This is a genomic window from Nocardia carnea NBRC 14403, from assembly GCF_000308515.1.
In the GTDB taxonomy this organism is placed as follows: Bacteria; Actinomycetota; Actinomycetes; order Mycobacteriales; family Mycobacteriaceae; genus Nocardia; species Nocardia carnea.
Map to the genome: position 1 here is coordinate 1 of NZ_BAFV01000007.1, position 57671 is coordinate 57671.

General features: G+C 67.5%; 57 protein-coding genes (1 of these 57 running past the window's edge). 41 read left to right on the forward strand and 16 right to left on the reverse strand.

Features of this window, described 5'->3' with window-relative positions:
* Positions 1–202: 202 nt before the first annotated feature.
* Complete coding sequence (locus ON22_RS01730; protein ID WP_231508541.1) at positions 203–1111, reverse strand: hypothetical protein; 909 nt, start codon at positions 1109–1111, stop codon at positions 203–205.
* A gap of 385 nt (positions 1112–1496) precedes the next feature.
* Between ON22_RS01730 and ftsH the strand changes: the two genes are divergently transcribed.
* The 18 genes from ftsH to ON22_RS01820 all read left to right on the forward strand — a co-directional run bounded on the left by ftsH (position 1497) and on the right by ON22_RS01820 (position 20056).
* The gene (gene ftsH / locus ON22_RS01735) at positions 1497–3890 is read left to right on the forward strand and encodes an ATP-dependent zinc metalloprotease FtsH (protein ID WP_033243962.1); all 2394 of its coding nucleotides are present in this window, start codon (positions 1497–1499) and stop codon (positions 3888–3890) included.
* A 75-nt stretch (positions 3891–3965) separates the two neighbouring features.
* The gene (folE, locus tag ON22_RS01740) at positions 3966–4637 is read left to right on the forward strand and encodes a GTP cyclohydrolase I FolE (RefSeq protein ID WP_033243963.1); all 672 of its coding nucleotides are present in this window, start codon (positions 3966–3968) and stop codon (positions 4635–4637) included.
* An 89-nt stretch (positions 4638–4726) separates the two neighbouring features.
* Complete coding sequence (folP, locus tag ON22_RS01745) at positions 4727–5539, forward strand: dihydropteroate synthase (RefSeq protein ID WP_051157080.1); 813 nt, start codon at positions 4727–4729, stop codon at positions 5537–5539.
* Positions 5536–5922 carry a dihydroneopterin aldolase gene (folB, locus tag ON22_RS01750; RefSeq protein ID WP_033243964.1) on the forward strand — a complete coding sequence of 129 codons (387 nt, stop codon included), beginning with the start codon at positions 5536–5538 and terminating at the stop codon, positions 5920–5922. The genes folP and folB overlap by 4 nt, the downstream gene beginning before the upstream one ends.
* Positions 5919–6464, forward strand: coding sequence for a 2-amino-4-hydroxy-6-hydroxymethyldihydropteridine diphosphokinase (folK, locus tag ON22_RS01755; protein ID WP_033243965.1), 546 nt, complete (start codon positions 5919–5921; stop codon positions 6462–6464). Before folB ends, folK begins: the two co-directional genes overlap by 4 nt.
* A gap of 53 nt (positions 6465–6517) precedes the next feature.
* On the forward strand, positions 6518–6994 hold the full coding sequence (locus tag ON22_RS01760) for a DUF3180 domain-containing protein (protein WP_033244501.1): 477 nt from the start codon (positions 6518–6520) through the stop codon (positions 6992–6994).
* A gap of 69 nt (positions 6995–7063) precedes the next feature.
* Positions 7064–8182: a DUF6779 domain-containing protein gene (locus ON22_RS01765; protein ID WP_156052276.1), complete on the forward strand. Its 1119-nt coding sequence runs from the start codon at positions 7064–7066 to the stop codon at positions 8180–8182.
* 117 nt (positions 8183–8299) lie between these two features.
* Positions 8300–9244, forward strand: a complete 945-nt coding sequence (locus ON22_RS01770) for a Rossmann-like and DUF2520 domain-containing protein (protein ID WP_033243967.1) — start codon at positions 8300–8302, stop codon at positions 9242–9244.
* A gap of 49 nt (positions 9245–9293) precedes the next feature.
* A complete protein-coding gene (panC, locus tag ON22_RS01775; RefSeq protein WP_033244502.1) occupies positions 9294–10250 on the forward strand; it encodes a pantoate--beta-alanine ligase in 957 nt (318 codons plus the stop codon).
* A gap of 562 nt (positions 10251–10812) precedes the next feature.
* Positions 10813–11232, forward strand: coding sequence for an aspartate 1-decarboxylase (gene panD / locus ON22_RS01780; protein ID WP_033243968.1), 420 nt, complete (start codon positions 10813–10815; stop codon positions 11230–11232).
* Positions 11233–11249: 17 nt separating this feature from the next.
* The gene (locus tag ON22_RS01785; RefSeq protein ID WP_033243969.1) at positions 11250–12044 is read left to right on the forward strand and encodes a type III pantothenate kinase; all 795 of its coding nucleotides are present in this window, start codon (positions 11250–11252) and stop codon (positions 12042–12044) included.
* A 193-nt stretch (positions 12045–12237) separates the two neighbouring features.
* Positions 12238–12864, forward strand: a complete 627-nt coding sequence (locus ON22_RS01790; RefSeq protein WP_081595258.1) for a cysteine dioxygenase — start codon at positions 12238–12240, stop codon at positions 12862–12864.
* A gap of 8 nt (positions 12865–12872) precedes the next feature.
* Positions 12873–13295: a rhodanese-like domain-containing protein gene (locus ON22_RS01795; RefSeq protein WP_033244504.1), complete on the forward strand. Its 423-nt coding sequence runs from the start codon at positions 12873–12875 to the stop codon at positions 13293–13295.
* Between the two features lie 297 nt (positions 13296–13592).
* The gene (lysS, locus tag ON22_RS01800) at positions 13593–15059 is read left to right on the forward strand and encodes a lysine--tRNA ligase (RefSeq protein WP_051157081.1); all 1467 of its coding nucleotides are present in this window, start codon (positions 13593–13595) and stop codon (positions 15057–15059) included.
* A 119-nt stretch (positions 15060–15178) separates the two neighbouring features.
* Positions 15179–15541 (forward strand): histone-like nucleoid-structuring protein Lsr2, encoded by a 363-nt coding sequence (locus tag ON22_RS01805; protein ID WP_033243970.1) that lies wholly within the window; start codon positions 15179–15181, stop codon positions 15539–15541.
* A 249-nt stretch (positions 15542–15790) separates the two neighbouring features.
* Positions 15791–16414: an FHA domain-containing protein gene (locus ON22_RS01810; protein WP_033243971.1), complete on the forward strand. Its 624-nt coding sequence runs from the start codon at positions 15791–15793 to the stop codon at positions 16412–16414.
* Positions 16415–16692: 278 nt separating this feature from the next.
* The gene (locus tag ON22_RS01815) at positions 16693–19248 is read left to right on the forward strand and encodes an ATP-dependent Clp protease ATP-binding subunit (protein ID WP_033243972.1); all 2556 of its coding nucleotides are present in this window, start codon (positions 16693–16695) and stop codon (positions 19246–19248) included.
* A 157-nt stretch (positions 19249–19405) separates the two neighbouring features.
* On the forward strand, positions 19406–20056 hold the full coding sequence (locus ON22_RS01820; RefSeq protein WP_174375538.1) for a vWA domain-containing protein: 651 nt from the start codon (positions 19406–19408) through the stop codon (positions 20054–20056).
* A 163-nt stretch (positions 20057–20219) separates the two neighbouring features.
* On the opposite strand, the gene ON22_RS01825 is transcribed toward ON22_RS01820, so the two are convergent.
* The gene (locus tag ON22_RS01825; protein WP_051157059.1) at positions 20220–21335 is read right to left on the reverse strand and encodes a sensor histidine kinase; all 1116 of its coding nucleotides are present in this window, start codon (positions 21333–21335) and stop codon (positions 20220–20222) included.
* Between the two features lie 186 nt (positions 21336–21521).
* On the opposite strand from ON22_RS01825, the gene ON22_RS01830 reads away from it, so the two are divergent.
* Together ON22_RS01830 and ON22_RS01835 are read left to right on the forward strand one after the other, a co-directional pair.
* Positions 21522–21977, forward strand: coding sequence for an SRPBCC family protein (locus ON22_RS01830; protein ID WP_033243973.1), 456 nt, complete (start codon positions 21522–21524; stop codon positions 21975–21977).
* 56 nt (positions 21978–22033) lie between these two features.
* A complete protein-coding gene (locus tag ON22_RS01835; protein ID WP_033243974.1) occupies positions 22034–22477 on the forward strand; it encodes an OsmC family peroxiredoxin in 444 nt (147 codons plus the stop codon).
* Between the two features lie 51 nt (positions 22478–22528).
* On the opposite strand, the gene ON22_RS01840 is transcribed toward ON22_RS01835, so the two are convergent.
* The gene (locus ON22_RS01840) at positions 22529–23014 is read right to left on the reverse strand and encodes a hypothetical protein (RefSeq protein WP_033243975.1); all 486 of its coding nucleotides are present in this window, start codon (positions 23012–23014) and stop codon (positions 22529–22531) included.
* 228 nt (positions 23015–23242) lie between these two features.
* Complete coding sequence (gene mhuD, locus ON22_RS01845; protein ID WP_033243976.1) at positions 23243–23554, reverse strand: mycobilin-forming heme oxygenase MhuD; 312 nt, start codon at positions 23552–23554, stop codon at positions 23243–23245.
* Positions 23555–23904: 350 nt separating this feature from the next.
* Between mhuD and ON22_RS01850 the strand changes: the two genes are divergently transcribed.
* Positions 23905–24669 carry an alpha/beta fold hydrolase gene (locus ON22_RS01850; protein ID WP_033243977.1) on the forward strand — a complete coding sequence of 255 codons (765 nt, stop codon included), beginning with the start codon at positions 23905–23907 and terminating at the stop codon, positions 24667–24669.
* Between the two features lie 93 nt (positions 24670–24762).
* Here the strand turns inward: ON22_RS01850 and ON22_RS01855 are convergent, their stop codons facing one another.
* On the reverse strand, positions 24763–25635 hold the full coding sequence (locus ON22_RS01855; protein ID WP_169332442.1) for an HhH-GPD family protein: 873 nt from the start codon (positions 25633–25635) through the stop codon (positions 24763–24765).
* Positions 25636–25805: 170 nt separating this feature from the next.
* Here ON22_RS01855 and ON22_RS01860 point away from each other — a divergent pair, with 170 nt between their 5' ends.
* Both ON22_RS01860 and ON22_RS01865 read left to right on the forward strand, forming a co-directional pair.
* A complete protein-coding gene (locus tag ON22_RS01860; RefSeq protein ID WP_033244509.1) occupies positions 25806–26429 on the forward strand; it encodes a carbonic anhydrase in 624 nt (207 codons plus the stop codon).
* A gap of 120 nt (positions 26430–26549) precedes the next feature.
* A complete protein-coding gene (locus tag ON22_RS01865) occupies positions 26550–27224 on the forward strand; it encodes a hypothetical protein (protein WP_033243978.1) in 675 nt (224 codons plus the stop codon).
* Between the two features lie 34 nt (positions 27225–27258).
* Here the strand turns inward: ON22_RS01865 and radA are convergent, their stop codons facing one another.
* Entirely contained in the window at positions 27259–28635 is a 1377-nt protein-coding gene (gene radA, locus ON22_RS01870; RefSeq protein ID WP_033243979.1) for a DNA repair protein RadA, read from the reverse strand.
* A 72-nt stretch (positions 28636–28707) separates the two neighbouring features.
* Entirely contained in the window at positions 28708–29367 is a 660-nt protein-coding gene (locus ON22_RS01875) for a copper chaperone PCu(A)C domain-containing protein (RefSeq protein WP_231508542.1), read from the reverse strand.
* A 463-nt stretch (positions 29368–29830) separates the two neighbouring features.
* On the opposite strand from ON22_RS01875, the gene carD reads away from it, so the two are divergent.
* The 7 genes from carD to ON22_RS01910 all read left to right on the forward strand — a co-directional run bounded on the left by carD (position 29831) and on the right by ON22_RS01910 (position 34913).
* Positions 29831–30319 (forward strand): RNA polymerase-binding transcription factor CarD, encoded by a 489-nt coding sequence (gene carD / locus ON22_RS01880; RefSeq protein ID WP_011206964.1) that lies wholly within the window; start codon positions 29831–29833, stop codon positions 30317–30319.
* A gap of 2 nt (positions 30320–30321) precedes the next feature.
* Positions 30322–31032: a 2-C-methyl-D-erythritol 4-phosphate cytidylyltransferase gene (gene ispD / locus ON22_RS01885; protein ID WP_033243980.1), complete on the forward strand. Its 711-nt coding sequence runs from the start codon at positions 30322–30324 to the stop codon at positions 31030–31032.
* Positions 31032–31532, forward strand: coding sequence for a 2-C-methyl-D-erythritol 2,4-cyclodiphosphate synthase (ispF, locus tag ON22_RS01890; RefSeq protein WP_033244511.1), 501 nt, complete (start codon positions 31032–31034; stop codon positions 31530–31532). Before ispD ends, ispF begins: the two co-directional genes overlap by 1 nt.
* 274 nt (positions 31533–31806) lie before the next feature.
* Positions 31807–33213 carry a cysteine--tRNA ligase gene (gene cysS / locus ON22_RS01895; RefSeq protein ID WP_033243981.1) on the forward strand — a complete coding sequence of 469 codons (1407 nt, stop codon included), beginning with the start codon at positions 31807–31809 and terminating at the stop codon, positions 33211–33213.
* Positions 33213–34184 carry a 23S rRNA (guanosine(2251)-2'-O)-methyltransferase RlmB gene (gene rlmB / locus ON22_RS01900; RefSeq protein ID WP_033244512.1) on the forward strand — a complete coding sequence of 324 codons (972 nt, stop codon included), beginning with the start codon at positions 33213–33215 and terminating at the stop codon, positions 34182–34184. The genes cysS and rlmB overlap by 1 nt, the downstream gene beginning before the upstream one ends.
* Positions 34185–34431: 247 nt before the next feature.
* Entirely contained in the window at positions 34432–34644 is a 213-nt protein-coding gene (locus tag ON22_RS01905) for a hypothetical protein (RefSeq protein ID WP_156052277.1), read from the forward strand.
* Positions 34638–34913, forward strand: a complete 276-nt coding sequence (locus tag ON22_RS01910; protein WP_033243983.1) for a DUF4190 domain-containing protein — start codon at positions 34638–34640, stop codon at positions 34911–34913. The genes ON22_RS01905 and ON22_RS01910 overlap by 7 nt, the downstream gene beginning before the upstream one ends.
* A gap of 6 nt (positions 34914–34919) precedes the next feature.
* On the opposite strand, the gene ON22_RS01915 is transcribed toward ON22_RS01910, so the two are convergent.
* The 7 genes from ON22_RS01915 to kstR all read right to left on the reverse strand — a co-directional run bounded on the left by ON22_RS01915 (position 34920) and on the right by kstR (position 44027).
* The gene (locus tag ON22_RS01915) at positions 34920–35729 is read right to left on the reverse strand and encodes an enoyl-CoA hydratase/isomerase family protein (RefSeq protein ID WP_033243984.1); all 810 of its coding nucleotides are present in this window, start codon (positions 35727–35729) and stop codon (positions 34920–34922) included.
* Positions 35730–35778: 49 nt separating this feature from the next.
* Positions 35779–36948, reverse strand: a complete 1170-nt coding sequence (locus ON22_RS01920) for an acyl-CoA dehydrogenase family protein (protein ID WP_033243985.1) — start codon at positions 36946–36948, stop codon at positions 35779–35781.
* Positions 36949–37043: 95 nt separating this feature from the next.
* Positions 37044–37910 carry a metal ABC transporter permease gene (locus ON22_RS01925; RefSeq protein ID WP_033243986.1) on the reverse strand — a complete coding sequence of 289 codons (867 nt, stop codon included), beginning with the start codon at positions 37908–37910 and terminating at the stop codon, positions 37044–37046.
* Entirely contained in the window at positions 37911–38840 is a 930-nt protein-coding gene (locus ON22_RS01930) for a metal ABC transporter ATP-binding protein (protein WP_051157083.1), read from the reverse strand.
* Between the two features lie 531 nt (positions 38841–39371).
* Positions 39372–40262 carry a metal ABC transporter solute-binding protein, Zn/Mn family gene (locus tag ON22_RS01935; RefSeq protein ID WP_051157061.1) on the reverse strand — a complete coding sequence of 297 codons (891 nt, stop codon included), beginning with the start codon at positions 40260–40262 and terminating at the stop codon, positions 39372–39374.
* A gap of 382 nt (positions 40263–40644) precedes the next feature.
* Positions 40645–43197, reverse strand: a complete 2553-nt coding sequence (gene otsB, locus ON22_RS01940) for a trehalose-phosphatase (protein WP_033243987.1) — start codon at positions 43195–43197, stop codon at positions 40645–40647.
* Positions 43198–43382: 185 nt separating this feature from the next.
* The gene (gene kstR, locus ON22_RS01945; protein WP_033243988.1) at positions 43383–44027 is read right to left on the reverse strand and encodes a cholesterol catabolism transcriptional regulator KstR; all 645 of its coding nucleotides are present in this window, start codon (positions 44025–44027) and stop codon (positions 43383–43385) included.
* 130 nt (positions 44028–44157) lie between these two features.
* On the opposite strand from kstR, the gene ON22_RS01950 reads away from it, so the two are divergent.
* The 11 genes from ON22_RS01950 to ON22_RS02000 all read left to right on the forward strand — a co-directional run bounded on the left by ON22_RS01950 (position 44158) and on the right by ON22_RS02000 (position 56097).
* Entirely contained in the window at positions 44158–46344 is a 2187-nt protein-coding gene (locus ON22_RS01950; protein ID WP_033243989.1) for an acyl-CoA dehydrogenase family protein, read from the forward strand.
* A 26-nt stretch (positions 46345–46370) separates the two neighbouring features.
* Positions 46371–47435: an acyl-CoA dehydrogenase family protein gene (locus ON22_RS01955; RefSeq protein ID WP_033243990.1), complete on the forward strand. Its 1065-nt coding sequence runs from the start codon at positions 46371–46373 to the stop codon at positions 47433–47435.
* Complete coding sequence (locus ON22_RS01960) at positions 47420–48589, forward strand: acyl-CoA dehydrogenase family protein (RefSeq protein WP_033243991.1); 1170 nt, start codon at positions 47420–47422, stop codon at positions 48587–48589. The genes ON22_RS01955 and ON22_RS01960 overlap by 16 nt, the downstream gene beginning before the upstream one ends.
* Positions 48590–48692: 103 nt before the next feature.
* On the forward strand, positions 48693–49580 hold the full coding sequence (locus tag ON22_RS01965; protein ID WP_051157084.1) for a bifunctional MaoC family dehydratase N-terminal/OB-fold nucleic acid binding domain-containing protein: 888 nt from the start codon (positions 48693–48695) through the stop codon (positions 49578–49580).
* Entirely contained in the window at positions 49577–50005 is a 429-nt protein-coding gene (locus ON22_RS01970) for a MaoC family dehydratase (protein ID WP_033243993.1), read from the forward strand. The genes ON22_RS01965 and ON22_RS01970 overlap by 4 nt, the downstream gene beginning before the upstream one ends.
* A complete protein-coding gene (locus tag ON22_RS01975; protein ID WP_033243994.1) occupies positions 50002–51195 on the forward strand; it encodes a lipid-transfer protein in 1194 nt (397 codons plus the stop codon). The genes ON22_RS01970 and ON22_RS01975 overlap by 4 nt, the downstream gene beginning before the upstream one ends.
* 647 nt (positions 51196–51842) lie before the next feature.
* Positions 51843–52865, forward strand: coding sequence for a DUF4129 domain-containing protein (locus ON22_RS01980; RefSeq protein WP_063820516.1), 1023 nt, complete (start codon positions 51843–51845; stop codon positions 52863–52865).
* Positions 52862–53356 carry a hypothetical protein gene (locus ON22_RS01985; RefSeq protein ID WP_033243995.1) on the forward strand — a complete coding sequence of 165 codons (495 nt, stop codon included), beginning with the start codon at positions 52862–52864 and terminating at the stop codon, positions 53354–53356. Before ON22_RS01980 ends, ON22_RS01985 begins: the two co-directional genes overlap by 4 nt.
* A gap of 28 nt (positions 53357–53384) precedes the next feature.
* Positions 53385–54347 carry an AAA family ATPase gene (locus ON22_RS01990; RefSeq protein WP_033243996.1) on the forward strand — a complete coding sequence of 321 codons (963 nt, stop codon included), beginning with the start codon at positions 53385–53387 and terminating at the stop codon, positions 54345–54347.
* On the forward strand, positions 54344–55618 hold the full coding sequence (locus ON22_RS01995; RefSeq protein ID WP_033243997.1) for a DUF58 domain-containing protein: 1275 nt from the start codon (positions 54344–54346) through the stop codon (positions 55616–55618). The genes ON22_RS01990 and ON22_RS01995 overlap by 4 nt, the downstream gene beginning before the upstream one ends.
* Entirely contained in the window at positions 55615–56097 is a 483-nt protein-coding gene (locus ON22_RS02000; RefSeq protein WP_063820517.1) for a hypothetical protein, read from the forward strand. The genes ON22_RS01995 and ON22_RS02000 overlap by 4 nt, the downstream gene beginning before the upstream one ends.
* Positions 56098–56122: 25 nt before the next feature.
* On the opposite strand, the gene ON22_RS02005 is transcribed toward ON22_RS02000, so the two are convergent.
* Positions 56123–57190: an alkane 1-monooxygenase gene (locus tag ON22_RS02005; protein ID WP_081595275.1), complete on the reverse strand. Its 1068-nt coding sequence runs from the start codon at positions 57188–57190 to the stop codon at positions 56123–56125.
* Positions 57191–57338: 148 nt separating this feature from the next.
* Positions 57339–57671: the 3' end of a lipase family protein gene (locus tag ON22_RS02010; RefSeq protein ID WP_033243998.1), read on the reverse strand. It continues 945 nt past the right edge of the window; 333 of the gene's 1278 nt are visible here — the last part of the coding sequence; its start codon lies off the right edge, out of view; its stop codon occupies positions 57339–57341.

Genomic DNA, 57671 nt, shown 5'->3' on the forward strand with positions numbered 1-57671 from the left:
AGATGGCCGAGGCGCATGAGGCATGGCGGAGCAGTCCGGCTGCCACCTCTCTCGCCGAATTGGTGGGCGAGCTGCCCGAGTGGGCTCCAGAAAGGACCCGCCGACGGCGCACGGCTCGTCCTGGCCTGCGGCGGACCCGTGCACGGCCCGGCGTAAAGGACAGCGCGGCCTCTCGGTCCGCACGCCCTTTACACCGAGACCGTCAGATACCCGGTAGGGAGCGCAGGATGCCGCGGCCGTAGCGCTGGAACTGGGTGTCGTCGACCATGCCCAGCGAGTGCCGTTCGACCAGTAGTTCCCATTCGGAGTACAGCTGCGCGACGCTGGGATCGGCCGGACCTGCCGAACCGTCCAGTGCGATCAGCCGCACCGCGAAGTTGATGGCGTAGGTCATCCGCTCGGTATCGGCGCGATCCAGCCCCGTGAAGCACATCGTGGTGTTGCCGTCGCGTACCTCGATGATGGGGCGGCGGTCCGCATCGCGCAGCCCGCCGGCCATCGAACCGGGTTCCTCCGTGGCCCGCGCCATCATGATCATCGGGATCGGCAGATCGTGGGCGTAGGGCTCGTCCGTGCTCAGCGACGCCAGGAGCAGGCGTTTCGTCGTGACCGTGAGCAGGCAGGCATCGTCGTCACCGACCGGTGGATGGGCGATGACATACGCGGTCTCCAGTACGTACTCGTCACCGTCGACGAGGCCGTGCAGATCGTGCAGGGCCGCTTCGCCGCGCCCGGTGACCGACATCCGGCCCACGGCCCGGTCGACATCCGCGCGGACCGTGCCCCGTTCGGTGACCTCGGGCTCCGGCGGGTTCAGTGCCGGTGCGGAGATATCGATCCGTTGCGCGGCCAGGATCTGGTCGTTGATCCGCGAAACGATACCGGCGGCGGCGGGAACATCGTGCTCGGCGATCAGCACCGGAAGTGGCGTCCGGTCGGCGGGCACTCCGACCAGTACCGGAGTCGGATAACGCAGGTAGATCTCGATGACGACCGCATCGTCGGCGCGCCGGCTGAGCCGCACCTCCAGCAGGTCGGTGACTGCCACGTCGAGCACGCGCTCGCCGTCGGTCTCGGTATCGCCGTCGGCTTCGGGGCGAAGGACGACCAAACGTCCTGCTCCGTGCCGAACTATTGCTGTGGGTGTCCGTAACTCGACTATGTCCATACCCCCTGCGCTCGGGTCGTACGTCGATCATGATCGGTCGGGCGTGCCATGATTGTGATCACTACGAGATATCACAGACCACGACGCCGGGAACCACCGTGGTTTTCCGGCCGTTTACCTGTTGAACTGCATCACCAGCCGAACTCCTCGCTTGCGATAAGTCAGGAAGCGCGATGTATCGAGTAGACCGTACGCGGTAACGTGGCATGTCCGCATCCGAATCCGCCCACCGGGCGGCCCCGGAAGTGGGTTGCGCCGCTCGAGACCGACGCATCGCTAGGCAAAACGCGGAGACGCCTGAAAGGACTGGCCGCCCGGCCGACGCTCTATGAACCGCAAGACAGTGTTTCGCACCCTGGCGATAATCGCGGGCATTCTGCTCGTGATCTATCTGTTCAGTTACTTCGGCAACGACACCCGCGGCTGGCAGAGCGTCGATACGTCGGTGGCGCTCGAGCAGCTGAAGGACAAGGAAAACGTTGCCAACGTCCAGATCGATGATCGCGAGCAGCAGCTGCGGATCGAGCTGAGGAACGGCAACGACGCCACCGAGGGCCAGAACCAGATCATCGCCAAATATCCCGGTGGCAGTGACACCTCGTCGCAGATCTTCCAGGCCGTGCAGGATTCCGGCGCGCCGTACAACACGGTCGTCAAACAGGAGAGCTGGCTCACCCAGATCCTGCTGTTCGTCCTGCCGATGGTCATCCTGCTCGGCTTGTTCATCTTCGTGATGTCGCGGATGCAGGGCGGCGGCCGCGGCGGCATGATGGGCTTCGGTAAATCCAAGGCCAAACAGCTGTCGAAGGATATGCCCAAGACCACCTTCGCCGATGTCGCCGGCGCCGACGAAGCGGTCGAGGAGCTCTACGAGATCAAGGATTTCCTGCAGAACCCCGTGCGCTATCAGGCGCTGGGCGCGAAAATCCCGAAGGGCGTGCTGCTCTACGGTCCGCCCGGTACCGGTAAAACCCTGCTCGCGCGGGCCGTCGCGGGCGAGGCCGGGGTGCCCTTCTTCACCATCTCCGGTTCGGATTTCGTGGAGATGTTCGTCGGTGTCGGCGCGTCCCGCGTGCGCGACCTGTTCGAACAGGCCAAACAGAACAGCCCGTGCATTATTTTCGTCGACGAGATCGACGCGGTCGGCCGCCAGCGCGGCGCCGGCCTCGGCGGCGGCCACGACGAACGTGAACAGACGCTCAACCAGCTACTCGTCGAGATGGACGGCTTCGGCGACCGCACCGGCGTCATCCTGATCGCGGCCACCAACCGCCCCGATATCCTCGACCCCGCGCTGCTGCGCCCCGGCCGGTTCGACCGGCAGATCCCGGTCAGCAACCCCGACCTCGCCGGTCGCCGGTCGATTCTGCGGGTGCATTCGCAGGGTAAGCCGATCGCGCCGGAAGCCGATCTCGACGGTCTGGCCAAGCGCACGGTCGGTATGTCCGGTGCCGATCTCGCGAACGTCATCAACGAGGCCGCGCTGCTCACCGCCCGGGAGAACGGCGCCACGATCACCGGCGACGCGCTCGAGGAATCGGTGGACCGGGTGATCGGCGGGCCACGCCGCAAGAGCCGGATCATCAGCGAACACGAGAAGAAGATCACCGCCTACCACGAGGGCGGACACGCCCTGGCGGCATGGGCGATGCCCGATATCGAGCCCGTCTACAAGGTGACGATCCTGGCCCGTGGCCGCACCGGTGGTCACGCGATGACCGTCCCCGAGGACGACAAGGGCCTGATGACGCGCTCCGAGATGATCGCCCGGCTGGTCATGGCCATGGGTGGTCGCGCGGCCGAGGAACTGGTGTTCCACGAGCCCACCACGGGCGCATCCTCCGATATCGACCAGGCCACCAAGATTTCGCGGGCCATGGTCACCGAATACGGGATGAGTGCCCGCCTGGGCGCCGTCCGCTACGGCCAGGAGCAGGGCGACCCGTTCCTCGGCCGGTCCATGGGTACCGCCTCGGACTATTCGCACGAGGTCGCGGGCGCGATCGACGTGGAGGTCCGCAACCTCATCGAGGCCGCGCATACCGAGGCCTGGTCGATCCTCAGCGAATACCGCGATGTGCTCGACGAGCTGGCCACCGCGCTGCTGGAACGCGAAACCCTGCATCGCAAGGATCTGGAAGTCATCCTGAGTGCGGTGCAGAAGCGGCCGCGTATCACCGCCTTCAACGATTTCGGTGATCGGGTGCCGTCGGATAAACCGCCGGTGAAGACGCCGGGTGAACTCGCGGCCGAACGCGGTGAGCCCTGGCCGCCGGAGCCCAAGGTGCCCGCCGGTATCGCCCCCGGCGACCCCGCGGCCGGTAGTCTCCCGCAGCCCGCCGGATACCCGGGTGCACCCGTCGCGCAGCCCGGATACGGGCAGCCGCCGGCCGGTTACCCCGCTCCGCAGCAGCCCGCGCCCGCGTATCCGCGTGGTGCCACGCAGGGGTCGCGTCCGGATTACGGTGCTCCCGCGGGCTGGTCGGCCCCGGGCTGGCCGCCGCGGGAACAGCAGCAGGCACCGCCTGCCGAACGCGGTTACGGAGGCCCCCCTCCCGAGCAGCCGCGCCATGCGCAGCCGGACCCGAACACCGGCGGATACCGCGGCGAAGGCGCTACCCCGCCGTACGACCGTGGCCAGGGCGATCCCGGCTACGGTTCCGGCGAGGAGCCCGGTCGTGGCGGCCCGCACTCCTGGGACAGCCCGAACGGTCGGCAGTAGTCAGGCGCCGATTACGCTCGGACCCGACGGCGCTCGGTCATTACTGCCGCGCCCGGATTGTGGAGGTGTCCTCGAATGTCGGCCAATCAGCAGACCAACGGCCATACGACCGGTATCCCCGCCGAACTGGGCGAGACCGGCGGCCCGGCGCCGGAGCTGATCGCCCGGCACACCGGAAAGCCGTTCGACCAGCAGCGCGCCGAGGCCGCGGTACGGGAGTTGCTGCTCGCGGTGGGCGAGAATCCCGACCGGCCCGGGCTGCTGGATACACCGGCGCGGGTCGCGCGGGCCTACCGGGAAATGTTCGCCGGGCTGTACGTGGAACCCGACGCGGTGCTGAACACCACCTTCGACGAGGAGCATCAGGAGCTGGTGCTGGTTCGCGATATTCCGATGTACTCGACCTGCGAGCACCATCTGGTGTCGTTCCACGGCGTCGCGCACGTCGGTTATATCCCGGGTCCGCACGGCCGCGTGACGGGTTTGTCGAAACTGGCCCGGCTGGTCGATCTGTACGCCAAACGTCCCCAGGTGCAGGAACGGCTGACCAGTCAGGTCGCGGACGCGGTGATGCGCAAACTGGATCCGCGCGGCGCGATCGTGGTGATCGAGGCCGAACATCTGTGCATGGCCATGCGCGGTATCCGTAAGCCCGGCGCCAGCACCACGACCTCCGCGGTCCGCGGGTTGTTGCAGACCAATTCGGCCTCGCGCTCCGAGGCCCTCGACTTGATTCTGCGCAAGTGAACGATCAGCGTTCCGCCGCCGCTCCTACCCTGACCGGTGTGGTTCCCCGGCCGGGTGTGCAACCGCGGCCGGGCCGGTCGTGTGTGGTGATGGGCATCGTGAACGTCACCAGTGATTCGTTCTCCGACGGCGGGCGCTATCTGGATCCGGACCGGGCCATCGAACACGGGGTCCGGCTCTACGAGTCCGGCGCCGACATCATCGACGTGGGCGGGGAATCGACCCGGCCGGGTGCGGTGCGGGTCGAGGCGGAAACCGAGGTCGAGCGGGTGGTGCCGGTGATCGCCGGGCTGGTCGCGGCCGGTGTTCCCACCAGCGTCGACACCATGCGTGCCGTGGTCGCGGATGCGGCCATCGCGGCGGGTGTGTCGGTGATCAACGATGTCTCGGGCGGACGGGCCGACCCGGCGATGGCCGAGGTGGTCGCCGCCGCCGATATTCCGTGGATCCTCATGCACTGGCGGGCGGCCGCCGATTACCGGCACACCGGCCCGGCCGACCACTACGACGATGTCGTGGCCGAAGTCCGGTCCGAACTCGGGGTCCAGGTGCGGCGCGCGGTTGCCGCGGGGGTGGATCCGGCCCGGATCATTCTCGACCCAGGCCTGGGTTTCGCCAAGAACGCCGAACACAACTGGGCACTGCTGGGCGCGCTGGACGATTTCGTCGCGGACGGCTTCCCGGTATTGATCGGCGCCTCGCGGAAACGGTTCCTGGGTACGCTGCTGGCCGAGAACGACGATCCACGCCCGCCCGCCGGGCGGGAAACCGCCACCGCCACGATTTCGGCGCTGGCGGCCTGGCACGGCGCATGGGGGGTCCGGGTGCACGATGTGCGCGGTTCGCAGGACGCGATCGCGGTAACCGACGCCTGGCGCCGCGCGATGGGAGACGCGCGGTGAGCACCGGGGCCGCGGACCGGATCGAACTGCGTGGCCTGCGAGTCTTCGGCTATCACGGGGTTTTCGAGCACGAACGCCGGGACGGGCAGGAATTCGTCGTCGACCTCACCGTCTGGACCGATATTTCCGCGGCGGCGGCCACCGACGATCTCGACTGCACCGTGGATTACGGCGCGCTCGCCGAACTCGCCGTGACGATCGTGCAGGGCCCCCCGCGCAATCTCATCGAGACCGTGGCCGCCGAAATCGCCGCCCGGGTGCGCGCTGTTCCCGGTGTCGCCGATGTCGAGGTTGTGCTGCACAAACCGAGCGCGCCCATCCCGCACAGTTTCGCCGATGTCCGCGTGGTCACCGCGGGCCGCCGGGAACAGGGGTCCGAATGACGCGCGCGGTCCTGTCCATCGGCTCGAATATGGGGGATCGGCTCGCGCTGTTGCGCGGTGTCGTCGCCGGATTCGGTGCGCGGGTCCGCGCGGTTTCGCCGGTGTACAGCACCGCCCCGTGGGGCGGCGTGGACCAGGACGATTTCCTCAACGCCGTACTGGTCGTCGACGATCCGGCGTACGACTGCCGGGCCTGGCTGGCGCACGGTCAGCGGCTCGAACAGGCCGTCGGCCGGGAGCGGACGGTGCGCTGGGGCGCCCGCACTCTCGACGTGGATATCGTCACCTGCGCCGAACGCGTCGCCGGGGAGTTTCGAACCTGTCGCAGTACCGACCCCGACCTCACCCTGCCGCATCCCCGCGCCCACGAACGCGCCTTCGTCATGGTGCCGTGGCTGGATGTGGAACCCGGGGCCGTGCTTGACGTCGCGGGTACCGGATACCCGGTGCGGGAGCTGCTGTCGAAGCTGGACGCGAGCGAGGTCGCGGGGGTCCGCCGTACCGATCTCACCCTGATTCCCGCCGCGGGAGCCGCACCATGACCTTCGGGGGCAACGATAAGAACACTGGCGGCAACGGCGGGGACGACGGCGATATGAGGCTGAAACCCACCCGTATCCGGGAGTTGCTGGCCAATATCGCGATCGCGGCCGTTATCGCCTGGGTGACCACTCGGCTCGCCTACGGGAGTTTCCCGCCGATCTCTACGATCGCGGGGGCCTCGCTCTACCCGGTGGCCGCGCTCGAGGCTGCGCTCGGGTTCTATATTCGTACCCGGGTGACCAACAGTGAGATCGGTGCCGACCGGCGCCAGCTGCATCCGATCACGGTGGCCCGGGCGTTGGCGCTGGCAAAGGCGTCCGCGCAGGTGGGTTCGCTGGTGGCCGGGGTCTGGCTGGGATTCCTGCTGTGGATCTTCCCGCAGCGCGGGGACCTGCGGGCCGCCGACGCGGACTATCCGGGCGCCCTCATCGGCTGCGGCGCGGGTATCGCGCTGGCCGTCGCGGCGCTCTGGCTCGAACACTGCTGCCGGGCCCCGAACGACCCGACCGATGAGCCCGCGCCATCCTAGACCTCTTCGTGATGGATCACGCCCATTCTGACCTGGGCGCGTCCGACTTTCCCGATTACTCTTGCGGGCATGGTGTCACCGTCCCGCAGTAGTTCTTCCGTGCGCAGCCGGGAAGATGTGGGCAAGTTGTTCCTCGGCGGCCTGGTGCTGCTCGGGGCGGTGGCCAGTGTTCTGCTGGTGCTCAGCGATAGCGTGCAGCTCATCCGCGTGGGGCTGGTGGCGGCGTTGTGGGCGGCTGTACTGGGGGCGTGGGCGGTGAGCCGATACCAGGCCAAGGTCCGGGAGCTGCGTGGCGCCTACGAACGGGAACTGGAGCGCGAGATCAGCGCGCGCCGCGAACACGACCTCGGGATCGAGGCCCGGGTGCGTTCGGAGGTGGGCGCCGACGCGTCCGAGATGGCCGCGCTACGGGCCGAGCTCGCGGTACTGCGCCGACAGCTCGAACGGCTCTTCGACGGTGAGCTCCCGCCGGAACGTCCCGCGTTGCGGGCCGCGTCCTTCCGTGTCCAGGAACTGCCCAGCGCGCAGGACCGGCCGGGATTCCCGGCGGCCTGGCCGCCGGCCGAGGACGGTGAGCGGCGCGCGGTCGACGCCTGGGCCAATGCCGCGGCGAGCTGGTCGCATGCGGCGGACGGCTGGGTCGATACCGAAGACGATAGGGCGGAATCGGACGCCGATACCGGGGACCGTAATACCGGCACCCCCGTCTACGAAAGCAATCATCCGGGCCGGCCCCGGTTCGCCGGCCCAGACGATGACCCCATCACGGCCGAAACGGCGATCGTGCGCCTCGACGACGAACCGGTTCAGGCTGGGCCGGGGCCGGGGCTCGCGGGCCCGAGCTGGGCCGATGCGTTCACCGAGGTCGACCACGACACGGATGTGCCAGAAGATGCCGAGCAGCACGGTCCGCCGCACCCCGCCGAATTCGTCCAGGGCCCGCCGCGACCCCCCGAGCCGGTCCACGGTCCGCCCGCACCGCGCCGCCCGGCCGCCAAATCCGAAGCGCCCAAGGCACCGGCTCCGGCGAAGGCCCGGGACAGCGCCCGCGCCCCGGGCAAGTTGTCCCCACGGTCGGTCAATTCCCGGCGCCGCCGTACCCAATCCGACCCGGCCGGTTCGCGCCGGCTGTCGGTCGCCGAGATCATGGCGAACCTGCGCCGGGAAGAAGAGCAGCGCAGCTCCTGAAGTGCGGCATATCACCCGGTGCGCCCGTGGCGCATCGGCGGTCGTGAGTCATATCCTCGATGCGTAACGTCCGGTACCCGCAACGCGGGACTGGAACGACTTTTCGAGAGGACACTGTTGACCTCGCCACGCGTGACTCCTGGTAATCCCGCGAGTGGTGATCCGGCGCCCGCACGCCTGACGGTAGGAATCGTTTCGGCGGGACGCGTGGGATCCGCTCTCGGTGCCGCGCTCGAACGCGCCGGACATGTGGTGTTCGGCGTCGCCGCCATCTCCGATGCCTCGGTGCAGCGGGCGCGTACCCGGCTGCCCGAATCCCGGATCCTCCCGGTCGAGGAGGTAGCCGCGCGCTGCGAACTGCTCATCCTGGCGGTCCCCGACGCCGAACTGGCCGGGCTGGTGCGCGGGCTGGCGAGCGCGCGGACGGTGCGGCCCGGCACCATCGTGGCGCATACGTCGGGCGCGAACGGTATCGCGATCCTGGCGCCGCTGGCGGAGGCCGGCGTGCGACCGCTGGCCATTCATCCGGCGATGACCTTCACCGGCCACGACGAGGATCTGTCCCGCCTGGCCAATGCGTGTTTCGGGATCACCGCGGCGGACGAGATCGGTTACGCCATCGCGCAGTCGCTGGTGATCGAGATGGGCGGGGAACCGGTCCGGGTGGCCGAGGAGCACCGCACCCTCTATCACGCCGCGCTCGCCCACGGCAGCAATCACCTGGTCACGCTGGTACTCGACGCCGTACAGGCCCTGCGCGAAGCGCTCGCCGGTCCGGGGCTGCTCGGCCAGCAGACCATCGACGACCAGCCGAACGGCCTGCCCGAACGGCTGCTCGCGCCGCTGGTCTCGGCGGCCCTCGACAATGCGCTGCGCCGCGGCCAGGCCGCGCTCACCGGCCCGGTCGCCCGGGGCGATACCGCCGCCGTTGCCGCGCATCTCGAGGCCTTGACCGCGGCCGATCCGCAGATCGCCGCCGGGTATCGGGCCATGTCGCGGCGCACCGCCGAACGGGCACAGGCGCCCGACGAACTTCGCGCACTGCTGGAGGAACACCGATGAGGCGATACCTGCGCCGCGGATGGCATGCACCGGATTCGAAGGAGGCAGCATGACGGAGCAGACCCTGCGCGACGCCTACCGCGCCGGCGAGCTGACCGTGCAGCACGACCCGGTCGTGCTCGGCAAGGTCGTCCGCGCGCTGCGCCGCTCCGGCCGCACCGTCGGGCTCGTCCCCACCATGGGCGCCCTGCACGAAGGTCACCTGGAACTGGTTCGCCGCGCCAAGCGCACCAACCAGGTCGTGGTCGTCTCGATTTTCGTCAACCCGCTGCAGTTCGGGGCGAACGAGGATCTCGCCAGCTATCCGCGCACCCTCGACGCCGATGTCGAACTGCTCCGCGCGGAGGGCGTCGACCTGGTGTTCGCCCCGAGCGCGGCGGATATGTATCCCGACGGCCCGCGGACCACGGTGCAGCCGGGCCCATTGGGCGCCGAACTGGAGGGCGGCTCCCGGCCGACTCATTTCGCCGGAATGCTCACCGTTGTGGCGAAACTACTGCAGATGGCGAGCCCGAACGAGGCCTTCTTCGGCGAGAAGGACTATCAGCAGCTGGCGTTGATCCGGCAGATGGTCCGCGATCTGAATTTCGACGTGAAGATCGTCGCCGTCCCGACGGTCCGCGAATCCGACGGCTTGGCACTGTCCTCGCGTAACCGCTACCTCGACCCCGCCCAGCGCGAACTCGCCACCACCCTGTCGGCCGCGCTGCTGGCCGGTGCCCGTTCCGGCGCCGCGGGCGGACCGGCCGTACTGGACGCGGCGCGTTCGGTCCTGGCCGCAGCCCCCGGTATCGAACTGGACTACCTGGAACTCCGTGCCGCGGATCTGGGCCCCGCCCCGGAAGCAGGCAACGCCCGCCTCCTGGTCGCGGCCCGCGTCGGCAGCACCCGCTTGATCGACAACGCCGCCGTCCAGCTCGGTGTACAGCTCGACGGCCACCCCGACGCGGACATCGTGTCCCCGCAGGCAGAACAATCCGTCACCACCACAAGTGCCGGCCGATGAGTACGCATGTAGCGGAAACGTCCGCCACCGGCCACCCCCGGCCCACGCTGCTCCGCGAAGGCGCCGAGCTGAACCACTCCACGGCACCCTCGGCCACTTACACAAGTCGGTCGACCGCGAGTGCGGCCGACATCGGCCCTGAGTTCCTGCCCGGGTTTCTCTCTTTCGGACGGTCCACCTCCCGGGGTGGGGCCCGCCCGGTTCTGGAGCGACGGAGCGGGGGAGCGAAGCGGAGGAGCGGAGGAGTGAAGAACCGGGCCCACCAGGGCCCCACCCCTCGAGACGCGGAGCGTCTCCAAAATTACAGCCCGCCCCTTCGCGGATGGCACGCCCCGATTGCGGGTTCATCGGGTCTCCGGCCTGGTGCGGCGGGGGACGCGACGATCCCACGATGTTCTGTCTCTCCAGCCGGTTCACCTCCGAGGTTCGGGGCCCGTCTCGTTCTGGAGCGACGGAGCGGGGGAGCGAAGCGGAGGAGCGGAGGAGTGAAGAACGAGACCAAGGGGGGCCCCGAACCCTGCGGCGCCGGAGGCGACGCCATAGATACAGAAGGGCGACCGTGATGTTGCGGACCATGATGAAGTCGAAGATCCACCGGGCCACCGTGACCCATGCCGATCTGCATTACGTCGGATCGGTGACCGTGGACCAGGATCTGCTGGACGCCGCCGATCTGCTCGAGGGCGAACAGGTCTGCATTGTCGATATCGACAACGGGGCTCGGCTCGAGACCTATGTGATCGCCGGTGAGCGCGGTTCCGGGGTGATCGGTATCAACGGCGCCGCCGCCCATCTGGTCAATCCGGGCGATCTGGTGATCCTCATCGCTTACGGGATGATGGACGAGGCCGAGCTGCGCGACTACGACCCGAAGGTGGTGTTCGTGGATTCGCGTAACCGGGCGGTGGAGCTGGGCTCGGATCCGGCGCATGCGCCGGAAGGCTCGGATCTCATCAGCCCGCGTAATCTGTCGCTGGTCTGAGCGCCGACGGCACACGTATGCTGCTGACCCTCGACGTCCGCACCACCAGCACTGTCATCGGGCTGATGAACGGCACCGATTCCGGCGCGGAATTGGTGCGGCACTGGCGGATTCACACCAATCCACTGCACACCGCCGACGAGTTCGCCATGAATCTGCGCGGTCTGCTGGGAGCCGACCTCGACACGGTGACCGGTATCGCCGGCCTGTCCACCATGCCGCCCATGCTGCGGGAAATGCGGCTGATGCTGGATCGCTACTGGCAGCACGTGCCGCATGTGCTGGTGGAGCCCGGGGTGCGGACCGGTATCCCGTTGCTGGTGGACAACCCGAAAGAGGTCGGTGCGGACCGGATCGTCAACAGCCTCGCGGCCTATCACGAATACGGCACCGCTTCGATCGTGGTGGATTTCGGTGTGTCGATCTGTGTCGATCTGGTGTCGGCGAAGGGGGAGTTCCTCGGAGGCGTGATCGCGCCTGGGGTGGAGATCGCGACCGAGGCGCTGATCGAGCGGGCCGCGCTGCGGCGGGTCGAGCTGGCCAGGCCGAGGTCGGTGGTCGGCAAGAACAGTGTCGAATGTATCCAGGCCGGCGCCATTTTCGGTTTTGCGGGGTTGGTGGACGGTCTCGTCGACCGGATCCGCGACGATATCGATGGTTTCTCCGGCGACGATATCGCCGTGGTGGCCACAGGCCCGGCGGCGCCGTTGATCCTGGACGAATCCGAGACCATCGAACATCATCTGCCGCATCTGACGCTGACCGGCCTGCAGCTCGTCTACGAACGCAACCAGCGGCGTAGTCGCGGTTGAGCGCACGGGACGTCGTCGCAGATATGTGATGTATTCCGCTGCGCCGGGTGTGGCCGCCGCGGGTCCGGATTGCTAAGCTCGCCGTGTGCTGTCCCGCATGCGTACCCAGGAGTGTTGTCGAGGCTGATTCGCCTCGACCGTTCGAGGCATCCCGAATTCCTCGTTCGTTCTCATTCCTGTTGGAGATGCGCAGATGCGTTCCCCTGTTCTTTCTTCCGTAGTCCCGGCCTCGGCTCGTGATACCGCCGCCGCGGCGGCGAATCCGATTCCCGATCGCCCGATTGCTCCGGCGTTGCCCACCCGGTTGCGTCCCGCGGATCTGTTACGGCTGACCGACGAGACCGGTGAGGATGTGCTCGCCGGCCGATACGACCATCTGCTTCCCGAGGACGGCCGCTGGCCGCTGGTGGACCGGTGGGCTACGCGGTTGGCCGCCGATGACGAAGTCGATATCTGGCTGATCAGCTGGACGCCGGAGAAATCGACGAAACTGCACGATCACGCCGGTTCGCTGGGTGCGCTGACCGTGCTCAGCGGCGCGCTCGCGGAGTACCGCTGGAACGGATCCGAGCTACGCCATCGGGTCCTGGGGGCGGGTGATCAGGCAGCTTTCCCGATCGGCTGGGTCCACGATGTCGTCCGTGCTTCCGACCGGGTCGCGGTCGCGGGCCGTGCCGACCCCGGCCCGCTGGACCCGACGCTGAGCGTGCACGCCTATTCGCCCCCGTTGACTGCCATGTCCTATTACGAGGTGACCGGTCACGGCAACCTCCGACGTACCCACACCGTCCTCACCGACCAGCCCGAAGGTGATCTCTGATGCCGTCGATGACCATCGACCAAATGCTCGACCACGCCCGATCCCAGCTGCGGCGGATCCAGCCGATCGAAGTGCCTGCCGCGCTCGCGCGGGGCGCGATCCTGGTGGATATCCGGCCGGCGGCACAGCGGAACACCGAGGGGACGCTGCCCGGTGCGCTGGTGATCGAACGGAATGTGCTGGAGTGGCGGCTGGATCCGAGCAGTTCGGCCCGGCTGGCGCTGGCCACCGATCATGAGGTCGAGTGGGTCGTGGTGTGCTCGCAGGGCTACACGTCGAGCCTGGCCGCGGCCTCGTTGCGTCAATTGGGGTTGCATCGCGCGACCGATCTGGTCGGCGGTTACCAGGCACTGGTTGCTGCGGGTATGCGCACGGTGGCGACCGGTGCCGAGCACTTCACCAGGGAAGTTCGTTCGCTCGCGGTTCTCTGAATTGTTCGGTGTCCGGCGGCGAATAGATCCGGACCGCAATACATTTCCGTGCCGGCTCCGCACCGGCGGTATTTCCTAAGCAACCAAATGGTCTATTTTCGTGGTCGGTGGGCGTATCCCCGCGCCGATTCCTTATGGCGCCGTCCAGGGGCGGGCGGCTGACGAATCGATTTGCCGTGCACGCTAGGGTGGTTCGCTGTGAGCAACCCGAACTCCTCGTCATCCGGCGGCTCCGCGGGCACTGTTCCCGCGGGGCGATCCAGCCGCTCCGTGGAAGTCGACGACATCCCCGAGCAGATGCGGATCCGGCGAGAGAAGCGGGAACGGCTGCTCGCCGCGGGCGGTGAGGCCTACCCGGTGGTGGTGCCCCGCACCCATACGCTGGCCGAAATCCGGGCCGCCCATCCGGATCTCGCGGCCGATACCGCAACCGGTCAGCAGGCCGGTGTGGCCGGTCGCGTCATCTTCATGCGCAATACCGGGAAATTATGTTTCGCGAAGTTGCAGGAGGGTGACGGCACCACGTTGCAGGCGATGATCAGCCTGAACGGGGTCGGTGCCGATGCCCTGGCGGCGTGGAAAGCCGATGTGGATCTCGGCGATATGGTTTTCGTCCACGGTGAAGTCATCTCGTCGCGTACGGGCGAATTGAGCATTATGGCCGATTCCTGGTCGATGGCGTCCAAGTCGCTGCGGCCGCTACCCGTCGCCCACAAGGAGATGAACGAGGAATCGCGGGTCCGGCAGCGTTATGTGGACCTGATCCTGCGTCCGGAGGCCCGGGAGATGGCCCGTACCCGGGTCGCAGTGGTGCGGGCGCTGCGCAACGCGCTCGAACGCCGGGGTTTCCTCGAGGTCGAGACGCCGATGCTGCAGACTCTGCACGGCGGTGCCGCGGCACGGCCCTTCCGGACCCATTCCAATGCGCTCGATATGGATCTCTACCTGCGCATTGCTCCGGAGCTGTTTCTCAAGCGCTGTGTTGTCGGCGGGCTCGAGCGGGTCTTCGAGATCAATCGCAACTTCCGTAACGAGGGCGCGGATTCCACCCATTCGCCCGAGTTCGCGATGCTGGAAACTTATCAAGCGTACGGAACCTACGACGACTCCGCGCGGATGATCCGGGAATTGATCCAGGAAGTCGCTCGAGAGGCTCTCGGAACTGAGGTCGTGACACTTGCCGACGGGTCGGAATACGACCTCAGCGGCGAGTGGACAACCGTGGAGATGTATCCGTCGCTATCGGAGTCGCTGGGCGTCGAGGTCACTCCGGAAACAACTGTCCCGGAATTGTTGGCGCTCGCCGAACGGGAAGGTCTGGAAATTCCCGAAGGCAAGGGCTACGGCCACGGCAAACTGGTCGAGGAACTCTGGGAGCACGGCTACGGCGACAAGCTGGACAAGCCGACTTTCGTCCGTGATTTTCCGGTCGAGACTTCACCGCTGACCAGGCAGCATCGGTCGCGTGCCGGGGTTACCGAGAAGTGGGATCTGTATGTCCGCGGCTTCGAGTTGGCTACGGGCTATTCGGAGTTGGTCGATCCGGTCATCCAGCGCGAACGGTTCGTCGATCAGGCGCGGCTCGCTGCCGCCGGCGATGACGAAGCAATGGTTCTGGACGAAGACTTCCTCGCCGCGATGGAACACGGGATGCCGCCGACAACCGGAACCGGTATGGGAATCGATCGGTTGTTGATGGCGCTCACCGGATTGGGAATCCGGGAAACGATACTGTTCCCAATAGTGCGGCCGGTCGGCCGTTGAGCGATCGGTTTGCATAAGCCGATCGCTCGTCTTGGAATTTTCCGAATTCGAGGTATTCTTGCCTCGGGTAATCGGCCTGATTTTGCCGGGCCGCACGATTTCGAGAGGACGTTCATCTCATGGCAAAGAAGGTCACCGTTAGCCTGATCGACGATGTCGACGGTGAGTCCATCGCGGACGAGACCATCGAGTTTGCAATCGATGGAGTGTCGTACGAGATCGACCTGTCGTCATCGAATGCGGAGAAGCTTCGGGACGAGTTGGAACAGTGGGTTTCCAGCGCCCGGCGCGTGAGCGGCCGGCGCCGGGTGAAGTCCGCGGTTGCCGCCGGTGCGGGCAACAGCAAGGGACGTGCCACGATGGATCGCGAACAAAGCGCCGCAATTCGTGAGTGGGCACGGCGGAATGGTCACAAGGTTTCCGCGCGCGGGCGTATCTCCGCCGATATCACCGATGCGTACAACAAGGCCTCGAAGGGATAGTTCTTCTTTCAACCGTCGTTCGCTCGATATTTTCTACGCAGCGGACGGCGGTCGGTCTTTCTCGATAGCGAATAGGAATTACCGCTGGCCCCGGCGCTGTGTGCCGGGGCCGCTGCGCTCAGCGGTGTTCAGTCTTGCTCCACCGCCCGTTCGCCCGGCACCATAGGGGTGTTTGGTTGTACCGGGCCTGTGCGGTCGGGGTGGTGTCCGGCAGGTACTGCCGGTATGGAGAGGTCAGGTAGCGGCGCAGTGTCCGGATCCGTCGGATCGTTTCTACGTTTCACCGATGACGAAGGCCGGCGGCGTGAGGTGATGCTGACCCCCGACCGGCAGCGGATCACGATAGGCCGTTCGGCCGGCGCGGACCTCTCGCTGCGCTGGGATGCCGAGGTTTCGCGATTACATGCCGCCGTGGAATACCTCGCCGCGCAATGGACCATCGTGGACGACGGGCTGTCCCGCAACGGCACGTTCATCAACGGCGAAAGGCTGCACGGCCGCCGCCGCCTCATGCCGGGCGATCGCATCCGGGTGGGCACTTCCATGGTGTCGTTCCACGATTTCAACGGGGTCGCCGACGATGCGACCCGAGCCTCCAGCGGCACCGTGCCGACCGTCCGGTCGCTCACCGAGGCGCAACGCGGTGTGCTGATCGCCCTGTGCCGCCCGTACAAGGGTGATGCCGGTTTCGCCGCCCCCGCGACCAATCAGCAGATCGCCGACGAACTGTTCCTCAGCGTGGACGCCGTCAAGACACATCTGCGCGCACTGTTCGCCAAGTTCGGCGTCGAGGATCTGCCCCAGAACCAGAAGCGCGTCCGGCTGGCCGCGCTCGCCATGCGCAGCGGGCTCATCAGCGATCGCGACCTGTAGACCTGCGGTTATCCCGACGGGCCCGAATCGGCGTGTTCGCTCTCGGCAAAACCGGAGTGGGAAACGAATACGTGGGTATGGGCGTTATGAATGAATAGCGCTGCGACCGGCCCACAGATCATTAGGGTGGACCGGCGGCAGTGAGACCACCCGCCAACTAGAGTGGGAGGCGGGGGCCGCAACCCCTGGCCTTCATGGCAGGCTGAGTCCGACGGTTGTCCACGACACACCACGGCGTCAGCCGGTCATAGAGTCCGGAGCAGGAGAGTGAGGGAGCGATGTTCGAGAGGTTCACCGACCGCGCAAGGCGTGTCGTCGTCCTGGCCCAGGAAGAGGCCCGGATGCTCAACCACAACTACATCGGCACCGAGCACATCCTGCTGGGTCTGATCCACGAGGGTGAGGGTGTCGCGGCCAAGTCGCTGGAGTCGCTCGGTATCTCGCTGGAGGGCGTGCGCAGCCAGGTCGAAGAGATCATCGGCCAGGGCCAGCAGGCTCCGTCCGGCCATATCCCGTTCACCCCGCGTGCCAAGAAGGTGCTGGAACTGAGCCTGCGCGAAGCGCTGCAGCTCGGCCACAACTACATCGGCACCGAGCACATCCTGCTGGGCCTCATCCGCGAGGGCGAGGGAGTTGCGGCCCAGGTCCTGGTCAAGCTCGGCGCCGACCTCAACCGCGTCCGCCAGCAGGTCATCCAGCTGCTGTCCGGTTACCAGGGCAAGGAGCCGGTGGAATCCGGTGCCCGCGGGGAAACAGGTACGCCGTCCACTTCGCTGGTCCTCGATCAGTTCGGCCGTAACCTCACCCAGGCTGCGCTGGAGGGCAAGCTCGACCCCGTGATCGGCCGCTCGAAGGAGATCGAGCGGGTCATGCAGGTGCTGAGCCGCCGTACCAAGAACAACCCGGTGCTGATCGGTGAGCCCGGTGTCGGGAAGACCGCCGTGGTGGAGGGCCTGGCCCAGGCCATCGTCAACGGCGAGGTCCCCGAAACACTGAAGGACAAGCAGCTCTACACCCTCGACCTGGGTTCCCTCGTCGCGGGCAGCCGCTACCGCGGTGATTTCGAAGAGCGCCTGAAGAAGGTGCTCAAGGAGATCAACACCCGTGGCGACATCATCCTGTTCATCGACGAGCTGCATACGCTGGTCGGTGCGGGTGCCGCCGAGGGCGCCATCGACGCGGCCTCGATCCTGAAGCCGAAGCTGGCCCGCGGTGAGCTGCAGACCATCGGTGCCACCACCCTCGACGAGTACCGCAAGTACATCGAGAAGGATGCCGCCCTGGAACGCCGCTTCCAGCCGGTGCAGGTGGGCGAGCCGACCGTCGAGCACACCATCAACATCCTCAAGGGCCTGCGCGACCGCTACGAGGCGCATCACCGGGTCTCCATCACCGATACCGCCCTGGTCGCCGCCGCCACCCTGGCCGATCGCTACATCAACGACCGGTTCCTGCCGGACAAGGCGATCGACCTGATCGACGAGGCCGGCGCCCGGATGCGTATCCGCCGGATGACCGCCCCGCCGGACCTGCGCGAATTCGACGACAAGATCGCCGATGCCCGCCGGGAGAAGGAATCGGCGATCGACGCCCAGGACTTCGAGAAGGCCGCGCGGCTGCGCGATAAGGAAAAGCAGCTCGTCGCCAAGCGTGCGGAGCGCGAGAAGCAGTGGCGCTCCGGTGATCTGGATGTCGTGGCCGAGGTCGACGACGAGCAGATCGCCGAGGTGCTGGCCAACTGGACCGGTATCCCCGTCTTCAAGCTCACCGAGGAGGAGACCACCCGTCTGCTCCGTATGGAGGACGAGCTGCACAAGCGGATCATCGGCCAGGAGGATGCCGTCCGGGCGGTCTCCAAGGCCATCCGCCGCACCCGTGCCGGCCTGAAGGATCCCAAGCGTCCCTCCGGCTCGTTCATCTTCGCCGGTCCGTCCGGTGTCGGTAAGACCGAGCTGTCCAAGGCGCTGGCGAACTTCCTGTTCGGCGACGACGATGCGCTCATCCAGATCGATATGGGCGAGTTCCACGACCGCTTCACCGCCTCGCGGCTGTTCGGTGCCCCTCCCGGGTACGTCGGCTACGAGGAGGGCGGCCAGCTCACCGAGAAGGTGCGCCGCAAGCCGTTCTCGGTCGTACTGTTCGACGAGATCGAGAAGGCCCACCAGGAGATCTACAACACCCTGTTGCAGGTCCTCGAGGACGGGCGTCTCACCGACGGCCAGGGTCGTACGGTCGACTTCAAGAACACGGTGCTGATCTTCACCTCGAACCTCGGCACCTCGGATATCTCGAAGGCGGTCGGCCTGGGCTTCACCCAGTCGAACAACGAGGGCTCGAACTACGAGCGGATGAAGCTCAAGGTCAACGACGAGCTGAAGAAGCATTTCCGGCCCGAGTTCCTCAACCGTATCGACGATGTGATCGTCTTCCACCAGCTCACCACCGATCAGATCGTGGAGATGGTGGATCTGATGATCAACCGCGTCGGCGTCCAGTTGAAGAACAAGGATATGTCGATGGAACTCTCCGACAAGGCCAAGAGCCTGCTGGCCAAGCGCGGATTCGATCCGGTGCTGGGTGCGCGGCCGCTGCGTCGCACCATCCAGCGCGAGATCGAGGATCAGCTCTCGGAGAAGATCCTGTTCGGCGAGATCGGCGCCGGCCAGAACGTGGTGGTCGATGTCGAGGGCTGGGACGGCGAAGGGTCCGGCGAGGACGCCCACTTCACCTTCACCCCGAAGACCAAGCTCACCAAGGACGAGGGTGAGAAGAAGCCGGAGGTCGTGCTGACCGGTGCCGGTGAGGGCACCACCGAGGCCGCCTCGGGCGAGTAGGAACAACACGCGAAGGGCCTGCCCGGCTGTATTACACAGCCGGGCAGGCCCTTTCGTATGCCCGGAGCCCCGGGACGTTCCATCGCAGAACTCAGGGGCGTGCAGGCGGGTGCGCGCGTAGGCTGACGGCAAGGGAACAACTCGAATGGGGGTAACGATGACCGATCCCGCGCAGAGCCTGATCGCCGTCCTGCTGGACCGCTCCGGCTCCATGCAATCGATCAAATCCGATACCGAAGGCGGATTGGCCGCCTTCTTCGAAGAGCAGCGCAAGGTCGAGAAAACCGTACGGGTGACCTTCGCCCAGTTCGACACCGAGTACGAATGCCTGTACTCGAATACCCCGCTCGAACAGGTCCCGCCGCCGGTCCTGTACCCCCGCGGCGGTACGGCGCTCTACGACGCGATCGGGAAACTGGTCACCGATATCGGTACCGAGCTGGCGGCGCGTCCCGAGTCCGAACGCCCGGGCACGGTGATCGTCGTCATCCTCACCGACGGCCACGAGAACTCCAGTCGCGAATGGACCCATTCCGCTGTGCGTTCGCTGATCCAGCAGCAGCAGAACGACTACAACTGGGATTTCCTGTTCCTGGGCGCCAATATGGACGCGGTGCAGATCGGTACCGACCTCGGTTTCGCGCCCCAGCAGTCGATCACCTACGGCGCGGCCCCGGCCGGCGTGCAGGGGGTCTTCCGGGCCGCGGGCGCGTATTCGTCCCGGCTGCAAGCTCCGGGCGCCCCGGGGGCGGCCCGTGCCGCCGGGTTCACCGACGAAGAGCGGCAAGGGTCCAACCCGGGACAGTAACCGCCTCGGTCGCCGCGGACTGCATACCAACCCGTACCCATGACTGCGGCGGGCCCGCCGTGGCGGCCGAAGCGCTTTCTATCGGGTCGCCGGACCGATCCCGGTGCCGTCCTCGGTGAGCGGGAGACTTCGGTGCCTTCGGTCGAAAGCGGCCCGCTCTCGGCTAATCCGTTGTAGTGGGTCCTGTTTCGACCCGGTCCGGCGATTTACCACGGACGGCCGGCCGGTCGGAAGACGGCGTCGTCCGCTTGGTCTCGTCCGAGCCGGAACCCGATCCCGTCCCGGCCCGTGATCGCGGTGCCTTGTCCGGGTCGAATGCGATACGTAGCGGCCGGCTCGGTAACCGTGCCGCCACCCGGAAACCGCCGCTGGGTTTCGGGCCGGCCGTCAGGGCGCCACCGAGTGCGTGGGTGCGTTCCCGCATGGCGATGATGCCCATACCGCGCGTCGGGCCCGTCTGTTCGGGTTTACCGGTGGGCCGGGTGTTGTCGACGGTGAGGTCCACGGAATCGGTGGTGAACCGCACGGTGACCGTGGCCTCGGCGCTGGGCGCATGCCGGATGACATTCGCCAGGGACTCCGTGATGATCTGGGTCGCCGCCTCGTCGATGGCACCCGGTAGCGAACCGGCGGTACCGATCACCTTGGTGTGCACGGTCAGGCCGGCCAGCCGAGGCTTACGGAGTAGTTCCTCCAGATCCGACATCGTCGGATCCGGTTCACGCGGTGGTGGGGCAGGCGCCGCAGGTGGGGAGGAGCTCCGGCCCGCCTGCTCGGGGGCCCCGGCCGGGCCGGCGCCACCTGCCCGGTCGCGGCGGCCGAAACCGCCACGCCGGGCACGCTTCTCCCGCTCACCGCGCGCCCCCGGATCCGGATCACGGCGCCGTTCGCGGTCGGGCCGCGCCGGTTCGGCCGGCTCCACCGACTGGATAGCGTGGCGCAACGCCTGTACGTCTTCGAGGGCATTACGGCTGGTGGTCTTGATTTCGGCCACCGTGCCCGCGGCCTTCGCCGATTTGTTCTCGACCTGTTGCAGCGCCATCCCCGACTGCACATTGATCAGCGAAAGATTGTGTCCCACCACGTCGTGTAGCTCCCGCGCGATCACCAGGCGTTCGGTACTCACCTCGAGTTCGCGTAGCCGCTGCGCGGCGGTTGCGGTTGCGGCGTCACGCTCCCGGTACACCTGTAGCAGTGCGCGGCGCTGCCGCAACAGCACCACCAGGGCGACGGTCAGCGCAAGCCAACCCAGTAGCCCGAACATCTGCCAGTTCGTCATCGCGGACTCTCCACCTGCACCACCCTATTCGCACTTCGCGCGAAGGCGGCGGTGCACACCCGGATTCCCGGTGTAGCAAGGCGTTTGCCGGTCCGTATCCGCCGATCGGAGCCGGAACGATGAACGGCGGCGCGACGATCGGCGCATCTGCGGCGGCACCTGCCCCGACGCGGGTATGGTCCAGAGATGGTCGACCAGCAAGTGCGTGTACCGGACCTGTCAGCGCGACCGTACGAGCTGACAGTGGAACGGGTGATGAAAGCATCGCCCGAACTGTTGTACCTGGCATGGACCCAGGGATTCGATATCTGGTTCGCCGAGCCCGCGACGGTGCGGATGCGGCCCGAGGTGAACGAGCCGTTCTATTTCGAAACCGCGCACGAGGGAAGTATGCACCCGCATTACGGGCGCTTTCTACAGCTCGAACCGGGGCGGCTCGTCGAAATGACCTGGGTGACCGGAGCGGCGGGGACCGAAGGCGCGGAGACCGTGGTCCGGGTGGAACTCGTCAAACAGCCCCGCGGTATCCGGTTACGCCTGCGGCACAGCGGGTTTGCCGGTGAAGCCGCCCGCGACCGCTACCGCGCGACCTGGCCCAAGGCGCTGGCCCGCCTCGACGAACGAACCGCTGCGATCGGTTGACGGGTACGGGTAGTTTCGGAACGGACCCGAACATATTCGTCTTCGAAAGGATTGTGATGCCCACACGTACGGCGCGCACCGCATGGACCGGTGGTCTGCAGGACGGCTCCGGCCAGGTCGAGCTGGTCAGCTCCGGAGTCGGTAAGTACGAGGTGTCCTTCCCCAAACGTTCCGCCGAGGAAGCCGGCGGCACCACCAGCCCGGAGGAGCTGATCGCGGGAGCGCACGCGTCCTGCTACGCGATGGCGTTGTCGAACGAGATCGCCCAGGCGGGCGGTACTCCGGAGAGCCTCGACGTCTCGGCCGCGGTCACGCTCGGCCCGGATCCGGCCGGTGGCTTCCGGATCAGCCGGATCGCGCTGACCGTGCGCGGCCGGGTGTCCGGACTGGACAATGCGGCTTTCACCACGGCGGCCGCCGCGGCCAAGTCGGGATGCCCGGTGAGCAAGGCTTTGGCCGGAGTCGACGAGATCACTCTGGACGCCGCACTCGAGTCCTGAGCCGTTGCCCGGGCTCTCCCGCGAACGCGGGGAGCCCGGGCAACTCGGCCGCTAGCGGCGCATGCGCGTGAACCACGCGCGTGCCTCCGGCGTGTACATCGCCGGGATCGCGATCAATACCGTGCAGAAATGCCCGATACGGGTGATCGCGACAAGCGCGTTCTCGACCGTCGTATCGGGTAGGAGGTCGCCGGCGCTGTCGGCTGCTACGAGCGCGCTGAGCGGCTCCACCAGCAGTGAGGCCGTGCCGAATACGCCGATCCCGAGCGCGAGCGTGAGACGGGCCCAGCGGTCACCGCGCAGCATCCGCCACGCCACCACCAGCACCACGACGTAGATACCGGTGCGCATCAGCCATCCGGCGGCAAGGGAGCCGAACCCGGTCGATTGCCCGAACTGCACCACGCTGTGGACCGCTGTTTCCGCGACACCGAAACCCACCGCGGCGACCAGCGCGCGAAACGCGAGAGTGACCGACCGAGGGCGTGGCATGGTGGCAGGGGCGCTGTCCACAACGCGTAAGCCGATCTCGTTCATGCCCCCGACACTGCCGCGGCCGTACCGGAACGGGAATCACCCTGCCGTAGCAGTCCTTTCCGCTACCCGAGTAGGGCGGCGCGTGCCCCGCTCGGTGAGCGCCGGCGAACCGGCCCCCACTTCGGTCACCCCGGGCCGCAGCACATAACCAGGCGCGGTGATGAGCACGAATGGTCGCACAGGCCACGCCACCATTCGACGGTGGCGTGGGCGGCTCGGGAGGATCGGTCAGGCGTTCTTACCCGAGACGTCGAGCACCACCTCGAACTCCAGCAGCGAAGCGCCGGTGGCCACCGGTTTGTTCTGCTGCCCGGCATGCGCGTCCTTGGCCGGGCCGTCCCGCCAAGCCGCGAAGGACTCCTCGGAATCCCACTGGGTGACGACGAAATACCGGTTCTCCCCGGCAGTCGGCCGCAGCAGCTGGAAGCCGAGGAATCCGGGGGAGTTCTCGACGGCGTGCGCGCGGTGGGCGAACCGCTTCTCCAGTTCGGGACCCGCGCCCTCGGGGATCTCGATCGCATTGATCTTCACAACAGCCATACTGCGAGCTTAGTGCTGTAGTTCTCTAGGTGCTCCAGGACGCGGGTTCCGGGGCTGTCGACCGCTGCTGTCGGGTAGATACTCCGCGGCGGAGTGATGTCGGGTGGACTATCCGAAAAGGGGCGGGCTGTAATTTTGGAGACGCTCCGCGTCTCGAGGGTGGGGCCCTTATGGGCCCGGTTCTTCACTCCTGCGCTCCTCCGCTTCGCTCCCCCGCTCCGTCGCTCCAGAACCGGGCGGGCCCCACCCTGGAACCATACGAAGAGGTGGGATTCGCGGTCTGGGTGGGCTCTGGCAGGGCTACACAGGCCTCGGGGTGGGGGCTGTGGGGGCGAATTACACTCGGGCCGGTGTTGCACGACGAAGGTGGGTCCGGGGTTCCGATACTGCTGCTGCACGGGTTGATGGGGAGCGCTCGGACCTGGGCGGATCAGCTCGACTGGCTGCGCGGCTACGGTCATGTGTATACCTTCGACGCGGCAGGGCACGGGCGGCCCGCTCCGGCCGAATTGACGACCGATGCGTTCGTCGCGGATCTGGCCGCGGCCACCGGCGGGATCGGTGAGCCGATGGTCGTCATCGGTCATTCCATGGGCGCCCTGCACGGGTGGGTCTTCGCGGCCGAGCATCCGGAGCGGGTGCGGGCACTGGTGGTGGAGGATATGGCGGCCGATTTCACCGGCCGTACTGCCGCGCACTGGGCGGCCATGATCGAGGCCTGGCCGCAGCCGTTCGCCGACGAGGCTTCCTTGCTGGAATTCTTCGGCCCGGTCGCCGGGCGTTATTTCCAGCGCTCATTCGACCGCACCTCGGACGGCTATCGGCTGCACGGCGAGATCACCACATTCCGCGATATCTCCGAGGAATGGGGCACTCGTGCGTTCTGGCCGCAGTGGCGGCAGGTGCGGGTGCCCACCCTGCTCATCGAGGGCGAGTACACCATCACCCCGCCGGGGCAGATGCGCCGGATGGCCGATCTCCATCCGGACGCCGAACATATCGTGATCCCCGAGGCGGGCCATCTCGTGCACGACGACCAGCCCGGCCGCTACCGTGCCGCGGTCCAGCGATTCCTCACCCGGGTGCTCGCCGCGAAAACAGCACCGCGCGGCTGACCGTTCCGTCTGTGCAGGCCGCGGGCGCACCGTCTGTCCGGGCGGGTGAGCCGGCCCTCGGGCAGTGGGTTCGGATACGTGGCCCGGCCGGTCTCAGCCCTCGCCCGCCAGTGCGAACCGGCCGTCCCGGGTCTGCTCGATCAGGCCGTCCACCAGCAGCGAATCCAGCGCACGGTCGCGCTGCCCGGGGTCGCGGGTCCAGGCCAGGTCGAGGCGGACGCGGTCCACGGGTTCGGCTGCTGCACGCAGCACATCGAGTAGCCGGCCGCGTGCCTGCCGGTCGGTGCCCTCGTACTTCTGGGTGCGCCGGGTCGATTCCTGGCGTGGCCGGCCCGCCGTCACCCAGGCGCAGCGAGGCAGTGGGCAGCGGGTGCAGTCGGGGGTACGGGCGGTGCATACCGTCGCCCCGAGTTCCATCAGGGCCGCGGAGAAGATCGCCGCCCGGTCCACCCGGGTGGGTAGCAGTGCCTCGGTTTCGTGCAGGTCCCTGGTAGCCGGATTACCGGCCTCGCCGCGTCCGTGTACGGCCCGGGCCACCACCCGGCGAACATTGGTGTCCACCACCGGAACTCGTTGTCCGTAGGCGAAACAGGCGACCGCCCGCGCGGTGTAGTCGCCGATACCGGGCAATCCGAGCAGGACCTCGACATCGCCGGGGACCTCGTCCCCGTGCTCGGCCGCCAAGACCTGCGCGCATTCGTGTAGCCGCAGGGCACGCCGGGGATAACCGAGCTTGCCCCAGGCCCGTAACACCTCGCCCGCGCTCGCCGCCGCCATTGCCGAAGGCACCGGCCAGCGAGCCACCCATTCCCGCCAGATCGGTTCCACCCGCGCTACCGGGGTCTGCTGCAGCATGATCTCGCTCATCAGGATCTGCCATGCGGTCACCCCGGGCCGGCGCCACGGTAGGTCGCGGGCGGTGCGGGCATACCAGTCGATCAGCACATCGGAATCGACCAGGGGTATCTCGCCCGCAGTGCCGTGGCCCGCCTTCGTCACCGGTCCGCCGACTGCTCCGCTGCTCACCCGAATCGCTCCGTTCTCACTGTGCAATGCCACCGGCGGCGCGGCTACCGACGCCGTGCCGTAACGGGACCGAAGCCGGGGGCAATCTCGAATCGTGCAGAATGGACACCATGCCCCAGTCCAACCCGGTGAGTGCCTGGAAGTCGCTGCGCGAAGGTAACGAGCGCTTCATGAACGGCACATTGCAGCATCCTAGTCAGGGAATTGCCGACCGAGCCAAGCTCGTCGGTGGCCAGAGTCCGACCGCTCTGCTGTTCGGCTGTGGTGATTCCCGGGTGGCCGCGGAGTTGATCTTCGATCAGGGCCTCGGCGATATGTTCGTGGTGCGCACGGCCGGCCATGTGATCGACGCCTCGGTCCTGGGTTCCATCGAGTACGGCGTGGCGGTGCTGAACGTACCGCTGATCGTGGTCCTCGGCCACGACAGCTGTGGTGCTGTCAAAGCGACACTGGACGCACTGGACGGCGGTGAGGTGCCGGGCGGGTTCATTCGCAGCGTTGTCGAGAAGGTCACCCCGTCGATGCTGATCGGCCGTCGCGAGGGGCTGGAAACAGTCGACGAGCTCGAAGCCCGTCACGTGGTGGAAACGAGCAGCCTGCTCATGGAACGGTCGAAGATCGTGTCCGAGCGGGTGGAAGCCGGCGACTGCGCCATCGCGTGCGTCACCTACAAGCTGGCCGAAGGTCGTGCTCAACTGCAGCGTGTGGTCGGTGAGATCGGCGAGACCGTCTGACGGCAACCGGCAGGTGTGGTCCGGCCGCAAAACCGGCCGGACCCTCGCGGTGGCAGTTCCGGGGCAGCTCGTGGTGTGCCGTTGACCGTCACCACCGCCGAATGCGCTTACCGTTGACACGTGTTGGAACCGACAGGACCGTTACCGCCGGAGATCTACTGGCGGCGTCGCGCTTTTGCCATCGGAGCGCTGGTGGTTGCGCTCGCGGTGGTGATCTGGCTGGCCGTGACCGTAACCCGGGGTGGCGGTTCGCCCGAGGCGACCGGCGCCGCGGCCTCGTCCACGGCGAGCTCGGAAGCCGCGGCGAGTTCGGCGCCGTCGGCCACCACGACCACCACGGAGAAGTCGTCTGCCACGACCTCGGCCGCCGAATCGTCGCAGCCCGCGCCCGCCGCGTCCGGGCAATGCGCCGACCAATCGCTGGCCATCAAGGTTTCGGTGGCCCAGCCGACCTATCGGGTCGGGGAGGAACCGGTTTTCGGGATCGTGATCACGAATATCTCCGGTGAGCCCTGCACCCGCGATATGGGGTCGGGGTTGCAGCGGGTCTCGGTGCAGACGCTGGACGGTGGACGGCAGTTGTGGGCCAGTACGGATTGCTATCCCGACGGTGAACCGGATCTGCGCACTCTCGATCGAGGTGAGCAGGCCGCCTTCACGGTGACCTGGACCGGTACCACCTCGCAGCCCGAATGCGCGGGGGAGCGGGTGCAGGTTCCCAGCGGGGCCTACCACGTGGTGGCGCAGCTCGGGGCGGTCCGTAGCGCACCAGAACCGTTCAACATCGCGGAATAGCGGTCCCGGCCGGAGGCCGGTAGCGTGGCGCGGGCTACTTCTTCTTCGACAGGCCCGCCAGCCGCAGCGCGGCCCGCAGGCTGGCCGCCTCGTGCAGGGCCATACCCGTGTTCTTCGCGGTGACGCCCGGGGGCACTACCGCGTTCGTGAACCCGAGTCGTTCGGCTTCGGCCAACCGGCGTCCGGTGGCGGTGATCCGGCGGACCTCGCCGGCCAGTCCCACCTCACCGAGGATCACCCAGCCCGGCGGGAGCGCGGTATCGCGGGCGGCGCCGGCGATGGCCAGTGCGATGGCCAGATCGGCAGCGGGTTCGGTGAGCCGCATACCACCGACCGTTGCCGCGTAGACATCCTGTTTGCCGACATAGAGCCCGCAGCGGCTCTGCAGGACGGCCAGCACCATGGCGACCCGGTTGTAGTCCAGTCCACTGACTGCCCGGCGTGGTGCCGGTACCTGGGTGTCCACCGTGAGCCCTTGGACTTCGCCGACCAGCGGCCGCTTCCCGTCCATCGCCACCGTCACCGCCGTACCGGGCACCGAATCGGTCCGGTGGTGCAGGAACAGACCGGAAGGGTCTGTCACACAGGCGATTCCGTCATCGTGTAGTTCGAAACAGCCCACCTCGTCGGCACTGCCGAAACGGTTCTTGATACCGCGCACCATCCGCAGTGTCGAATTCTTGTCACCCTCGAACTGCAGCACCACGTCGACCAGATGTTCCAGTGTGCGCGGCCCGGCCACCGCCCCGTCCTTGGTGACGTGGCCGACCAGCAGCACCGCGATACCGCTCGTCTTGGCCAGTGAGGTGAGTGCCGCGGTGACCGCCCGGACCTGCGTGACCCCGCCGGTTACGCCGTCGCTATCGGTGGCCAGCATGGTCTGCACCGAATCCACTACCAGCAGTGTGGGTTTCACCTGATCGACATGTCCGAGCAGAACCGACAGGTCCGATTCGGCCGCCAGGTACACCCGTTCGTGTACCGCTCCTGTCCGGTCCGCCCGCAAGCGCACCTGCCCCGCGGATTCCTCCGCGGTGACATACAGGGCGCGCTCGTCGCGCTGTCGTGCCCAGCGATGCGCGACCTCGAGCAGCAGGGTCGATTTCCCCACCCCGGGCTCACCGGAGAGCAGTACCACCGACCCCGCGACGATACCGCCGCCGAGTACCCGGTCGAGTTCGGAAACCCCCGTCGACCGGGCCGTCGTTGTCTGCGAATCGATCCGTGAGATCGGCGCGGCCGCGGTACTCGGCAGCATCGCTTTACGAGCCGCCGGTGCACCGGCGGCTCCCGCGGCGGGCAGCGCCTCGTCGACGGTGCCCCACGATCCGCAGGCCGGGCATTTACCGACCCATTTGGCAACCTCGTGCGCGCATTCCGAGCACCGATAGACGGCTTTGGTCTTGGTCACTGCCACAGCCCCGCACCTTACGCACACCGACCGACAGCAAGACCTGCGCCGACGAAGTCGGCGCCGAAAGACTCAGTGCCCGCCGGCCGATCCGGTGGTGCTCTTGGAGAGCTCGGATTCGTGGCGGGGGGACTCGATACCGGCGTCGACCGGGACCTCGACCTGGACGGTGCCGTTCTCCTTGAAGTTGAACGACACGTTGTAGGTCAGGCCCGGGGTGATGTTCTGGGTCAGCCCGGTGATCTCGATGGCGGCGGTTTCCGTCTCCCCGGCCTCGGTGTCGACGGTTTCGCCCGTGGTGTGGGTTTCCGCGCCTGCCGAGGGGGTCGAGACGACGATCGTTTCGGAGGGGGCGATTTCGATCTTGTCGCCGTCGGCCGGGGTGATCTTCACCGTGCCGAGGTCGGTGGTGACGCCGGTGAGTTCGTCGGTGACGGTTTCGCCGGTGTTGATGATCGACAGCGCCAGCGCCGCCTGGCCGCCCGCGGTGTTGGTGTGGGTACCCGATCCCGGGTAGACGATATGCACATTGCGCAGCGAGATGCTGCCGGCTTCGGCGGTGTTGCCGTTGATCGCCGCGACCTGATCGGCGGTCTGCGAGACCTGGCCGGCGCTGCAGCCGGACAGGATGATGGCCGCTCCGGCGGCGAGCGCGGCGACCGGCACCAGGCGCCGGCGCCGCCGAGTCGAGGCGACCGGGCTCGCGGCAGTCACAGCAGTCAGGGCAGTCACGGGTTGTCCTCCATGTCCGAGTGGGCGCACTCCAACTAGGCACTGTAGTAGTCGCCGTACGGGCCCGGATGCACCGGGCGGCGTCAGGGGGTATTGCGGGATCGGTACTGTGTGATTTGTCGCACCTATGGCCCGCGGGTATCGCTTCCGGGCGGCCGAGCGGGTAATGCTTCGTAGCGGGGTGTCCGGTGGGTCGTGCGGTCGGGTCTTCGGTGGCGCCCCTGGCCCCCGCTGACCGGTAACGATCCGGCTTCCGTGCCCAGGTTCCCGGCCCCGGTGTACCGCGGTGCCCGCCGGTCCGGTGGAGTGTGGGGCCGACACCCGTTCGGCCCCAACGTGATGCACACCAAACACGCCCTGTCAAGCCCCAGTACCTGGTCGTTGTGGCCCTGACCTGCGCAGTTGATCGCGCCGTTATCGAGTCGCGTGTTAAACTGTGAACATCGAAAGGGGCACGGGACACATGATTTTTAAGGTCGGAGATACCGTCGTTTATCCCCATCATGGGGCGGCTTTGATCGAAGCTATCGAGACCCGCACCATCAAGGGTGAGCAGAAAGAGTATCTGGTCCTGAAGGTCGCACAGGGTGACCTCACTGTTCGGGTTCCCGCGGAAAACGCGGAATACGTCGGCGTTCGCGATGTCGTGGGCCAGGAAGGCTTGGATCGGGTCTTCCAGGTGCTGCGAGCGCCACATACGGAAGAACCCACCAACTGGTCCCGCCGTTACAAGGCCAACCTCGAGAAACTCGCCTCCGGCGATGTGAACAAGGTGGCCGAGGTCGTTCGTGACCTGTGGCGCCGGGAACAGGATCGTGGTCTATCCGCGGGCGAGAAGCGGATGCTGGCCAAGGCACGGCAGATCCTCGTCGGTGAGCTGGCGCTCGCCGAGGGGACCGATGACGGCAAGGCCGAGACGCTCCTCGACGAGGTTCTCGCCGCGGCGTCCTGACCGTGTACGAACCGGACGGGTCCGGCCGTAACGCCGGACCTGTCATCGCGTTGGTTCCTGCCGCCGGTCGTGGTGAACGTCTGGGAGCAGATGCTCCGAAGGCGTTCGTCCCGGTCGGCGGCACACCCATGCTCGGGTTGGCTGTCCGTGGATTGATGGCTGCCGGGGTTGTCGACGAGATCATAGTGATGGTGCCCGCCCAACTCGTCGAGGCAACGGCAGCTCTGCTCCCGCCCGCGGCACCGGCTCGGATCGTGGCCGGTGGCGCCGAACGCACCGATTCCGTGCGCGCCGGGCTGGCGTATACCGGTGCGGCCGCCCACGTACTGGTGCACGATGCCGCACGGGCGCTCACCCCGCCCGATCTGATTGCCCGGGTGGTGGCCGAACTGCGGGCCGGCCGCCCCGCCGTCGTACCGGCGCTACCGGTGGTCGATACCGTGAAATCGGTCGATACCGCCGGCATCGTGACGGGTACGCCGGACCGTTCCGCCCTACGCGCGGTGCAGACTCCGCAAGGTTTCGCCGCCGATGTGCTGCGCCGCGCCTACGAGTATGCGGAGAGTGCCACCGACGATGCCGGCCTGGTCGAACGGCTGGGTGTCGACGTGCACACCATCCCCGGCGACCCACTCGCATTCAAGATCACCACGCCGCTCGACCTGCGCCTGGCCGAAGCCGTGCTCGAGGGAAAGCAGGTGGCCGGGCGATGATGGATTTCCGCGTCGGTATCGGCACCGATGTGCACCCGATCGAACCGGGCCGGCCTTGCTGGATGGCCGGGCTGCTGTTCGACGGTGAAGACGGTTGCGCGGGGCATTCCGACGGCGATGTGGCTGCCCACGCGCTGTGCGATGCCCTGCTGTCGGCTGCCGGGCTCGGTGATGTCGGATCGGTCTTCGGGACCGGCCGCCCGGAATGGGCGGGGGTGTCCGGCGCCGCCATGCTGAAGGAAGTGCGGCGGCTGCTCGAAGACTCCGGATACGCGGTCGGCAACGCCGCGGTCCAGGTCATCGGTAACCGCCCGCGGATCGGGCCACGGCGAGCGGAGGCCCAGCAGGTGCTCGGTGATCTGCTCGACGCGCCCGTTTCGGTATCCGGCACCACCAGTGACGGGCTGGGTCTCACCGGCCGCGGTGAGGGTATCGCCGCGGTCGCCACCGCACTGCTGCACTGTCCGGGGCGGCCGAGCGATCTCCCCGAGGACCGGTAACCGGACACGATCGGGGACAGCGAAGCCGCTTCACCCAGCAAGAGCCGAAGAGCCCGGGGCCCGTCGACACCGTATGAGCACGGCACTGCCGGCCCCGTCGCGGTGGCAAAGATCACCGCCCTGTCATCAGGATCGTTGCCATGCTCCGCCGCAACTGTCCTTGCCGCGACAGTGCGGCCGAATGCCGTAGTACCGGTCGTTGCCGCTACCCTGCCCATATCCCCGCTGCACCACTTCCGAGTGCAATCCACAAACGAAACTAGGATCGACTGCCGTGACGCTGCGCCTGTTCGACACCGAGAAACGGACCCTGCGTGATTTCACGCCGCTGGTACCCGGACATGCCTCGGTGTACCTGTGTGGGGCGACCGTGCAGGGTCTGCCGCATATCGGCCATGTGCGCAGCGGTGTGGCGTTCGATATTCTGCGCCGCTGGCTGGCCGCGGGCGGGCTGGATGTGGCGTTCATCCGCAATGTCACCGATATCGAGGACAAGATCCTCACCAAGGCGGCCGCGGCCGGTCGGCCGTGGTGGGAATGGGCTGCGACGCACGAGCGCGCCTTCGACCGCGCCTACCGGCAGCTCGGGGTGCTTCCGCCGTCGGCGGAGCCGCGGGCGACCGGCCATATCACCCAGATGGTCGACTTGATGCAACGGCTCATCGACCGCGGGCACGCCTACGCCTCCGAGGGCAATGTGTATTTCGATGTCCGCAGTTACCCGGAGTACGGCGATTTGTCCGGGCACCGGCTCGAGGATGTTCACCAGGGCGAGAGCGCCGGGACGGGTAAACGCGACCCGCGCGATTTCACGCTCTGGAAAGCCGCGAAACCGGGCGAACCCACGTGGCCGTCACCGTGGGGCCCCGGTCGCCCCGGCTGGCATCTGGAATGCTCGGCGATGGCCGAGTTCTACCTCGGTTCCGAATTCGATATCCACTGCGGTGGAATGGATCTGGTGTTCCCGCACCATGAGAACGAAATCGCCCAGTCCAAGGCGGCCGGCCACGGTTTCGCGCAGTACTGGTTGCACAACGGCTGGGTGACCATGGGCGGCGAGAAGATGTCGAAATCGCTCGGCAATGTGCTGTCCATTCCGAATGTGCTGAAATCCGTGCGTCCGGTGGAATTGCGCTTCTACCTGGGCAGTGCGCACTACCGGTCCATGCTGGAGTATTCCGATAAAGCGCTCGCCGACGCCGCTCAGTCGTATCAGCGGATCGAGGCTTTTGTGCAGCGGATCGCCGAACGCGGCGGTGATATCCCGATGGGTAAATGGACCGACGGTTTCGCGGCTGCCCTCGACGACGACCTCGGTGTCCCGAAGGCACTCGCCGAAATCCATCACGGTGTCCACGAGGGCAATCGCGCACTGGATGCCGGTGTGCTCGAGACCGCCCGCGAACATGCGGGCCAGGTCCGCGCCATGCTCGATGTGCTGGGGGTCGATCCGCTCGATCCGCACTGGCATACCGCCGCCGATCATTCGGCCGCCGACGCCGCCCTCGACGTACTGGTCGGTGCCGAACTGGAACGCCGCCAGCAGGCTCGGGCGGCGAAGGACTGGGCCACCGCGGACGCCGTCCGCGACCGCTTGCAGGCGGCCGGCATCGAAGTGACCGATACCCCGAACGGTGCCGAATGGTCGCTGGGCACACCTACCCCTGGAAAGGCGGGCTGATGGCCGGCAATTCACAACGTCGTGGTGCGATCCGCAAAGGCGGCAGCAAGAAGGGGCAGGTGGTCGGCTCCGGCGGGCAGCGCCGCCGTGGACTGGAAGGTCGCGGGCCGACACCTCCCGCGGAAGCGCGCACCAAACATCCCGCGGCCCGCAAAGCCGCCGCGAAAGCGCGTGCCGCTCAGAAGAGTTCGACCGGCCGTGGTGCCCGCCCGGCCGGCCGGCACGGTGACGACGGGCCGGAGCTGGTCCTGGGCCGCAATCCGGTGGTGGAATGCCTGCGTGCCGGGGTCCCGGCGACCGCGCTGTACGTGGCGGTCGGTACCGAGAACGACGAGCGGCTCACCGAAAGCGTGCGTATCGCCGCCGATACCGGAATATCCATCCTCGAGGTGCCGCGCACCGATCTGGACCGGATGAGCTCCAACGGTTTACACCAGGGGATGGCACTGCAGGTGCCGCCCTACCGGTACGCACATCCGGACGATCTGTTGTCCCGGGCCCAGCAGTCGGTGGAACCGGCGCTGCTGGTGGCGCTGGACAATATCTCCGACCCGCGCAACCTGGGTGCCGTGGTGCGTTCGGTCGCGGCGTTCGGCGGGCACGGCGTGGTGATCCCGCAGCGGCGCAGCGCGAGCGTGACCGCGGTGGCCTGGCGGACCAGCGCCGGCGCGGCTGCCCGGCTGCCGGTCGCTCGCGCCACCAATCTCACTCGCACGCTCAAGGATTGGGCTGCCAAAGGGGTCCAGATCGTCGGCCTGGATGCCGGCGGTGACACCTCGCTCGACGATTTCGATGCCACCGGGCCCACAGTGATCGTGGTGGGGTCCGAGGGCAAGGGGTTGTCCCGGCTGGTCCGAGAGAATTGTGACGCGATTCTGAGCATTCCCATGGCGGGTCCGGTGGAATCGCTCAACGCCTCCGTAGCGGCGGGCGTCGTACTGGCCGAAACAGCACGACAGCGCCGCGCCTGACCTTGCCGCGCCGGCCCCCCACCGTTTGCTCCGTAGCGCCTGACTCCGTAGCGCCGCGGCGGGACCGCGCCCGGAATCTACTGCTCGGCGGCGGTCCGTGCTGCCCTGGTGATTCGGAGCGCCGCTTCCTCGTCGCCGCCGACCGTACTCCGCGCCCGCGCGGGGTACGGTGCCGCGCCGGTATTGCAATGACCGGCCCAGATGCTGGGGTGCAGCATCCCCTTTGGGCACGGAGGCGGTGGCGTTGATGGACAGCACGATGGCGGTGGCGTTGTCGGGCCGGTTCGGTGGTGCCGGGATCGGCGGCTCGGGCGCAACATCGCCGACCGGCTCCGCGGCGCTGTCCGGGACGGGGGCGCTCGGGCCACTCGCGGTCCCGGTCAGCGGGCGGTTCCACGCCGATTCGGTCGCGCCCGGACCGCAAAACCGCCACCGCACCGTAGAATTCGTTGTGTGGTGATACCCAACACGCCCATCGGTAAGCCGGTCGAGCACCCGTATGCGACGGCGGTGCTGCTCCTGGGTGCGGTCAGCCTGCTGTGTTTCGGGCTGACCGGGCCGGTGGCCTGGGCGATGGGTAAACGCGCACTGGATCAGATCGACGAATCGGGCGGCGCCTACGGTGGCCGTACACAGGTCGTGGTCGGGTTCATACTGGGTGTCATCGGCACGATTCTGGCGGTGCTGATGGCGCTGCTGTTCGTCCTGGTATTCATCACCGGCGGCTGACGGCGATCAGTCCAAGCTCTGCTGCCCGGTCCATTTCCCGGGTTCCCAGGTCGGCCATTCCTCGGTGACCGAACCCGACCAGGTGGGCTGGCGGCGTTCCCGGAAGGCCGTCATCGCCTCGCCCGCGTCCCGGCCGCCGGCGATGTGATCGTTCAGATCGGCCTCCAGTTGCGCCACCGTCGCCGGTTCCAGGCCGGCCCCTTCCCAGAGCAGGCGTTTCGACAGGGCCGCGCTCAGGGGCGCCGAACCGCCCGCGATATCGTGCGCGACCGCCATCGCGGTCGGTAGTACCTCCACCGCGGGCAGGCAGGCATTGGCCAGGCCCATCGCTTTGGCTTCGGCGCCGTCGAAGGTGCGGCCGGTGAGCAGGATATCGGCGGCGTTGGCGAGACCGGCCAGCCGCGGCAGTGTCCAGTGGGCGTAGCCGTCGGCGAGTACGCCGCGCCGCACCTGGCTCAGCGCGTACACCGCGTCGTCGGCCAGGTATCGCAGATCGCATTGCAAAGCGAGTGCCAGGCCGACGCCCACCGCATGCCCGTTGACCGCCGCGATCACCGGTTTGCGGATCCGGAACGGGGGCGGGTCGATACTTGCGCTCACCTCGCCCACCCGGTCGGACAGATCTGCCCCCGCGCAGAATGCCGGGGGAGTTCCGGTGATGACCACGACCCGGATCGCGTCCTCGGCGTCGCACCGCTTCAACGCCGCCCCGAGGGCTTCGGTCATGGCGGGATTGAACGCGTTCTGTTTGGCCGGCCGATTCAAGGTGAGGACGGCGATGCCCGCTGAGACATCGACGAGCAATTCCGAACTCATGGTGGGGAGTGTATTGGTGAACGGCCGCGCCCGGGGTTTCGGGCCGTAATCAGCGCAGCACTTTCCGGCTGATGGCGTATTTGTGGACTTCGGTGGGGCCGTCGTAGAGCCGGAACGGGCGCATATCGCGGAAGATCATTTCGACGACCGTTTCATCACTGACGCCGATACCGCCGAGGATCTGGACACAGCGGTCGGCGACCTTGAACAGTTCCTCGGAAACGAAAGATTTCGCCATCGAACTCTCGTGGCGGGCCTTTTCGCCCTGGTCCATGAGCCAGCAGGTATGCCAGATGGTGAGCCGGCACTGGTGCAGTGCGATCTCGTTATCGGCGATCATGAATGATACGCCCTGGTGCTCACCGATTGTTTTACCGAATGCGGTGCGGGTTTTCGCGTGGTCGATGGCGATGCTCTGGGCGCGTTCGGCGGCGCCGAGCCAGCGCATGCAATGAGTGAGGCGGGCCGGGGCCAGCCGCAACTGGGCGTAGCGCAGGGCTTGTCCCGCTTCGCCGAGCAGGGCGGATTTCGGCAGCGTGAGGCCGTCGAACCGAACCACACAGTGCCCGGCCACATAGTTGCGGTCCATGGTGTTCATGGTGCGTTCGATGACGATGCCCGGCTGGTCGCCGTCGGTGAGGAAGAGGGTGGGGCCGGCCGGGAGATGCGGGTTCTCGGCGAGCTCGGCCATGATGATCCAGGTTTTTGCGCCGTTCGCGCCGGTGATCAACCATTTGCGGCCGTCGATGGTGAAGTTCTCGCCGTCGAAGGTCGCGGTGGTGGACAGCTGGGCCGGGTCGGAGCCGGCGCCGTCGGGTTCGGTCATGGCGAAAACGGAGCGCTGGTGGCCGTCGATGACCGGTTTCAGGTAGCGCTCGGTCTGGTCCGGATCGGCGATCTTGGAGAGCAGGAACATATTGCCCTCGTCGGGGGCCGCGCAGTTCATCGCGACCGGGCCGAGGGTGGACCATCCGGCCGCTTCGTAGAGAACGGCCTGTTCGACATGGGTGAGACCGCGGCCGCCGAGTGCGGTGGGTGCCTGGATGGTGAGCAGATCCTCGGCGCGGGCCAGCTCCACGAGTTCCTGGCGCAGTTCGTCGGTGGGGCCGTGCGAGGTGAGCCGGGGGTCGCGCTCGTAGGGCACGATCTTATCGGCGACGAACTGGCGGATCCGGTCGCGTTCGGCGGCCAGGTCGGCGGGAATCGTGAAGTCGATCATGTGGTGCCCTTCGTTCCGGGAGCGTTACGCACGAGCATACGAAACCCCCGGTCCCCGACTGAAGGCACCTGCCCGCAAAGCGATCCCCGCCGGGGTCACCGTACGCGGGCGACCTGCCGCTGCCGGGCGCCGATCACTCGGCAGACCAGGTAGATCAGGAACGAGATCGTGGTGACGAACGTCGATACCGGCGCCCCCGGCGCCAGCGACAGCAGGATCCCGCCGACTGCCGAGATCTCGGCGAAGATCACCGCGAGCACCGTGGCCCGCACCGGATCGGCGGTCAGCTGCGCCGCGGCGGCCGCCGGTGTGATGAGCAGCGCGAGGACCAGCAGGGCGCCCACGATCTGCACGCCGAAGGCGGCGGTGATACCGAGCATCACCGCGAACAGAATCGACAGGGCGCGTACCGGGACCCCGCGGGCCACCGCGACCTCGGGATCGGTGCTGGCGAACAGCAACGGCCGGTAGACGACGGCGAGCACCGCCAGCACTGCCGCGGTACAGGTGGCCAGCAGGGTCAGCCCGCTGAAGCCCACACTGACGACCTGCCCGGTGAGCAGCGAGAACTTCGACCCCGCGCGTTCGGGTCCGAGCCACAGGAACAGCACCGAGAGGCCGAGCCCGAACGACAGCACCACCGCGATCACCGAATCGCGTTCGCGGGCCCGGGTACCGAGAATGCCGAAGAGTACCGCCGCGATCACCGAACCGGCGATCGCGCCGATACCGACCCCGGCGCCGACGAGTAGTGCCGCGGCAGCGCCGGTGAGCGAGAGTTCGCTGGTGCCGTGTACGGCGAACGACATCTGCCGGCTGATGATCAGCGGCCCGATGGCCCCGGCGAGCAGGCCCAGCAGTGCCGCGGCGAGTACGGCCTGTTGTACGAAGTCGTAGCCGAGCAGGTGAACGGTGGTCTGCAGATCGAAGATCTCGGCCAGCACGTCGGAGAGCTTGTCCATCTAGGTGTGTGCCTGTCGGGGTTGCCGGCCGGAGTCGGTGCCTGCCGGGTCGGGAATATGCGGAGTACCGGGGTCGCCGTGGCAGTGGGCGCCGGCGGTGCCGAGCGCATCCATGGTGTCGCCGGTGCCGACCACGACCAGCCGGCCGCGGACACGCAGCACATCGACATCGGTCTGATACAGCTCGGACAGCACCGCCGAGGTCATCACCTCGTCCGGCGTGCCGATCCGGAACTTCCCGTCGACCAGGTAGAGCACCCGGTCCACCAGCGGCAGGATCGGGTTGATCTCGTGGGTGACGAACAGGACGGCTGTGCCGTGATCGCGGCGCCGCCGGTCGATCAGGCCGGAGACGAGTTGCTGACTGGCCAGATCGAGACTGAGCAGGGGCTCATCGCAGAGCAGTACCGCCGGATCGCCGACCAGCGCCTGCGCCACCCGCAGCCGCTGTTGTTCGCCGCCGGACATGCTCTCCAGCGGAGCGCGCGCGAATTTCTCGGCACCGACATCGGCGATCGCGGCGGCGACCTTACGGCGGCGTTCGGCGCGTCCGCGCAGGCCGAGACCCCAGCGGTGCCCGTCCACGCCGAGACCGACCAGATCGGTACCGCGTAACTGCACACCGGCGTCGATGGTGCGCTGCTGCGGGATGTACCCGATATCGGGATGCCCGGCGCGCGGTTCGGCACCGCCGATACGGGCCCGCCCGGCGGACAGGCCCAGCTGGCCGAGCAGTACCCGGAGCAGAGAGGTCTTACCGGAACCGTTGGGGCCGAGCACGGCGATGAACTCGCCCCGGGCGACGCTGAGGTCCAGTTCGCGCCACAGAATGCGGTCGCCGAATCCGAGGGTCGCCGATTCGAGTGCGACCGCCGGCGTCTCGTTCCGGGGTCCGTCCGCCTGTACGACAGTGCGCCCCCGAGTCGGCACGACAGTGCGCTCGCGGTCCGGTGCGGCAGTGCGCGCGTCGGGTGAAACGGCCCCCTGCGTATCGGGCGATACCGTGCCCTGCCCGTCGGGCGATACCGAACTCCGACTGCTGGGCGGTGGAGTGGTCGGCTCCCCGCCGGGCGCATCGAACTGCTGCGTATCGCCAGCGGAGGGTCTCGAGCTGTTGCCGGTGTTGCCTGCGGATGCTTCCGGGCCGTTACTGCCGGTGTCGCCCGCGGACGGTTCCGAGCTGATGCCGGTGTCGCCTGCGGGTGGTTCCGAGCTGTTGCTGCCGGTATCGCCCACGGGTGGTTGTGAACTGTTGCCGCCGGTATCGGCTGCGGGTGGATGTGAACCGTTGCCGGTTTCGCCCATGCGCGGTTGCGACCCGCTGCCGGTCGCGTCTGCACCGTGAGCTGCCGCATTCGTATCCGCGGGCAAGGCCGTATCGGTGCCGGATGGTGTGCCGCGACCGTGTGCCGACGCGGTTTCGCTCATCGGTTGCATCCGTTCGTCGCTTTCGGGCCGGGGTCAGCCGACGGCGTCGGCCAGCGCCTCGGCGTTGCGGGTCTGCCATGTCACGAAATCGAGGCCAGGGGGCAGCGTCTCGGTGACCTCGACCACCGGGATACCGGCCGCGTCGGCCGCCGCCCGTAGATCCTGGCTGACCTTGTCCTCCGTCTGGACGTTGTAGATCAGTACATCGATCTGCCGGCCGGTGACCAGATCGCGGGTCGCGGCGACGGCTGCGGGTGCGGGATCGGTTTCCTGTTCGATCGCTTCCTGGTAGTCACGCGGTGTCCGGTCGACGGTACCGGCGTCCTGGAGCAGGTAGTACGCCAGCGGTTCGGTCTGCAGTACCGGCGTGCCCGGGTGCGCGCCGGCGGTCCGGTCGGTGAGGGTGGTGACCGCGTCGAGCCGGCCGGTGAACTCCGCGGCCCGGTCGGAATATCCCTGCGCGTGCTCGGGATCGAGTTCGCCGAGAGCCGTGCCGATCTGCTCGGCTACCAGCGCGACGGTTTCCATGTCGTACCAGACGTGCTCGTTCGTATCGTTCTGGATCGCGCTGTCGCGGGTCGCGACGGCTTCGACGGCGCGCTGTCCGCGGCCCTCGATCGCCTTGGCCATGAACTCGTCGTAGTGGCCGCCGTTGTACACCACCAGATCGGCGTCGCTGATCTGGGCGGATTCGGCGGCGGAGGTTTCGTGGGAATGTGGGTCGGCGGCGGGATCGGAGATGATCGCCGAAACTTCCGCGTCCGGCCCGGCCACCGTGCTCGCGATATCGGCCCATACATTGGTAGAGGCGACCACCTGCGGTTTGCCCGAATCGTCCCCGCTGGTACCGCACGCGGTGAGTGCCGCGGCCGTCGCCACACCGACGGTGAGCAGTAAGGCGCTACGGGCAGATTTCAGTGACACGGCGTACCTACCAAAGAGTTTAATGGAAATCGTTTCCGTTTTACTTTAGCAGGAGGCGGGAGACCTTCCGAACCGACCGTCCAGTGTCCAACGGCCGCGTCGAGCGCTGCACTTGCGGTCTTTCGTTCGGCCCGCGGGCTTCGCAGGCCGAACACGTTGGTAGGCAGACCCCTTCACGGCCCGCACTCGACTCGACGCAGCTGCCGCGCTCAGCGCGGTCACCGGTCCTACCGCGAATGCCTGAACATGCCTTGTCGCCCACATTCGGTTCTTTGTGTTCAACCCACCCCCGGTACTCCGCCGAGGAGTCCGGGCGCTGGCCGATCGGCCCATAGCGGCGGGTTCGTGCCGCCGCTATGGGCCGGGTGGATCGGTTACGCGCTCAGGCCCCGAGCAACTGGGCGCAGCGGAGCAGGCCCAGATGGCTGTACGCCTGGGGATGGTTGCCCAGGGACCGCTCGGCGACCGGGTCGTACTCCTCGCTGAGCAGCCCCGTCGGACCCGCCACGTCCACCAGCTGCGCGAACAATGCCTCGGCGTCCGACCGCTTCCCGATCAGCAGGTAGGCCTCCACCAGCCAGGCCGCGCAGAGGTGGAACCCGCCTTCGCCGCCGGGCAGCCCGTCGTCGTGGTGGTACCGGTAGACGGTGGAACCGCTGCGCAGCTCCGCTTCGGTGGCCACAACCGTCGCCGCGAACCGGGGATCGGCGGGATCGATCAGGCCGCTCAGCCCGATATGCAGGGTCGCCGCGTCGAGGTCGGTGCCGTCGTAGGCGGCGGTATAGGACTGGACCTCGTCGTTCCAGCCCTTGGCTTTCACCTCTTCGGCGATGGTTTCGCGCAGCGGCAGCCAATCGGCGTCGACCGGGCGGTCGAACTTCTCGGCGAGGGTGAGTGCGCGGTCCACCGTGAGCCAGCCCATCACCTTCGAATACACGTGGTGGCGGGGGTTGCCGCGGATCTCCCAGATGCCGTGGTCGGGTTCGGTCCAGCGCCGCTGTACCGCCGACACCATGGCGTGCACAAGTTCCCAGTCCGCGTCGGGCAGCACCTTGCGGGGGTCGGTGATGCCCTGCTTCTCCCGGGCGTGGGCGAGGCTGGTGATCAGATCCACGATCGGTCCGAAGACATCCAGCTGAACCTGCATATTCGCCGCGTTGCCGACGCGGACCGGACGCGATCCGGCGTAACCGGGCAGCTGATCGATCACCGCTTCCGGGGGCAGCGTTTCGCCGTAGATGGTGTACAGCGGGTGCAGTCGTTCGGGACCCGGCAGGGTTTCCAGGACGCGATGCACCCAGTCCAGGTACTGCTCGGCCTCGCCCAGTGACCCCAGCGCGACCAGTGCGCTCGCGGTCAACGCGGCGTCACGCAGCCAGCAGTAGCGGTAATCCCAGTTGCGTACGCCGCCGATATCCTCGGGCAGCGAGGTGGTGGCCGCCGCCAGGATGGAACCGGACGGCGCGTGCACCAGACCGCGCAGGGTCAGGGCGGAACGTTTCATCAGGTCGGGTTTGAGGGCCGGCAGGTCCAGCGTCCGCGCCCATTCCGACCAGTACAGTTCGGCGATCCGGCGGCGTTCCGGCTCGCTGGTCGCGGCGGGGCCGAGATCGTTCGTTCCGCAGCGCAGCTCCAGGACCACCGGACCCTGGGACGGGTCCACGACGGCGGTTGCCGAATCGTGTACGCCGTCGCTGTGGATCTCCCAGGCGACGCCGGGGGAGCGCAGTACCACCGGGTCGTTGGTGCCCCATACGCGCAGACCGTCGCGTTCCACCTCGATGGATACCGGCACCTGGCCGAATTCGGGCCGGGGTGCGAAGGTCACCTGGGCCGAGGTGGTGCCGGTGATCACGCGGGTGAGATCGGTCCGGTCGGGGTCCACATCATGGGGGAGGTAATCGACGACCGACAGTTTCGCCCAGCGGGTCTCCACCGTCATGGTGCTGTCGATGTAGCGCTGCGAGAGCGGCAGGCCGGGGCGCTGCGGGGTGATCGAGAAATGTCCGGCGTCGAGGCCGCCGAGCAGATGTGCGAATACCGCCGCGGAATCCGGTTCGGGATGGCAGAACCAGGTCACCGTGGCGTCCGGGGTGAGCAATGCCACCGAACGCGGGCTGGCGAGCATGCTCAGGCGTTCGATCGGCGGCGCGCTGGCGCCGGCCAGCCAGGTGCGGCGTTCCTCCAGCAGGTAGGCCAGTGCATGCGAGACCGCCTCGGTGCTGTCCACGCGATATTTGGCCAGCGATTCACCGTCGCCGACCTTGATACCGATATCGGGGCCGGACAGTACTCGGAAGGCTTTCTCATCGGTGACGTCGTCACCGAAGAACACCGCGGCCGAGGCGCTTTCCTGATGCCGCACGGTGCTCAGTGCGGAACCCTTGTCCGTGGGGACGACCGCGAGTTCGATGACGGCCTTCCCCTCGGTCACCTGTACACCGACCCAGGACGCCGGACCCTTCCGGGCCTGGTCGAGCGCGCGGCGCCCCACCTCCGGCGCCGCGTTGCGCACATGCAGTGCGACGCTGGCCGGTTTGACCTCCACGGAGGCGCCGATATTCTCCGCGGCGATCTTGCTCAGGGCCGTGACCACTTCACGCAGCAGCTGTCTGGCGTCGTTGTCGATGGCGTGGACGAAACCCACGTCGAATTCCGAGCCGTGGCTGCCGATCAACTGCACCTCTACCGGCAGTCGGGACAGTGCGGCGAGGTCGCGTAGGGCGCGGCCGGAGATGACCGCGGCGGTGGTGCCGGTCAGCCCGGCCAGTGCGCGTAAGGCCCGGACGGATTCACCGTGCGGGTACGCCTTGGACGGATCGGAGACGATGGGCGCGAGGGTCCCGTCGTAATCCGATGCGACCAGCAGCCGAGGCACGCGCGCGACTGTCGCCAGCGCTCGGCGGAGTTCCAGTGGCAGATCCTGTGCGCTCACGCATCCAACCTATTGATCGGAGTTTTCGTTAAGAGGGGGCGCGCATGACAATACTGTGTCATCATCGCCCGTCCGATTCGGCGGGAAGTGCGGGCGGTTGCCTGCGAAGCCCACACGGATCATGGTAGCCGCGGGTACGCCCCGACGGGGGTCTCGGCAGCTACGGCGAAAACGGGGTCAGCCGGTCAGGAACGGTCGCCGAGCAGCAGGTCGACGGTCAATTCGAGACGTTCGGACACATCGGTCGCCGAGGCCCGGCGAGTGAGCCAGGCAACCAGATTCGACAGCCACACATCGCTGATGACACGGGCGATGGCAAGCTGGCGTTCGGTGGGATCGCCGTCGTTCATGGCGCGGGCGAACACCCGGTCCATCACCTTGCCGACCCGGTCCACCTCAGCGGCCGCGGAGGCGTCGGCGAACATGAACGCGCGGGTCATCGCTTCGGTGAGCAGTGGGTCGCGCTGCATCATGCGGGTGATCTGGGACAGCAGCACATGCATCCGCTCCTCCGGCGATTTGCCGGCCAGCGGTTTGCGCTTGCCCTCGAACTGCTCGAATTCCCGGGCCAGGGCCGAGACCAGGAGGTGCACTTTGGACGGGAAGTACCGGTACAGGGTGCCCACCGCGACATCGGCGCGTTCGGCGACGGCCCGCATCTGCACCGCGTCGTAGCCGCCCTTCGAGGCCAGTGCCAGGGTGGCGTCCAGGATCCGCTTGCGCCGCTCCCGCTGGGCCGCCGAACTCAGTTCGTCCTCCCGCAGCGTGGTGACGGGCGCGGCCGAGGCCGCATCCGAATCGCCGGGCCGGGAACGGGAGGGGCTGGCCATGGAGCGGAGTCCTTTCCGTGACGTGGTCGAGCGCGAGCGGGTCGGTGGGATCATGCCTTGACTTCCGCCCGCCGTGGATATTAGAACATGTTCTAGGTGTGGGAGTCACGCCGGAAAGGCGGTATGGACTGTGACCATCGCCACCACTGACGAGCATAAAGCCGTTCAACAGTCGATGAACGGATGGGCCGCAGCGGCGCAACCGATTGCAACAATGCGGGCCGAGACCACCGGCTTCTGGCGTTCGTACTGGCCAACGCTGACCGAGCTCGGAATCTTCCAAGTAGCGGTGGCCGAGGAGGCAGGAGGCGCGGGCGGATCGGTGACCGATCTGGCCGTTTTCCTCGAACAAGCGGCGCACGACCTGGTCGGCGGCCCGGTGCTGACCACCGCGGTGGCCGGCTACGTGACGGCCGGTGCGCTACCCGAGGATCAGCCCTGCGGGATCGCGCTGGATACGGTCGTCGCCGAGGAGGCCGAACCCGCCGCGGGTTCAGCCGTGCCACAGCTTCGATCGGCCGATGACGCGAACCTGCTCACCGGAACCTGGGAAACGGTGCTCGGCGCCGAATCCGGTACTGCGGTGCTGCTACCGGTCGACACCCCGGACGGCCGGCGCTGGTGTCTGCTGCCGCCGGATACGGGCGGGCTGCAACTGGAACCACTGGAATCACTCGACCTGGCGAGCCCGCTGGCCCGGGTGCGCTGCACCGATGTGCGGGTGGATGCTGCGGCGCTGTTCGCGCCCGCCTACGCCGTCGAAGATCTGCTGGTCGCGCTGGCCGTGGCCGAACTAGCGGGAGTGACCGGCTGGTGCCTGTCCACTGCCGTGGAATACGCGAAGGTCCGCGAGCAGTTCGGCCGCAGTATCGGCTCGTTCCAGGCCGTGAAACATATCTGCGCCTGGATGCTGTGCCGGACCGAACTCATCCGGGCGGTCGCCGCCGATGCCGCGGCCGCCGTGGACACCGGCGCCGCCGAACTGCCCATCGCCGCCGCGATCGCGGCCTCCATCAGCCTCGACGCCGCAGTGGAAACGGCCAAGGATTGCATCCAGGTGCTCGGCGGTATCGGGTTCACCTGGGAGCACGACGCGCACCTGTACCTGCGCCGGGCGGTAGCACTTCGCCAGCTGCTCGGCGGTGGGTCCTACTGGCGTAGCCGGGTCACCGAACTGACCCGCGCCGGGCAGCGGCGCACCACCGGCGCCGACCGGGTGTTCGCGGACGCGGCCGCCGTGGGCGGCACCGATACCGGCGCCGTCACCGACGAGCTCGCCACCGAAGTGACCCGGATCGCTGCCCTGCCGACCGACGAACAGCGCACCGCGCTGGCCGAGGCAGGCATGATCATGCCGCACTGGCCCGAGCCCTACGGCCGCGCCGCCGACCCGATGACCGGTCTGGTGATCTCCGAGGAGTTGCGCCGCGCGGGTCTGACCGTGCCCGATCTGACCATCGGCGGCTGGGCGATCCCGACCCTGCTGCAGCACGGAACGCCCGAGCAGATCGAACGTTTCGCCTGGCCGACCCTGCGCGGCGAAGTGGTCTGGTGCCAGCTGTTCAGCGAACCCGGCGCCGGTTCCGATCTCGCCGCGCTGCGCACCAGCGCCGAACGCACCGAGGGCGGCTGGATCCTGCGCGGCCAGAAGGTGTGGACTTCGCTGGCGAAGGAAGCGAACTGGGCGATCTGCCTGGCCCGCACCGATCCGGCCGCACCGAAGCACAAGGGCATCAGCTACTTCCTGGTCGATATGCGCAGTGCCGGGATCGATATCCGGCCGCTGGTGCAGATCACCGGCGAGGCACGGTTCAGCGAAGTGTTCCTCGACGAGGTGTTCGTACCGGACGACTGTGTGGTCGGCGCGCTCGGCAACGGCTGGAAGATCGCCCGCTCCACGCTGTCCGCGGAACGGGTCGCCATGAGCGGCAACGGTATCGGGCCCGCGCTGGAGGAGCTGATCACCAAACTGCCGGCCACCGGGCGGGGTTCGGAACTGACCAACGACCGGCTGGGCGGTTTCGTCGCCGACGCGATCGCCGGACTGCTGCTGGAACAGCGTGCAGCGGTGCGGATCCTGGCCGGCGCCGATCCGAGCGCGCAGAGCAGTGTGCGCAAATTGGTGGGCGTACGGCACCGGCAGGCGGTCGCCGAGTTCGCGGTACAGGTGGCCGGCCCGGCCGGTGCGCGAACGACCGAGGACACCTCGGAATTCCTGCTCACCCGCTGTCTGTCGATTGCGGGCGGAACCGAGCAGATCCTGTTGACCGTGGCCGCCGAGCGGATCCTGGGCTTGCCCCGCGACGCGGCCGGCTAGTTCGTGCGACGACTGGAGAGCAGAACGTGGACTTCACCCGAGACGAAGCTCAGGAGGCGGTGGCCGAGGTCGTCGTCGGACTCCTGGAGCGACAGGCAGCCCGCGACAGCGCGCTGTGGCCCGAACTGGCGGCGACCGGACTGCTGTCGGTAGCGCTACCGGAGCGGTTCGGCGGCGACGATATGGGTATCGATGCGGTATCGGTGCTGCTGACCGAACTGGCCACCGACGCGGTGGCCGCACCCGCCCTGCCCACCCTGGGTTTCGGTGTCCTGCCCCTGCTGGGTGCGGTACCGGAGAGTGTGGCGGCGGAGGTGTTCCCGGCGGTCGCCGAGGGCGCGGTACTCACCGCTGCCATCAGCGAGCCCGGTGCACCGCTGACCACCGAGCCCACCACCAAGGCGGAGGTCTCCGGCGATACCGTGCGGATCACCGGATACAAGGTCGCGGTGCCGTGCGCGGATCAGGCCCGCTGGCTGCTGGTCACCACGGAATCCGGGGTCGCCGTCGTCGATGCGAAGGCGGCCGGCCTGTCGCTGGCGCCCTCCCCGGTCTCCGGCGGGCTCCCTGAATTCTCGGTGAAACTGGACGGGGTGGAGATTCCGGCCGACCGGTTGCTCGCCGATGCGGGCCCGCGGCTGCACCGGGTCGTACTCGCCGCCATCGGCGCCGTCGCCGACGGATTGCTGTCCGGTGCGGTGAAACTGACTGCCGCGCACGTGGGTACCCGGCAGCAGTTCAACCGGCCACTGGCGGAGTTCCAGGCCGTCGCCCAGCAGATCGCGGACCTGTATGTGGTCTCGCGTACCCTGCACGTCGCGGCGGTTTCCGCGAACTGGGCGCTCGGGCAGAATGCTCCGAGCCCCGAACAGCAGCAGCGGATCGACGACGATCTGAACGTGCTGGCCTATACCGTGGCCGCGGAATTGCCGCGCGCCATGCAGAAATGTCATCACCTGCACGGCGGTATCGGAGTGGATGTCACCCACTCCATGCACCGCTATTACTCACAGTCCAAGGACCTCGCCCGCTGGCTGGGCGGCGCCGCACTGCGGCTCGAACGATTGGGGGCAGGGTGTTCATCGATCTGACCAGCGAACAACGCAAACTTCGTGACGATCTGCGCGCCTATTTCGCCGATCTCGTCACTCCGGAAGAGTCCGCCGAAATGTTGGTCAACCGGCACGGCGACGCCTATCGCGCCGTGGTCCGCCGGATGGGCCACGACGGCTGGCTCGGTGTCGGCTGGCCGAAGGAGTACGGCGGGCACGGATACGGCCCGGTCGAACAGCAGATCTTCTACAACGAGGCCTCCCGCGCCGATGTCCCGCTGCCGCTGGTCACTCTGCTGACCGTCGGCCCGACCCTGCAGAAGTTCGGCACGCAGGAGCAGAAAGAGAAGTTCCTGCCCGGAATCCTTTCCGGCGATATACATTTCGCCATCGGATACTCCGAACCGGAAGCCGGCACCGATCTCGCCGCGCTGCGGACCAGCGCGGTCAAGAACGATTCCGGCGATTGGGTCGTCAACGGCCAGAAGATCTTCACCACCGGCGCGCACGAAGCCGATTACGTCTGGCTGGCCTGCCGCACCGGTTCGGTGGAATCGCGGCATCGCGGGATCACCATCCTGATCGCCGATACCTCTGATCCGGGCTATTCCTGGACGCCGATCATCACCGCCGACGGCGCGCATCACACCAACGCCACCTACTTCGACGACGTCCGGGTTCCGGCGAGCATGCTGGTGGGCGAGGAGAACAAGGGCTGGCGGCTGATCACCACCCAGCTCAATCACGAGCGGGTGAGCCTGGGGCCGTCCGGCAAGATCGAACAGCTCTACGACAAGGTCCACGATTGGGCGAAGCCGCGGGCGATCCTCGACGAACCCGAAGCGCGGCGCGCGCTGGGCCGTATCCACGCCATGACCCGGCTCAACGAACTGTTGAACTGGCAGGTGGCGGCCACCGCGGAGGATCCGGACACCGATCAGGCGCAGGTCATCGCGGATGCTTCGGCGACCAAGATCTTCTCCACCGAATCGCTGCAGGAAGCCGGCCGGCTGGCCGAAGAGGTCGTGGGCCGCTTCGGCGATCCGGCCGATCCGGACACCGCGGAACTGCTGGGCTGGCTGGACCGGCGCACCAAACAGAACCTGGTGGTGACCTTCGGCGGCGGCGTCAACGAGGTCATGCGCGAACTCGTCGCCACCGCGGGCCTGAAACTGCCCCGGGTCCCACGTTGACCGGGTTCGGCCGGATCCCGTGCCCCACCCTCTATCCCTAAGGAGCAGTTCCTTGCCGGATATCAGTACGCCGGAAGAGATCACCGCGGCCGCGGAGAAGATCATGGCGGCCGGCGCCAGCGCGCCCCGGCTCGGCCGGGACCCGGTGAACCAGCCGATGATCAACAACTGGGTGGAGGCCCTGGGCGATACCAACCCGGTGTACGTCGACGAGGCCGCCGCGAAGGCGGCCGGGTTCGACGGGATCGTCGCCCCGCCGGCCATGGCCCAGGTGTGGACCATGCTGGGCCTGGGCGGCCGCCGCCCGGCCGACGACCCCATGGAGGCCACCAACGCCCTGCTCGATTCCGCGGGCTACACCTCGGTGGTCGGCACCAACTGCGAGCAGATCTACCACCGCTACCTGCGGCCCGGCGAAGAGGTGAACATCACCAGCGCGCTGGACAGCATCGTCGGCCCGAAGAAAACCGGGCTCGGAGAAGGGTTCTTCCTCACCTACCGCACCAGCTGGTACGTCGGCGACGAACTCGTCACCGAAATGCTGTTCCGCATCCTGAAATTTGCGCCCGGTACCGGTGCGCCCCCCAAGCCGTCGGCCGCCGATCGCGTCCGGCCGCTGGTTTCCCAGGACACCGAATTCTTCTGGGAAGGCGCGAAAGCCGGCGAGCTGCGCATCCAGAAGCTGCCCGACGGCACGCTGCGCCACCCGCCCGTACCCGCGATCTGGCAGGACAAGACCGAACCCGTCGACTACGTCGTCTCCTCCGGTAAGGGCACCGTGTTCAGTTTCGTCGTGCACCACGCACCCAAGGTCCCCGGTCGCGATCTGCCGTTCGTGGTCGCGCTGGTGGAACTCGAGGAAGGGGTGCGGATGCTGGGCGAACTGCGCGGTATCGAACCCGGCAAGGTCGAGGTGGGACTGCCCGTCGTCGCCGATTTCGAAAAACTGGACGACGATACGGTGCTGCCGTTCTGGAAGGTGATCCCGTGACCACAACATTCGATCCGGCGGCGATCGCGGTGGGCACCGAACTGCCCGAACTGTCCATCCACGCCGACCCGACCTTCGTGATCAGCACCGCCCTGGCCACCCGGGACTTCCAGGATGTGCACCACGACCGGGACAAGGCGATCGAGCGCGGTTCCAAGGATATTTTCGTCAATATCCTCACCGATACCGGCCTGGTACAGCGGTTCGTCACCGACTGGGCGGGCCCGAGCACGGTGGTGAAATCCATTTCGCTGCGACTCGGGGTACCCCTCTACGCCTACGACACCCTGACACTCACCGGAAAGGTGACCGCGCGCGCGGGCTCCGAGGTGAACCTCGAGGTCATCGGCAAGGACAGCCTCGGCGATCACATCGTCGCGAAGGTCGTCATCGATATCGCGCGCTGCGGCGGAGGTACGGAATGAGCAACTCGGATCATCCACTGTCCGGCCGGGCCGCCATCGCGGGTATCGGCGCCACCGATTTCTCCAAGGAATCCGGTCGCAGCGAACTGCGGCTGGCCGCGGAAGCGGTGACCGCCGCGCTCGCCGACGCCGGGCTCACCCCGGCCGATGTCGACGGCCTGACCACCTTCACGATGGATACGAACCTGCAGGTCGCGGTCGCACGGGCCACGGGTATTCCCCAGCTGAAGTTCTTCAGCCATATCGGCTACGGCGGCGGCGCGGCCTGCGCCACCGTGCAGCAGGCGGCGATGGCGGTGGCCACCGGTGTCGCGGACGTGGTGGTGGCCTACCGGGCGTTCAACGAACGTTCGGTATCGCGATTCGGCCAGTTCTCCACCTCGCTGGCCGCGGCGCCGACCTCCTCCGGGATCGACGCCGGCTGGTCGTACCCGCACGGCCTGGGCACACCCGCCGCGCAGGTCGCGATGGTGGCGCGCCGGTACATGCACGTCTACGGCGCGACGAGCGCCGACTTCGGGCGGATCGCCGTCGCGGACCGCAAACACGCCGCGGTCAACCCGAACGCCTTCTTCTACAACAAGCCGATCACCCTCGACGATCACCAGAAGTCGCGCTGGATCGCCGAACCGCTGCACCTGCTGGACTGCTGCCAGGAATCCGACGGCGGGGTCGCGATCGTGGTGACCAGTGCGGAACGGGCCCGCGATCTGCCCAACCCGTCCGCCGTGATCACCGCCGCCGCCCAGGGCAGCGGGGCCGACCAGTACGTGATGACCAGCTACTACCGTGACGCGCTCACCGGGCTCCCGGAAATGGGCCTCGTCGGCGACCAGCTGTGGGAACAGAGCGGTTTGCGTCCCGACGATATCCAGACCGCAATTCTGTACGACCACTTCACTCCTTTTGTGCTCATGCAGCTGGAGGAACTGGGATTCTGCGGGCGCGGTGAGGCGAAGGATTTCATCGCGGACGGGGCAATCGAAATCGGTGGAAAACTACCGATCAACACCCACGGCGGACAATTGGGTGAGGCGTATATCCACGGGATGAACGGTATCGCCGAAGGGGTCCGGCAATTGCGTGGAACCTCGGTGAATCAGGTCGAAAATGTGGAGAACGTACTGGTCACCGCCGGTACCGGGGTGCCGACCTCGGGTTTGGTGCTCAGCGCCGACCACGCCGCCTGAGCCGGTCCCGGGCGGCCGGAGCGAATACGTTAGGTCGCCCGGTACCAGCGGTGGGTAGACGGAGCGGGGATGCTTCGAGGGTTCCGGCCCTGAGCTGAATCGGAGCGCTCCCCAGCAGGGCGGTATCGCGGCTCGCGCGCTGACCACGGTCGCAGGCTCTTCTCGGTTCGAGTGTTCATTCGAAGTAGGCGGCATAGGCGCTGCTCGGCGCAATCGTCGGCGGTGTGGTTCGTGGCCGACACAGAACCCCCAGGAGGCCTGCACACCGGCCGGCCTCAATGTTTGCTCGATCGGTGGCCGGTGGGTGCACACGCGCGTCGAGCCCTCGCCGGGTCGTGTTCGCGTCAATCCTGATGGACGGGCGACGCCGGCCGCCGCTCACGGCCTCTCGATTGCGTATCGGTCGAGTTGGGAGTCGTGGCCCCCCGTTTCGCGGGGCCGTTTCCGGTGCACCCGCACGCTTGTGAGTTTTCACAGTCGGGAACAAGATATAACTGTCGATTACGCAATGGGCAGTAGGTTTGCCGGCAAGGGGCTGGTAAAGATGAAAAACTCGTCATTTCATATTCTCGAATCACTCCCGGACCGGCCGTCCGGCATGTAAATATGTGGCAGTTCTTGGCAATACACATGGTGGAGTCGAAGTTTTGGCCGGGTCGCGGGCGCTGATCGCGCGCATTGTGGCGGTGTTCGCGCTGCTGTTCTGCGCTGTCGTCGCGCTGCGCGGACATATTCCGGGGATGCCGGAAAACCCGGCGGAAAACGCCGGCGGCGCCTCCGCGGTGCTGTCGGTGGTCCTCATGCCCGTCCTGCTCACCGTCTCGATCGTGGTGCTGCTGGCCGGGGTCATCGCCAGCCAGCACCGGCTGCCGCTGGCCATGCCCGACCTGGACGCCGACGAATCCGAACAGAACTGGCGGCTGGGGCGCTTCGGGGTGATCGTGCTGTTCGCGCTGGCCGTCGCCGGCGTGCTGGCGTCAATGGTTTTCGCCGTCTATTTCATCGGGTTCCAGCGCCCCGGCGAGCAGATTCCGGCGGCCCCGGAGCAGGGTTCCGAACAGCCCGCCCCGCCTGCTGTACCGCCCGGTATGGAGGAAGACGAGCCGGTGCTCACCGGTACCGGGCTCATCCTGGCCACCGCCGCCGCCGCGACCTTGGTGGCCGTGGCGGTGACAGGCCTGGTGGTTGTCACCGTGAACACCCAGCGCCGGGAACGCAGATCCGAATCCGAAGAATCCGCGGGCGTCGACGACGAGCAGTTGCGTGAGGAGACCCTGTCCCTGGTGAAAGCCGCCGAGATGGGGTTGGCCGCGATGAACGCCCCCGGCCAGGACCCGCGCACCGCGATCATCGCCTGCTATCTGGCGATGGAACGCGGGCTCGCCTACGCCCGCGCCGCGGCGCCGCTGGCCTCCGACACCCCCATGGAGGTGCTGGCCCGCGCCTTCGAGCACGGAGCCCTGCACGATGCCGCCGCCCGCGAGCTGGTCGCGTTGTTCGAGGAGGCCCGGTTCAGCCCACACGCCATGCTGGAGTGGCAGCGGATGCGTGCCGAACAGTTGTTGCGCGTGGTGCTGTCCGATCTTCAAGGCACATCGTCGCTCGGCGCATCCGATGCGGAACTACCGGATCGAGCGGCGTATCTGCCCGGCGGGACGGTGGCCCGATGACCCGCCCCTGGATAGTGGTGACCGCGATCCTCGCCGTCGCCGTTTTCGAGATCGTGGCCTATCTGCGGGCCCGCGAATTCATGTTGATCGCCGCCGGAGTGCCGGTGGCGATCGCGTTGTGCTGCTTCGTCTGGGTGCTGCTGCGCCCGGAGAAGAAAGAGAAGGAACTCGTCGACGAGATGGAGAACGGGCCCGCCGAAATGCTGCGCCACTGGCATGCCCGCGCCGAAATGCTTGTCGATCGTGCCGACGGAAACCGTGCCGACTGGGATCGGCATCTACGCCCGCTGCTGGCCAAGGAGTTCCAATTGTCCGCCGGATTGCGGGTCAGCAAGAACCGGCGGGCGCTGGAAAGTGCCGGTATCCATCTCTTCGGCGCCGAATTGTGGCGCTGGGTGGATCCGGCGGATTCGGCGTTGCGTGACCAGAACACGCCCGCGCCGGGTCGCGCGGCTCTGGACGAGATCCTGAGCCGCCTTCGAAGAATGTGAGATGGGTCGACGCATTGCGAGTAAAGACATGACGATGCCCTTGGACGCGACTGTCCAACGCACCGAAGCCGTGCTCCGGGAGGTTTCCCGGGTCGTGGTCGGTAAACGTGACGAGCTACAGCTCATCATGATCGCGATCCTGTCCGGCGGGCATGTGCTCATCGAGGACCTGCCCGGTCTGGGCAAAACATTGATCGCCCGTTCGTTCGCGGCGGCGCTCGGCCTGGATTTCACCCGGGTGCAGTTCACCCCCGACCTGTTGCCCGCCGATCTGCTCGGCTCCACCATCTACGACATGTCCACCGGCCGCTTCACTTTCCGCCGGGGCCCGGTGTTCACCCATATGCTGCTCGCCGACGAGGTGAACCGCACTCCGCCGAAAACCCAGGCGGCGCTGCTGGAGGCGATGGCCGAAGGCCAGGTGAGTATCGACGGCGAAACCTTCCCACTGCCGCAGCCGTTCGTGGTGCTCGCCACCGACAACCCGATCGAATACGAGGGCACCTACCCGCTGCCGGAAGCGCAGCTGGACCGTTTCGCAATTCAACTGCGTCTCGGTTATCTCTCCGAACTCGACGAAACAGAGATGATCCGGCGCCGGCTGGAACGCGGTGCGGTGCAGCCGCGGGTGAATCAGGTGGTGGACGCGAAGGGCCTGCTGGAAATGCGGCACGCGGTCGAATTCGTTTCCGTGCACCCGGATGTGGTGGGCTATGTGGTGGCGCTGGCTTCGGCGACTCGCGCGCATGCGCAGGTGGAGGTCGGTGCCAGTCCGCGGTCGGAACTGGATCTGGTGCAGATGGCGCGCGCCCGTGCGCTGCTGAACGGCCGCGACTACGTCATCCCCGAAGATGTGAAAGCCCTCGCCGTACCCGCCATGGCGCATCGCATCACCCTGCGGCCGGAAATGTGGGTGCGCCGGATCCGCGGCGAGGATGTGATCGGCGAACTCCTGCGCCGGCTTCCGGTTCCGCGCGCCGCCACGCAATGAGACACCGCGACGCCACCGCCACCGTCGAGGCGAGGTTGCGCTGGCGCCCCGCCCCGCTGACCTATCTGCTCGCCATCGCCTCGGCGGTCGCGCTGTTCGGCGCGGTGATCTCGGCCAGCTGGCAGCTGGTGGTTTTCGCCGCGCCCATGCTCGGGGTGCTGGCCAGCGCGCCGTGGCAGGTATCGCGCACCCGGATCCAGGTGGACGGCGCCGGCACCCAGCGGTGTTTCGAGGGGGAGCAGGTCACGATCAGCATTGCCGCATTCGTCGACCAGGGGCACGCCCTGCTGCGCTGCAAACCGGTGGTCACCGACGGGATGACGGTCACCATCGACGAATCGTCGGATTCCGGGACAGCGCCCGCCGGATTGCGGCTGACGGTATCGGCGCAGCGGTGGGGTCGCTATCCGATCTCGGTGCGGGTGAAGGCTTTGAGCCCAGCCGGGATGGCGCTGGCCACCGTCACCCTGCCCGCCGGGGAAATCTTCGTCTACCCGGTCACCGACCCTCAGCGAATACCGCTGCCGCGCACCGAACTTCCCGAACGACTCGGCGTGCACCTGACCCGCCGGCACGGCCCGGGCGTGGAGTACGCAGATATCCGCGCCTACGCGCCCGGCGACCAGCTCCGCATCGTGAACTGGCCGGTGAGTGCCCGCCGCGGCCGGTTGTATGTGACCGAACGCCTGACCAACCGCTCCGCCGACGTCGTCGTCCTGGTGGACACCTCCCAGCAGGCCCCCGGGCCGGCCACCGACGCCCTCGAACTCTCGGTCCGCGGTGCCGCGCAGGTGGTGCAATCGACCTTGCAGGCCGGCGACCGCACCGCCGTGGTCTGCCTCGGCCGATCGCCCCGCTGGCTACGCCCCGATATCGGCCGCCGCCAGTTCTACCGCATCGTCGACACCGTCCTCGACGTCGGTGACGAGCACATCCCCACCACCGGGACCCTCGCGCCGTGGGCCGCCGTCCCGCTCGGTGCGGTCGTCGTCGCGTTCTCCACGCTGCTGGACACCCAGTTCGCGCTCGCCCTCATCGACCTGCGCAAACGAGGTCACGTGGTGGTGGCGGTGGATGTGCTGCGCGGCAGCCCGTTCGCCGGCGACCTCGACCCCACCATGGAGAAGATGTGGCAGCTCGAGCGGATGTCGATGTACCGCGATATGAGCACGGTCGGCGTCGATATCGTCGGCTGGGCCGCCGACACCCGCCTCGACCAGACCATGCGTCTGCTACCCCGGCACCGGCGGATGAGGCGGGTACGCCGATGACCAAATTCCTCGCCCACCTCTCCGGAACACTGCTGGTGCTACTGGTCGCGTTGATCCAGCCGTGGGCGGCCCCCGCCGCGATCATCCTGGTGATCATCGGCTGGTGGTGGCGTCTCGCCGCCGTCGGCGCGGTGCTGCTGGTGATCGGAGTCCTGGGCCTGTCCGAGGCCGGGCTGATCGCGGCCGCCGCCGCGGGCCTGGTCGCGACCACCTACCTGCTGAACATCGCCACCGTCACGGCCCCGCGCGGGGTGGTTCCGACAACACTGCCGTCGGTGATCGGTGCCGTCGTCTGGACCGGCGCTGCGGCCGCCGCGGCCGCGCTTCCCGTGGAACTGGCCTGGTCGCCGGTGGCGGCGCCGGTCCTGGTGATCCTGCTGTCTTCGATCCTCACCTACAGCATCACCGCCACCCGCCGCCGTCCGGCGAAACCGGTTACCGGGACCGTCGCCGGCGAAGGCGCGCCGCCGCCCGGGTGAGCCCGCCCACCGGCCGCGGACCCACTCACCCGCGAGGCTTCCGGTTGACGAGGGTGATGTCGCCGCCGTAGTGGTCGAGGACCCGGGGATCCATGACCGCGCGCCACAGCGGAGGCACGGCTGCGAGCAGGACCATGGTGGCGTAACCGAACGGCAGCTGAGGTGCTTCCTGTGAGCTGCGTAGCGTCTGGTAGCGGCGGCCGGGGTTGGCGTGGTGGTCGCTGTGGCGTTGCAGATGCAGCAGGAAGACATTGGTGACCAGGCGGTCGCTGTTCCAGCTGTGCCGGGGTGAGCATCGTTCGTATCGGCCGTCGGGCCGGCGTGCGCGCAGCAATCCGTAGTGCTCGAGATAATTCACGGTCTCGAGCAAGCCGATGCCGATCACGGCTTGCAACGCCAGGAAGGGAACGATGCCGGGCCCGAATACGACAGTCATCGCCCCGAACAACACGGCGCTCATCGACCACGCCTGAAGTAGCTGATTATCACGGCAGAACCATCTTTTTCCCTTGCGGGAGAGCCGTTCCCGCTCCAGCGTGAGCGCCGACCGGAAACCGCCGCCGACGCTGCGCGGGATGAAAGCCCACAACGATTCGCCGAAGCGGGCGCTGGCCGGATCTCCGGGGGTGGCGACACGGACATGGTGGCCGCGGTTGTGCTCCACGAAGAAATGGCCGTACCCGGACTGTGCCAGTGCGATCTGCGCCAGCCGGCGTTCGAGGTGTTCGGCCCGGTGGCCGAGTTCGTGGGCGGCATTGATGCCGATACCGGAAACCAGTCCCATCGTCACGGTCAGCCCCAGTTTGTCGACGAGCTGTAGCTCGGAACTCGACCACATATATCCCGCGATGGCCAGGCCGGTGAACTGGATCGGCAGGAATAGGAACGTGCACCAGCGGTAATAGCGATCCTTGGACAAGGCCTCGTAGTCCTCGTCTCGCGGGCTGCTGCCATCGCAGCCCATCGTGACATCCAAAATCGGAATCACCCCGAACACCACGATGGGACCGATCCACCAGAACAACGCCAGCCCCGTGAACTCGACCAGTTGCCCCGGCAGGAGCGCGCAACCCGGCGCTACGGTACTCAGAATCCACAGGCGACGTTTGGGATCACGCGCGCTCGGCCGTCCGAGTAGCGCCGGATCACGCTCCCGTGGCCGACCGGCGCCCCGGGATCGCGACAGTCCCGCCGCCGAATCAGGGCGCCGGAGCACCGGCACAGGTCTGGACTTCACCGGATCAAGGCAGTGCCGCGCAGTTCACCGGGGCGGGCACACCTGCGAGGCGATCGGTCACCCACGGCACCGACGTGGTCACCGACGGGAAGAACGCCATATCGTGTGTGCTCAGGAACCCGGATATGGGCGGTACGCCGGCGTCGGCTTCCAGCTGAACCTGTGTGCCGCCACCGCACCAACTCGCGGCGATACCGCGAGCGGCCGGGAACATGTCATCGTTGCGCGCCGAGTAGATACGCACCGGCACGGCCGGAGCCGTCCCGCCGAGCCGCTGTTCGTCGAACGCCTTCTTCAATTCCGGCGAGCTTTCGATCACCGCATTGATCGGCTGTCC

What these genes read in the sequence shown, in the direction of transcription:
- ON22_RS01835 (WP_033243974.1), top strand. Translation starts at nt 22,034, where the DNA reads ATGCCCACACGTACGGCGCGCACCGCATGGACCGGTGGTCTGCAGGAC.
- lysS (WP_051157081.1), top strand. Translation starts at nt 13,593, where the DNA reads ATGCGGATCCGGCGAGAGAAGCGGGAACGGCTGCTCGCCGCGGGCGGT.
- ON22_RS01860 (WP_033244509.1), top strand. Translation starts at nt 25,806, where the DNA reads ATGCCCCAGTCCAACCCGGTGAGTGCCTGGAAGTCGCTGCGCGAAGGT.
- folE (WP_033243963.1), top strand. Translation starts at nt 3,966, where the DNA reads ATGTCGGCCAATCAGCAGACCAACGGCCATACGACCGGTATCCCCGCC.
- ON22_RS01795 (WP_033244504.1), top strand. Translation starts at nt 12,873, where the DNA reads ATGACCATCGACCAAATGCTCGACCACGCCCGATCCCAGCTGCGGCGG.
- ON22_RS01990 (WP_033243996.1), top strand. Translation starts at nt 53,385, where the DNA reads ATGACGATGCCCTTGGACGCGACTGTCCAACGCACCGAAGCCGTGCTC.
- ON22_RS01790 (WP_081595258.1), top strand. Translation starts at nt 12,238, where the DNA reads ATGCGTTCCCCTGTTCTTTCTTCCGTAGTCCCGGCCTCGGCTCGTGAT.
- ON22_RS01920 (WP_033243985.1), bottom strand. Translation starts at nt 36,948, where the DNA reads ATGATCGACTTCACGATTCCCGCCGACCTGGCCGCCGAACGCGACCGG.
- ON22_RS01840 (WP_033243975.1), bottom strand. Translation starts at nt 23,014, where the DNA reads ATGAACGAGATCGGCTTACGCGTTGTGGACAGCGCCCCTGCCACCATG.
- ON22_RS01925 (WP_033243986.1), bottom strand. Translation starts at nt 37,910, where the DNA reads ATGGACAAGCTCTCCGACGTGCTGGCCGAGATCTTCGATCTGCAGACC.
- rlmB (WP_033244512.1), top strand. Translation starts at nt 33,213, where the DNA reads ATGGCCGGCAATTCACAACGTCGTGGTGCGATCCGCAAAGGCGGCAGC.
- folK (WP_033243965.1), top strand. Translation starts at nt 5,919, where the DNA reads ATGACGCGCGCGGTCCTGTCCATCGGCTCGAATATGGGGGATCGGCTC.
- ON22_RS01905 (WP_156052277.1), top strand. Translation starts at nt 34,432, where the DNA reads ATGGACAGCACGATGGCGGTGGCGTTGTCGGGCCGGTTCGGTGGTGCC.
- kstR (WP_033243988.1), bottom strand. Translation starts at nt 44,027, where the DNA reads ATGGCCAGCCCCTCCCGTTCCCGGCCCGGCGATTCGGATGCGGCCTCG.
- ON22_RS02000 (WP_063820517.1), top strand. Translation starts at nt 55,615, where the DNA reads ATGACCAAATTCCTCGCCCACCTCTCCGGAACACTGCTGGTGCTACTG.
- ON22_RS01805 (WP_033243970.1), top strand. Translation starts at nt 15,179, where the DNA reads ATGGCAAAGAAGGTCACCGTTAGCCTGATCGACGATGTCGACGGTGAG.
- ON22_RS01760 (WP_033244501.1), top strand. Translation starts at nt 6,518, where the DNA reads ATGAGGCTGAAACCCACCCGTATCCGGGAGTTGCTGGCCAATATCGCG.
- panD (WP_033243968.1), top strand. Translation starts at nt 10,813, where the DNA reads ATGTTGCGGACCATGATGAAGTCGAAGATCCACCGGGCCACCGTGACC.
- ON22_RS01765 (WP_156052276.1), top strand. Translation starts at nt 7,064, where the DNA reads ATGGTGTCACCGTCCCGCAGTAGTTCTTCCGTGCGCAGCCGGGAAGAT.
- ftsH (WP_033243962.1), top strand. Translation starts at nt 1,497, where the DNA reads ATGAACCGCAAGACAGTGTTTCGCACCCTGGCGATAATCGCGGGCATT.
- ON22_RS01985 (WP_033243995.1), top strand. Translation starts at nt 52,862, where the DNA reads ATGACCCGCCCCTGGATAGTGGTGACCGCGATCCTCGCCGTCGCCGTT.
- ON22_RS01820 (WP_174375538.1), top strand. Translation starts at nt 19,406, where the DNA reads ATGACCGATCCCGCGCAGAGCCTGATCGCCGTCCTGCTGGACCGCTCC.
- ispF (WP_033244511.1), top strand. Translation starts at nt 31,032, where the DNA reads ATGGATTTCCGCGTCGGTATCGGCACCGATGTGCACCCGATCGAACCG.
- ON22_RS01965 (WP_051157084.1), top strand. Translation starts at nt 48,693, where the DNA reads ATGGCGGCCGGCGCCAGCGCGCCCCGGCTCGGCCGGGACCCGGTGAAC.
- panC (WP_033244502.1), top strand. Translation starts at nt 9,294, where the DNA reads ATGACGGAGCAGACCCTGCGCGACGCCTACCGCGCCGGCGAGCTGACC.
- ON22_RS01995 (WP_033243997.1), top strand. Translation starts at nt 54,344, where the DNA reads ATGAGACACCGCGACGCCACCGCCACCGTCGAGGCGAGGTTGCGCTGG.
- mhuD (WP_033243976.1), bottom strand. Translation starts at nt 23,554, where the DNA reads ATGGCTGTTGTGAAGATCAATGCGATCGAGATCCCCGAGGGCGCGGGT.
- ON22_RS01785 (WP_033243969.1), top strand. Translation starts at nt 11,250, where the DNA reads ATGCTGCTGACCCTCGACGTCCGCACCACCAGCACTGTCATCGGGCTG.
- ON22_RS01815 (WP_033243972.1), top strand. Translation starts at nt 16,693, where the DNA reads ATGTTCGAGAGGTTCACCGACCGCGCAAGGCGTGTCGTCGTCCTGGCC.
- folP (WP_051157080.1), top strand. Translation starts at nt 4,727, where the DNA reads ATGGGCATCGTGAACGTCACCAGTGATTCGTTCTCCGACGGCGGGCGC.
- ON22_RS01915 (WP_033243984.1), bottom strand. Translation starts at nt 35,729, where the DNA reads ATGAGTTCGGAATTGCTCGTCGATGTCTCAGCGGGCATCGCCGTCCTC.
- carD (WP_011206964.1), top strand. Translation starts at nt 29,831, where the DNA reads ATGATTTTTAAGGTCGGAGATACCGTCGTTTATCCCCATCATGGGGCG.
- ON22_RS01825 (WP_051157059.1), bottom strand. Translation starts at nt 21,335, where the DNA reads ATGACGAACTGGCAGATGTTCGGGCTACTGGGTTGGCTTGCGCTGACC.
- ON22_RS01975 (WP_033243994.1), top strand. Translation starts at nt 50,002, where the DNA reads ATGAGCAACTCGGATCATCCACTGTCCGGCCGGGCCGCCATCGCGGGT.
- ON22_RS01830 (WP_033243973.1), top strand. Translation starts at nt 21,522, where the DNA reads ATGGTCGACCAGCAAGTGCGTGTACCGGACCTGTCAGCGCGACCGTAC.